The sequence below is a fragment of the Camelimonas fluminis genome (assembly GCF_014656355.1).
In the GTDB taxonomy this organism is placed as follows: Bacteria; Pseudomonadota; Alphaproteobacteria; order Rhizobiales; family Beijerinckiaceae; genus Camelimonas; species Camelimonas fluminis.
Window position 1 is genome coordinate 579,935 of record NZ_BNCG01000001.1, and the last position, 42,165, is coordinate 622,099.

35 protein-coding genes, 1 tRNA gene, 1 pseudogene and 2 CRISPR repeat arrays are annotated in these 42,165 nt (G+C 65.2%); of the genes and pseudogenes, 21 read left to right on the forward strand and 16 right to left on the reverse strand.

Going from position 1 to position 42,165, the window contains the following annotated elements; genetic code table 11:
- From IE243_RS02405 to IE243_RS02415, 3 genes are all read right to left on the reverse strand, one after another.
- A partial coding sequence (locus IE243_RS02405) for an AI-2E family transporter (RefSeq protein WP_191317715.1) occupies positions 1 to 1,998 on the reverse strand: 1,998 nt, incomplete at its 3' end.
- Positions 1,999 to 2,103: 105 nt separating this feature from the next.
- On the reverse strand, positions 2,104 to 3,114 hold the full coding sequence (locus IE243_RS02410; protein WP_244642642.1) for an RgsD C-terminal domain-containing protein: 1,011 nt from the start codon (positions 3,112 to 3,114) through the stop codon (positions 2,104 to 2,106).
- Positions 3,115 to 3,128: 14 nt separating this feature from the next.
- On the reverse strand, positions 3,129 to 3,305 hold the full coding sequence (locus tag IE243_RS02415) for a hypothetical protein (protein WP_191317716.1): 177 nt from the start codon (positions 3,303 to 3,305) through the stop codon (positions 3,129 to 3,131).
- A gap of 232 nt (positions 3,306 to 3,537) precedes the next feature.
- On the opposite strand from IE243_RS02415, the gene IE243_RS02420 reads away from it, so the two are divergent.
- Both IE243_RS02420 and IE243_RS02425 read left to right on the forward strand, forming a co-directional pair.
- Positions 3,538 to 4,101 carry a nitroreductase family protein gene (locus IE243_RS02420; RefSeq protein WP_191317926.1) on the forward strand — a complete coding sequence of 188 codons (564 nt, stop codon included), beginning with the start codon at positions 3,538 to 3,540 and terminating at the stop codon, positions 4,099 to 4,101.
- A complete protein-coding gene (locus tag IE243_RS02425; protein ID WP_191317717.1) occupies positions 4,101 to 4,712 on the forward strand; it encodes a flavin reductase family protein in 612 nt (203 codons plus the stop codon). The genes IE243_RS02420 and IE243_RS02425 overlap by 1 nt, the downstream gene beginning before the upstream one ends.
- A gap of 104 nt (positions 4,713 to 4,816) precedes the next feature.
- On the opposite strand, the gene IE243_RS02430 is transcribed toward IE243_RS02425, so the two are convergent.
- From IE243_RS02430 to mbfA, 4 genes are all read right to left on the reverse strand, one after another.
- Positions 4,817 to 5,689 carry an HpcH/HpaI aldolase/citrate lyase family protein gene (locus IE243_RS02430; RefSeq protein ID WP_191317718.1) on the reverse strand — a complete coding sequence of 291 codons (873 nt, stop codon included), beginning with the start codon at positions 5,687 to 5,689 and terminating at the stop codon, positions 4,817 to 4,819.
- Between the two features lie 187 nt (positions 5,690 to 5,876).
- On the reverse strand, positions 5,877 to 6,383 hold the full coding sequence (locus IE243_RS02435) for a MaoC family dehydratase (protein WP_244642649.1): 507 nt from the start codon (positions 6,381 to 6,383) through the stop codon (positions 5,877 to 5,879).
- Between the two features lie 263 nt (positions 6,384 to 6,646).
- Positions 6,647 to 7,420, reverse strand: coding sequence for an NAD kinase (locus tag IE243_RS02440; protein ID WP_191317719.1), 774 nt, complete (start codon positions 7,418 to 7,420; stop codon positions 6,647 to 6,649).
- 216 nt (positions 7,421 to 7,636) lie between these two features.
- Entirely contained in the window at positions 7,637 to 8,620 is a 984-nt protein-coding gene (gene mbfA, locus IE243_RS02445; protein ID WP_191317720.1) for an iron exporter MbfA, read from the reverse strand.
- Between the two features lie 154 nt (positions 8,621 to 8,774).
- Here mbfA and cutA point away from each other — a divergent pair, with 154 nt between their 5' ends.
- Together cutA and IE243_RS02455 are read left to right on the forward strand one after the other, a co-directional pair.
- Positions 8,775 to 9,089, forward strand: a complete 315-nt coding sequence (cutA, locus tag IE243_RS02450) for a divalent-cation tolerance protein CutA (RefSeq protein WP_191317721.1) — start codon at positions 8,775 to 8,777, stop codon at positions 9,087 to 9,089.
- Between the two features lie 513 nt (positions 9,090 to 9,602).
- On the forward strand, positions 9,603 to 9,887 hold the full coding sequence (locus IE243_RS02455) for a putative quinol monooxygenase (protein WP_191317722.1): 285 nt from the start codon (positions 9,603 to 9,605) through the stop codon (positions 9,885 to 9,887).
- A 101-nt stretch (positions 9,888 to 9,988) separates the two neighbouring features.
- On the opposite strand, the gene IE243_RS02460 is transcribed toward IE243_RS02455, so the two are convergent.
- Positions 9,989 to 10,966 (reverse strand): PaaI family thioesterase, encoded by a 978-nt coding sequence (locus IE243_RS02460; protein ID WP_244642652.1) that lies wholly within the window; start codon positions 10,964 to 10,966, stop codon positions 9,989 to 9,991.
- 522 nt (positions 10,967 to 11,488) lie between these two features.
- On the opposite strand from IE243_RS02460, the gene IE243_RS02465 reads away from it, so the two are divergent.
- From IE243_RS02465 to cas2, 9 genes are all read left to right on the forward strand, one after another.
- Positions 11,489 to 11,746 (forward strand): hypothetical protein, encoded by a 258-nt coding sequence (locus IE243_RS02465; RefSeq protein WP_191317723.1) that lies wholly within the window; start codon positions 11,489 to 11,491, stop codon positions 11,744 to 11,746.
- A gap of 245 nt (positions 11,747 to 11,991) precedes the next feature.
- Positions 11,992 to 13,131, forward strand: coding sequence for an epoxide hydrolase family protein (locus tag IE243_RS02470; RefSeq protein WP_191317724.1), 1,140 nt, complete (start codon positions 11,992 to 11,994; stop codon positions 13,129 to 13,131).
- A gap of 207 nt (positions 13,132 to 13,338) precedes the next feature.
- A CRISPR array of direct repeats spans positions 13,339 to 15,419; the repeat unit is 32 nt; unit sequence GTCGCCCCCCACGCGGGGGCGTGGATCGAAAC.
- 100 nt (positions 15,420 to 15,519) lie between these two features.
- A CRISPR array of direct repeats spans positions 15,520 to 16,083; the repeat unit is 32 nt; unit sequence GTCGCCCCCCACGCGGGGGCGTGGATCGAAAC.
- A gap of 185 nt (positions 16,084 to 16,268) precedes the next feature.
- Positions 16,269 to 18,599, forward strand: coding sequence for a CRISPR-associated helicase Cas3' (cas3, locus tag IE243_RS02475; protein ID WP_191317725.1), 2,331 nt, complete (start codon positions 16,269 to 16,271; stop codon positions 18,597 to 18,599).
- 91 nt (positions 18,600 to 18,690) lie between these two features.
- Complete coding sequence (cas5c, locus tag IE243_RS02480) at positions 18,691 to 19,389, forward strand: type I-C CRISPR-associated protein Cas5c (RefSeq protein ID WP_191317726.1); 699 nt, start codon at positions 18,691 to 18,693, stop codon at positions 19,387 to 19,389.
- Between the two features lie 219 nt (positions 19,390 to 19,608).
- Positions 19,609 to 21,363 carry a type I-C CRISPR-associated protein Cas8c/Csd1 gene (cas8c, locus tag IE243_RS02485; protein WP_191317727.1) on the forward strand — a complete coding sequence of 585 codons (1,755 nt, stop codon included), beginning with the start codon at positions 19,609 to 19,611 and terminating at the stop codon, positions 21,361 to 21,363.
- The gene (gene cas7c, locus IE243_RS02490; protein ID WP_191317728.1) at positions 21,363 to 22,313 is read left to right on the forward strand and encodes a type I-C CRISPR-associated protein Cas7/Csd2; all 951 of its coding nucleotides are present in this window, start codon (positions 21,363 to 21,365) and stop codon (positions 22,311 to 22,313) included. Before cas8c ends, cas7c begins: the two co-directional genes overlap by 1 nt.
- Before the next feature lie 78 nt (positions 22,314 to 22,391).
- Positions 22,392 to 23,036: a CRISPR-associated protein Cas4 gene (cas4, locus tag IE243_RS02495; RefSeq protein ID WP_191317729.1), complete on the forward strand. Its 645-nt coding sequence runs from the start codon at positions 22,392 to 22,394 to the stop codon at positions 23,034 to 23,036.
- 143 nt (positions 23,037 to 23,179) lie between these two features.
- On the forward strand, positions 23,180 to 24,241 hold the full coding sequence (gene cas1c, locus IE243_RS02500; RefSeq protein ID WP_191317730.1) for a type I-C CRISPR-associated endonuclease Cas1c: 1,062 nt from the start codon (positions 23,180 to 23,182) through the stop codon (positions 24,239 to 24,241).
- On the forward strand, positions 24,219 to 24,509 hold the full coding sequence (gene cas2 / locus IE243_RS02505) for a CRISPR-associated endonuclease Cas2 (RefSeq protein ID WP_191317731.1): 291 nt from the start codon (positions 24,219 to 24,221) through the stop codon (positions 24,507 to 24,509). Before cas1c ends, cas2 begins: the two co-directional genes overlap by 23 nt.
- A 254-nt stretch (positions 24,510 to 24,763) precedes the next feature.
- Here cas2 and IE243_RS02510 read toward each other — a convergent pair whose 3' ends face one another.
- Positions 24,764 to 26,002, reverse strand: coding sequence for an ABC transporter substrate-binding protein (locus IE243_RS02510; protein WP_191317732.1), 1,239 nt, complete (start codon positions 26,000 to 26,002; stop codon positions 24,764 to 24,766).
- Positions 26,003 to 26,322: 320 nt separating this feature from the next.
- Here IE243_RS02510 and IE243_RS02515 point away from each other — a divergent pair, with 320 nt between their 5' ends.
- Together IE243_RS02515 and IE243_RS02520 are read left to right on the forward strand one after the other, a co-directional pair.
- On the forward strand, positions 26,323 to 26,823 hold the full coding sequence (locus tag IE243_RS02515; protein WP_191317733.1) for a pyridoxamine 5'-phosphate oxidase family protein: 501 nt from the start codon (positions 26,323 to 26,325) through the stop codon (positions 26,821 to 26,823).
- 503 nt (positions 26,824 to 27,326) lie between these two features.
- A complete protein-coding gene (locus IE243_RS02520; protein ID WP_191317734.1) occupies positions 27,327 to 27,962 on the forward strand; it encodes a trimeric intracellular cation channel family protein in 636 nt (211 codons plus the stop codon).
- A 248-nt stretch (positions 27,963 to 28,210) separates the two neighbouring features.
- Here the strand turns inward: IE243_RS02520 and IE243_RS02525 are convergent, their stop codons facing one another.
- Positions 28,211 to 29,164, reverse strand: a complete 954-nt coding sequence (locus tag IE243_RS02525; RefSeq protein ID WP_191317735.1) for an NAD(P)H-dependent flavin oxidoreductase — start codon at positions 29,162 to 29,164, stop codon at positions 28,211 to 28,213.
- Positions 29,165 to 29,428: 264 nt separating this feature from the next.
- Here IE243_RS02525 and IE243_RS02530 point away from each other — a divergent pair.
- The 3 genes from IE243_RS02530 (at position 29,429) to IE243_RS02540 (ending at position 31,278) form a co-directional block, all read left to right on the forward strand.
- Positions 29,429 to 29,503, forward strand: a tRNA-Thr gene (locus IE243_RS02530).
- Between the two features lie 206 nt (positions 29,504 to 29,709).
- The gene (locus IE243_RS02535) at positions 29,710 to 30,225 is read left to right on the forward strand and encodes a PaaI family thioesterase (protein WP_191317736.1); all 516 of its coding nucleotides are present in this window, start codon (positions 29,710 to 29,712) and stop codon (positions 30,223 to 30,225) included.
- Between the two features lie 195 nt (positions 30,226 to 30,420).
- The gene (locus tag IE243_RS02540; RefSeq protein WP_191317929.1) at positions 30,421 to 31,278 is read left to right on the forward strand and encodes an enoyl-CoA hydratase/isomerase family protein; all 858 of its coding nucleotides are present in this window, start codon (positions 30,421 to 30,423) and stop codon (positions 31,276 to 31,278) included.
- A 171-nt stretch (positions 31,279 to 31,449) separates the two neighbouring features.
- On the opposite strand, the gene IE243_RS02545 is transcribed toward IE243_RS02540, so the two are convergent.
- Entirely contained in the window at positions 31,450 to 33,105 is a 1,656-nt protein-coding gene (locus IE243_RS02545; RefSeq protein WP_191317737.1) for an FAD-binding dehydrogenase, read from the reverse strand.
- Between the two features lie 468 nt (positions 33,106 to 33,573).
- Between IE243_RS02545 and IE243_RS02550 the strand changes: the two genes are divergently transcribed.
- A complete protein-coding gene (locus tag IE243_RS02550; protein ID WP_191317738.1) occupies positions 33,574 to 33,900 on the forward strand; it encodes a hypothetical protein in 327 nt (108 codons plus the stop codon).
- Positions 33,901 to 33,960: 60 nt separating this feature from the next.
- On the opposite strand, the gene IE243_RS02555 is transcribed toward IE243_RS02550, so the two are convergent.
- From IE243_RS02555 to IE243_RS02575, 5 genes are all read right to left on the reverse strand, one after another.
- Entirely contained in the window at positions 33,961 to 34,797 is an 837-nt protein-coding gene (locus IE243_RS02555) for an LOG family protein (protein WP_191317930.1), read from the reverse strand.
- 133 nt (positions 34,798 to 34,930) lie between these two features.
- Positions 34,931 to 35,374: a nuclear transport factor 2 family protein gene (locus IE243_RS02560; protein ID WP_191317739.1), complete on the reverse strand. Its 444-nt coding sequence runs from the start codon at positions 35,372 to 35,374 to the stop codon at positions 34,931 to 34,933.
- A 217-nt stretch (positions 35,375 to 35,591) separates the two neighbouring features.
- Positions 35,592 to 36,674: a helix-turn-helix transcriptional regulator gene (locus tag IE243_RS02565; protein WP_191317740.1), complete on the reverse strand. Its 1,083-nt coding sequence runs from the start codon at positions 36,672 to 36,674 to the stop codon at positions 35,592 to 35,594.
- A gap of 44 nt (positions 36,675 to 36,718) precedes the next feature.
- Positions 36,719 to 37,471 carry a LuxR family transcriptional regulator gene (locus tag IE243_RS23380; protein WP_244642654.1) on the reverse strand — a complete coding sequence of 251 codons (753 nt, stop codon included), beginning with the start codon at positions 37,469 to 37,471 and terminating at the stop codon, positions 36,719 to 36,721.
- Positions 37,472 to 37,907: 436 nt separating this feature from the next.
- Entirely contained in the window at positions 37,908 to 39,149 is a 1,242-nt protein-coding gene (locus IE243_RS02575) for an ABC transporter substrate-binding protein (protein WP_191317741.1), read from the reverse strand.
- A gap of 761 nt (positions 39,150 to 39,910) precedes the next feature.
- On the opposite strand from IE243_RS02575, the gene IE243_RS02580 reads away from it, so the two are divergent.
- Both IE243_RS02580 and IE243_RS02585 read left to right on the forward strand, forming a co-directional pair.
- Positions 39,911 to 40,693: an SDR family NAD(P)-dependent oxidoreductase gene (locus tag IE243_RS02580; RefSeq protein WP_244642657.1), complete on the forward strand. Its 783-nt coding sequence runs from the start codon at positions 39,911 to 39,913 to the stop codon at positions 40,691 to 40,693.
- Between the two features lie 132 nt (positions 40,694 to 40,825).
- Positions 40,826 to 42,064, forward strand: a pseudogene (locus IE243_RS02585) (ABC transporter substrate-binding protein).
- Positions 42,065 to 42,165 lie beyond the last annotated feature (101 nt).

Sequence of the window (42,165 nt, forward strand, 5' to 3'; positions counted from 1 at the left end):
GCGCACCGCGTCGCGCAGCCGGGTGGCGATGAAATCGGCGTAAATCGCCGGAGCGTCGAATGGCAACGGCGGATCGGCCTCATCCAGCGGCACGAACACGCCGACGCGCAAGGCTGGTCGCGCCCGTTTCAGCCGGCGCACCGTCTGGCGGGCATGGGCGGCCGAGGCAACGTTGAGATAGGCGATAACCACCGTATCGGTCTCATCCAGCGGCAGCTCCAGCCGGCCGAAGCCGGCGATGTCAGAGGACGCCGCCACGCGGGCTTCGGCGCCCTGCGCCTCAAGGGTCTGGGCCAGCATCGCCGCCGCCACGTCATCAAGCTCGCTGCGGCCGCCGATCAGCAGCAGATGACGACCTTCGCCGTCTGGCAACACCAGCGCCGACGGTTCGGGCTCCGCCGGCTTCTCCGCGTCAGAGGCGCCGGTTTCAGGCTCCTTGCCGACGCGCAGCCTTGCCAGCACGCCGCGTTGCAGTCTGGAAGCCGCCCCGGCGGCGGGGGCGGGGCCGTCGGCGTCCGTCGCCTCTGTGCGTCCGTTATCTTCTTCCGCTTCTTCCTCCAGCGCGATGTCGGTCAGATTGGCGACCAGCACCTGGGCGGTGGCGGCGAAGCGGGCGCGCTGCTCTTCGTCCAGCACGCCGCGCTGGCGGTCGGTTTCGCCCATGCGCAGGGCGGGCAGGCCAATGCGGCCGTAATAGTCGACCAGATATTCGGTCTCCAGATAGTCCTCGGCGTTGTCGGTGGCCTCATGGGGATCGCCGGCCAGAAGCCGCTGGTAGAGGCGCTGGTGCGGCTCCAGCACCGGCTTGTTGCCCAGCAGGACGTCGAGGAAGGCGAACTGGGGCACGTGCCGGCCAAGCACCATCAGGCAGACGGTGATCGGCGTGGAGAGCACAAGGCCGACCGGCCCCCACAGCGAGGTCCAGACGATGGCGGCGACGATGATCGCCATGGCGGAAAGGCCGGTGCGGGAGCCGTAGAGCCACGGCTCGATGACATTGTTGCTGATGAGCTCCACGACGATGAACAGCGCCGCAGTCCACAGCAGCAGCGTCCAGCCCGGTGAAACGGCGACGGCGAGAAACAGCGGGATCATCATGCCGATGACCGGGCCGATATAGGGCACGAAGCGCAGCGCCAGGGTCAGCAGGCCCCACAGCATGGCGTTGGGAATGCCGAGCAGCCAGAGGCCAAGGGCGATGGGAACGGCGTAAAGCGTGTTCACCACCAGTTGCATCAGCAGGTAATGGCCGACGCGGGCGCCGGCGTCCTGCAGCGCCTCGGTGGTGCGATAGAGATCGCCGGCGCCGACAAGACGGATAAAACGGTCGCGCAGGTCCTCGCGCTCCAGCAACATGAAGATCACCACGACGATGATCAGGCCGGCGGTGGCGAAGGGGCTGACCAGCGGCACGATGACGTTGCGCAGGATTTCCACCGGTCCTTCGCGGGTGACGATCTCGACCGGCACCGGCTGCTGCTTCGGCTGCGCCGGCGCTGCCTCGCTGGCCGGAGCGGGCGCGTCTTCCGCACGCGTCGCCGGGGTGGTTTTTTCAATCTCGGCGCCGATGCGGGCGACGGCGCGGTTGATGCGGTCGATCATCCCGCCGCCGGCGCCCAGCTCCTTCAGCGACTGCACCTTCTGGACGATATTGGCCTGGTAGGTCGGGAGGTTGCTGGCCAGGCTGGTGACCTGTGAGGCGATGATGAAGCTGAACAGGCCGATGATGGTGAAAGCCACGGTGACGGTGAGGATCACCGCCGGCGCCTTCGGCACCGACCATTTGCGCAGGAAGCCGACGATCGGCGCCAGGGTGAAAGTCAGGAGGATCGCCACCGCCAGCGGCATGAAGATTTCCCGGCCCACATACAGCAGCCCGGCCAGCACGACCAGTGTGAGCAGGCTGGCTGTTGAAGGGCGGGCGATATCCGGATTGCTCCGGGATGGGCTCAGGACAGGGGGGGCGGGAAGGCTGGAGACATCATGAACTGGCGCCATATACGATCGTCCCCCGGTTGGCCCCGCCCGGCAGGGGATCGGGAGCGCCTCGCAAGGGGAACGCGAAAAGCGGGAAGTCGTTCCGCGTGCGGGCTGACCGGCGCTTTACTGGCTGACCAGCACTTCCACATCGCGGTTGGCGCCGGATTCCACCTTGAACTCGCGGGTGTGCACCTTGCCGTCATAGCGGGCGATGACGACGTAGTCGCCCTCCGCCAGCACCAGCGACGGGAAGGCGCCGATCTCTTCGCGAATGACGTCGCCGCCGGGGGTGAGCACGCTGAAGGCCGTGCCGGCGAAGGCTTCGCCGCCAGGCGCCTGGACCAGTTTGAGGGTCACGGTGGCCGCGCGGTGGTGCAGGGTGGCCTCGGTGATCTTGCCCGGCTCAACCTTCAGGTCTGACCGCATGACGGCGTTGGAATCGCCGTAGGTGGAGACCACGTGGTAGACGCCCTCCGGCAGCCGGATGACGACGCCGGGCGGGGCGTTCTCCACCACGCGGCGCCCTTCCAGATCCTGTCCCACCGGCACGAACACCGAGACGCGCATCTGTGAGGTTGGAATTGGCGCGTCGCCGATGGCGCCCAGCACCTTCAGCCCGCCGGCGTTGATGGCCAGCTTGACCTGGCTGTCCGAGGTCAGGTCGATCCGCTGCATGGCGCTGGCGTAGCCATAGGCGGCGTGCACCATGTAGACGCCGGGCTTGAGGCGCAGGGTCGGCGTTGCGTCGGCCAGCTCGGCGACCGGCCGGGCGATTTCGCCGGATGGGTCAGGCGTATCGGCGTAAATCCGCCAGACCAGGCCATTGTGCAGGGCCAGGCCATGGCCCGGCGTGGAGCCAAGAGTGGCGCTGAGGGAGAGGCGCAACAGCTTTTCCGCCGGCTCGGGCTCCGGCAATGGCGCGGTCAACGAGCCTGCCGCGCCATGGGCCGGCGGCGTCGCCAGCGTGGGAGCCTGAGGAGCCGGCGCCGGCGGAGCAGACTGGACAGGCGCTGTCGGGGCCAACTCCTGGATCTTCGGCGCAGCCGGCGCCTCCGTCTGGGCCGGGGCGGGAAGGACCGGAACAAAGAAGCCCGTCGCCAAAGCGGCCAGGGCGGCAACCGTCTGCTTCCTCACGTTTCGCATTCCCGCTACTTTACCGCGCCGATGAAGCGTTTTTCAGCGGGCCGGATGCGGCCCTGCGTCAGGAAAACGCGCCAAATCAGGGAGATAGAGAAAAATTCCGTTCCGGTGTGAACGGGTTTTCCCTGTCCAGTCCCGCCTGTGTGCAGGCTGATCGCGCCGTTTTTCAGGCGCCGGGCTGTCATGCCCTGACTGCCGGTAGCGACGCAAGCCTCGCGGACGTTATAAGGCGGGCGATGCGAGGTTCGGCGGGGCCAGGGATCCAGGTGGCGCTGGACGTCGCATGGGTCCGCCAGCGCGCTTTCCGGCCAGACGGAAGCGTCTGGTCGATAGCGTTGCTCGCAACAGGAAATCTCCGCGCTGTTTCCGGCCCCTGTGGATCGGAAACAGCTCCAGAACAGGTGATCCGTGACTGAGATGCTCAAGCTGATGGCCGCCCGCCGTTCGGTTCCGCCCGCCGGCCTGAAGGAGCCTGGTCCGTCGCGGCCGCAGATCGACGAGTTGCTGCGGCTGGCCAGCCGCGTGCCGGATCACGGCAAGCTGGCGCCTTGGCGTTTCATTGTCATTGCCGGCGAGGGGCGGGAGCGGATTGGCGAAGTGATCGCCGCCGCGGCGCGCGCCGATCAGCCGAAGGCGCGACCGGAGCAGATCGAAGCGGAGCGCGCCCGCATGACCATGGCTCCGGTGATTGTCGCAGTGGTGTCCACGGCGCGTCCCCACTTCAAGATACCGCTGTGGGAACAGGAGCTGTCGGCTGGCGCTGTCTGCATGGCCCTGACCCAGGCCGCCTGCGCCATGGGCTTCGCCACCTCGTGGCTCACTGGCTGGCTGGCGTTCGACCGGCGGGTGCTGGGCGCGCTCGGGGTTCGACCCGATGAACGGATCGCTGGCTATATCCATATTGGCTCCGCCGCGGCGACGCCGCCGGATCGCGAGCGGCCGGACCTGGCCGAAATCGTTTCCTGGTATGGGGAAGACTGATGTTCTACGAAGCAGAGCGGCGCCGCGAATTTCTGGCGCATGATCCGTTCAAGGCGCTGGTGGCGCCGCGCCCCATCGGCTGGATCAGCTCAATGAGCGCCGCGGGGGCGATCAATCTGGCCCCCTACAGCTTCTTCAACGGCTTCTCCACCGATCCGGCGATCGTCGGCTTCTCGACAGGCGGCTACAAGGACTCCATCGCCTTTGTCGAGGAGACGAAGGAGTTCACCTGCAGCATCGCCACCTGGGACCAGCGCTTCGCCATGAGCGAAACTTCGGCGCCGCTGGCGCGCGGCGTCAACGAGTTCGACCACGCCGGCCTGGAGATGGAGCCATCGGTGCTGGTGAAGCCGCCGCGCGTGCGGGACGCGCCGGCGGCGCTGGAGTGCCGCTACCTGCAGACCGTGCGGCTCGATGATCTGGAGGGCCGCGACACCGACTGGAAGCTGGTGCTCGGCCAGGTCGTCGGCGTCTATATCGACGACCGCTTTATCCGCGACGGCATGATCGACACGGCGGCGATGCGGCCGATCGCCCGTCTTGGATTCCGCGACTATTCGGTGGTCAACGAGGTGTTTTCCATCAAGCGACCCCAGGGCGGCGGCGACTGAGCGGCGGCGGCTGACGCCAGATCGCGAAAGCTGCTGACGACCGTGATCTGCAAGGCGCAAACCGGCGTGACGCTGCGCCGGCATTCACCGCGTTGGAAACCGCGCTACGCCAGGCCGGCCCGCGCCAGGGTGCGCCGGGCGCGCAGCAGGTGCGGCCGGTCGATCATCTGGCCGCCGAGATTGACCACGCCCAGCGTATCGTTGGCGGCGAAGGCTTCGACGATGGCCCGGGCCCCGGCGATGGCGGCGGCGGATGGGGTGAAACGCTCGTGGATCACCGGAATTTGCGCCGGGTGGATGGCGAGTTTGCCGGAAAAGCCGTCGCGCAGGGCGTCGGCGCATTCCCGGTCGAGCCCGTCCAGGTCCTTCAGGCTGGTGAACACGGTGTCGATGGCGGCGACGCCGGCGGCGCTGGCGCCAAACAGCAACAGCGAACGGGCAAGGCGGAATGGTTCTGTGAACTGGCCGGCCGCGTCCCGGTTGGCCTGGGCGCCGATATCGGCGGAGAGATCCTCCGCCCCCCATGACATGGCGATGAGGCGGCGACTGGCGCCGGTGTAGCTGCCGAGGCCGAAAATGCTGGCGCCGGTTTCCGTGGCCACGGGCATGATGACGGTGGCGCCGTCCGGCAGGTCGAACTCGGCTTCGCGCACGGCGATCTTGGCGGCCAGATGCGAAATGTCGGAGCCGCCGGAGGATTTGGGCAGCACGATGCCATCGGGGGCCGCCGCCATCACCACGTCGAGATCAGCGTCGGTCAGGCCTGAATCAAGCGCGTTGACCCGGACGAACAGGCGCGGGCGCTCCGCCATGTCGCGCGACTCGCGGATGAAGTCGCGGGCGGTCACGCGGGCCTGATCCTTCTGACTGATGGCGACCGAATCCTCCAGGTCGAGGATCAGCGCGTCCGCGCCGGAATCCAGCGCCCTGGTCATTTTTTTCAGGCTGTCGCCAGGTGTGAAGAGGAAGGAGCGCATCGGTCGTGTCCGCCAGGGTGTTGTCCAGAAAAGTTGAAACCACTTTTCGTGAAGGAAATGCGTCTGATCAAAGGGTTGGTGGCCTTCCGGCGAAGCAGGCCCCGCCTCGCGTGAAGAAAGCGCATCAAAACGAAATCATGCGGCGAAATCGGGTTCGGGATGGCCAGATTTCGCGCCGGACCAACATTCAGGCGGGACGCCGGCGCATGAAGGCCTGGCGACGGCACTCGGCCACCAGGGTTCCGTCCTGCTTCCAGGCGCGGTGGATGAAATCAACGACGCCGGCGTCCGGGCGGGATTTCGAGCCACGCGCCGCGGCCACTTCGGTGGTGACGCGCACGGTGTCGCCCTCGAACAGCGGGGCGGGGAAGCGCACGTCGGTCATGCCGAGATTGCCAATGGTGGTGCCCATGGTGGTGTCGTTCACCGAAATGCCGATCATCAGGCCGAGGGTGAACAGCGAGTTGACCAGGGGGCGGCCCCATTCCGTCTCGGTGGCGCAAAAATGCGCGTCGATATGCAGGGGCTGCGGATTGAGCGTCATGTTGGAGAACAGCATGTTGTCCGCCTGGGTCACGGTCCGCGTCAGGCGGTGGGCGAAGCTGCGGCCAACGGTAAAATCCTCGAACCACAGGCCGCCGCGCGGGTGGCGTCCGTCGGCGTCCACCGGGGAAATGTCGTTCACGTCCATCATGCTCGCTCCCTCATGTCCCGCGCCTGTTTTGGAGGCTGTGTCCCGGGCGGCGTCCGGGCAGAATCCCTAGGCGACGAAACGGAATTTTGCGTTGTCGTTCTGAATGACGCGCTCGCCTGACGCGAACGGGGCTTTCCAGTTTTTCTGGAGCGCGCCTGCGGAGCAACCTCCGGTCGATATGGGTCGGGAATTACTCCGGTTTCCTCTGCTCTGAGCGAATTTTGATCCACCAGACGACGCCCCCCGTCTGGTCGGAAGGCGCTCTAGTAGCCGAACTGCTCGCGCAGGATGCGTTCGTCAAGGCTGTGACCTGGATCGTGCAGCAGCACCAGTTGCAGCGAAGGATCCTTGCGCACCTCGACGCGGCGGACGCGGCGAACCTCGTGGCCGTCAGCGACGGCGGCGACCGGCCGTTTTTCCGGCTCCAGCACCTCGATGGCGATCCTGGCGTGATTGGGCAGCAGGGCGCCGCGCCAGCGCCGGGGCCGGAACGGCGCCAGCGGCGTCAGGGCCAGCAATGGCGCGTTCAGCGGCAGGATCGGGCCGTTCGCCGACAGATTGTAGGCGGTGGAGCCTGCCGGGGTCGCCACCAGTATGCCGTCGGCGGTCAACTCCTCCATGCGCACCTTGTCATCGACTGAGATCTGCAGTTTGGCCGCCTGATGGGTCTGGCGCAGCATGCTGACTTCGTTGATGGCGTGGGCGGTGGATTCAACCCCGTTCTGATCGATGGCGCGCATCAGCAGCGGGTGGACGATGGAGCGTTGCGCCGCCTCCAGCCGCTCGATCAGGTTGTCCTCGCAATAGTCGTTCATCAGGAAGCCGACCGAGCCGCGATGCATGCCGTAGATCGGCTTGTCGCGTCCCATGAAGCGGTGCAGCGTTTGCAGCATCAAACCATCGCCGCCCAGGGCGACGACGACCGAAGCCTGTTTGGGATCAACGCCGCCGTAGCGTTCTTCCAGCCTGACCCTGGAATCCTGTGCTTCCGGATTATCGCTGGCGACAAAACCGATCGACGAATAACTGCGTGGCATGTTCCGCCCGAATGCTCCGCTCAAGGCATGGCGCTGGGACGCGCCTTTCCCGAACGTGGTCCGGAGCATGGCGCCTGGATATGAATGCCACGTCCGGCGGACCAAGGGAACCGCGCCAGCATGGCCCCTCTTCGATCAGAAGACGAACAGCGCCTGGTCATGCGGCAAACCAGATTGTCACGCCAGATCGTGACGCCAGATTATCTTGCCAGTTTATCAGGCGCTCCCGATGAGGATGCCGGCCGACAGCACCAGGGCGCCGCCCAGCACTACCTGGAGGGCGGCGCGGAAGAACGGCGTCTCCATGAACCGGTTCTGGATCCACGCGATGGCCCACAACTCGCAAAACACCAGCGCCACGGCGACGGCGGTCGCGGTCCAGAAATCGCGGATGAGATAAGGCAGGGCGTGGCCAAGGCCGCCAAGCGTGGTCATCAATCCGCAGGCGAGGCCACGTTTGATGGGCGAGCCCCGGCCCGAAAGCTTGCCGTCGTCATGCACCGCCTCGGTGAAGCCCATGGAGATGCCGGCGCCAACGGAGGCCGAGAGACCAACGAGAAACGTCTGCCAGGTGTCCTGGGTGGCGAAGGCCGCGGCGAAGATCGGCGCCAGTGTAGACACGGAGCCATCCATCAGCCCGGCGAGCCCTGGCTGGATATAGGTGAGAATCATTTGCCGGCGCTCGGCGGCGCGTTCGTCCTCCTGAACCTCCTTGGGCGTCAGCCGCTGCTCCAGCGCCGTGGCCAGCGCCTCATGCTGCTTCTCCTGCAGGGCGAGGTCGCCGAGCAGTTTGCGGGTGGCGGCGTCGGTGACCCGCTCCGCCGCCGTCGCGTAGAAACGCCAGGCCTGCTCCTCCATCGCCGCCGCGGCGGCGCGAACCTTGTCGACGCCGAGCGGGCGCACGAGCCAGTCCGGCCGGCGGGTGTAATAGCCGCTGACGTGTTCACGGCGGATCAGGGGAATGACATCGCCGAAGCGGGCCTGGTGCAGGGCGATCAGGGCGTCGCGATGGGCGTGCTCCTCGGCCGCCATCCGCTCGAAAATCCGCGCCGTATCCGGAAAGCTGCCCCGGAGGCCATCGGCGTAGGCAAGGTAAATCCGGGCGTCGTCCTCCTCGGAGGAGATGGCCAGGGCCAGAATTTCCTGCTCTGACAGGGAATCGAATGGCCTGCGGCCGCCGCTGAAAATACGCATGAGCATGGATGACGCTTCTGTCTGGAACAATTCTAATTTAGAATTATTCCAGATTTTGTCGCCCGGCAAGACGCGACCCGCTTCACGCGCCGCCGCCGCGCGCTCATGATGCGGGGGACAACGGAGGCGCGCAACGCGCTGGACAGGTCCGGAGGCAGATGTGAGCGGGTTTATTTTCCTGTACACGACCTTTCCCGATGAGGCGGCGGCCGCGCGGGTGGCCCGGGAACTGGTGGACGCCCGTCTGGTCGCGTGCGCCAACATCATTCCAGGCATGCGATCGATCTATCGTTATGGGACCGCCGTCGAGGAGAGCCAGGAGGTCGTGGCAATCTTTAAATTGCCGGAGACGGTCGGCGAGCGGGCCGCGGCGCGGCTGCGGGAGTGTCACCCCTATGAGACGCCGGTGGTGGCGGCATTCGCTGTCCAGCCGGATGACGCGACCGCCGCCTGGCTCCGGCAAGTCACGGACTGAGAAGGCGGGCTGTCCGCAAAGCGCTTCGGAAATCGCTTCGCCAGAGAGCGCCTTGCCCGAAATGCTTTGCCCCAGGGGATTTTCGATGGACGCGTCAGGGCAGGCGACAGAATGGGCGATACGCGTCAGAGAGTGCAAAAAAAATCAGCTTTTCCAAGGGGGCGGTTTGTGTTAAATATCTGTTAACTACCAGCATAAGCGGGATTGACCGCGCTGGAACTCACTCCATGAGACCAACCCCCTCTGACCCCCTCAGAGGGGGTTTTTTTGTCTCCAGGCTGCTCCCTGGCTGGCCCGGCCTGTCGCTGCGGCGTTCTCCACACGCAGGGGGCGCCCTGTTATCAGCCGTTTCCATATCGGCCCAACTTGTTCTATGCCTGAACAACCCGATTGACGGGGACGTCGCCTGGCTTCCAGCCTGGCGACACGTTTCCGTCTTGCGGCCAAAACGCAAAAAGAGACGTCCTGTTATCCGCACAATCTGCCGGCGGGACGTCGACTGGAGGAAGACGCATGGTTTCGATCGTTGCAAGGATCAAGGTCAAGGAAGGCGAGGGCGCTTCTTTTGAGAAGGTCGCCAAGGAATTGCAGGCGAAGGTGAGCGCCAACGAGCCGGGCTGCGAGTATTACGCGCTGCACAAGACCGATGATCCGACCGTGTACGTGTTCATCGAGCGCTACAAGGATCAGGCCGCCATCGAAGCGCACCGCAAATCCGATCACTTCCGTTCGCTCGGCAAGGAAATGGGCCAGTTCATGGCCGGGCCGCCGTCGGTGGAAGTGCTGCAGGAAGCCTGAGAGGCTCCAGCGCCAGCGAAACACAGGGCCGCCCCTTGGGGCGGCCCTTTTTTGTTTGCCGTGGGCGCTCTCTTCATGGCGCCCCACATGCACCGTCGTGGTTATTCCTGGCGCAGCAGGAAGTGGCCATAGGCGGTGGCGATCGGCTTGTCCTGGGAATCCTGCCAGGCCTCAACCATCACCGAGACGACGCGGCGGCCTTCCTTGGTGATGCGGCAGCGGGCGTAAGTGTCGACTGGCCGGCCGGAGCGCAGGTAATTGATCGTGAGGCCGATCGGCTTCGGCGGGCGCCCCTGGCCAAACTGCGCGCTGAGCTGGAGCAGGGCTGTGCTTTCCAGGAATGCGCCGATCGAGCCGCCGTGCAGGGCTGGCAGCGACGGATTGCCGATCAGTTTTGGCTCGAAGCGCATGATGGCGGTGACTTCATCGCCGCGCTGCTCGCACTCCACCCCGAGGAACTGGGAGTAGCTCATCCGCTCCAGCATCTTCTGGGCGGGGCTGTCCGGGCTCCTGGGCGCCGCCGGCGGCCGCACCGGCAGCTCTTCCAGCTTTTCCCGGTCGGGGCGCACGCTCAGGCTGGTCTTGTTGGCGGCGAGCATGAAGGTGGCCACCGCATTGGCGATGAGATCGCTTTCGCCCTGATAGGCCTCGGCGCGGACGAAGGCGATGTTCTTCGTCATCTTGTAGCAGTGGGCGCGGCAGTGCACGGTTTCGCCGCTGGCCGCCGGCTTCATGTAGTCAATGCGCAGATCGAGGGTGGCGATGGCCTGGCGCATCGCCTTCTTGAGCTGGACCGAAGCGCCGGCGGTGTGATCAATCAGGGCGGTGATGACGCCGCCATGCAAGACGCCGGTTTCGGAATCGCCGGCGAACTGCTTCTGATACGGCAGGGCGAGGGTGGCCTGCCCCACCCGGGCGGCTTCAAAACGCAAGCCCAGCGCGTGGGCGTGCGGCGTGCCGCCCGCCATGCGGGCTTCGATGAACCTGAGCAGATCTGCATCGATCTCGGAGCCGTCCGCCAGGTCCCCGGCGGCGAGGGCTTTGGCGGCGAGGGCCTCGGCGGCTTCATGTGTTGTCATTGCCTGGTTCGTCTCCGTAAGGTCGCCGTCACGAGAGCGCGTTCAGGCGAAGCAGCAGCCTGGGTTCGCCTGATGAAGCCGCTGACTGACGGCGGCTGGCGTTCCGGCCTGCCCGCCCGAGCTGCGTCTCCCGCATGTCGCCCGTATCAAAGCATTGGCCACGCCCACAGGGAGCATGGCTTCTGCAGGCTTAGTGGCCCATTTTCCTGTTTGCGGCAACATGAGACATCGGGCGGCTTGGCCGCCATGCGCCAGCGCGGGCGGGCGGGCGGGCGGAAATCACACGCCGCCACCGGTTTTATTGCCTCCTGCTGCGATTGTGATTGGGGATCAGTGGCTGAATCGCGCAAACAGGGCCCGGCGCGGTCCTTCAGGATGAACGGGTTTTGGCTCTGGCCGCGCCGTTACGCCGGAGTCCCTTCTTGCCCCGCCGGGGGGAGGGTTCCGCCACATTAACCGAAAGGATGTCCCGGCGCTGGCGGCTTCGGCCGCGTCAGCCGGGCGCACTGGAGGACAGATAAAGTGAAAATTCTGAGGATCTTCGTCGTCGTCGCGGCCCTGGCGCCGGTTTCGGCCTTTGCCTGCACGAACGAGGACATCACCGCCAAGGCGACCGAACTGTCAACGTCATTGCAGACGCTGGCGGCGAAGGATCAGAAAAAGGCGATGGAAGTCACCCAACGCATGCAGGAAATCCAGGCAAAACAGCAGGCCCCGGGCTCCATGGCGGAAGCCTGCAAGATGTATGACGAGCTGCTCGCCGAAGTTAAGGGCAAGTAACGCGCCAGCGCCGGATCCGTTCACGTCGGATTGTGGCGGCGCTTTGACATGAATGGTTGATCCGTTCCTGTCCCATATGCTGGACAGGCGATCTGCCTGATCCAGGGGCGCGACGGCGTTAGCCGTCGCGCCGCTGAAAGGGCAGCCCCCTTTTCCTGCGCATTATCAGGCTTTCCCCTTCGCCGCGAATGCTGTCTGTTGTCAGGTCAACAGGATCAGACATGCGAGCATGTCGGGGAGGAAGCATGGCGGAAGCTGTCAGGCCGTTTCATCTGGGCGTGCCGGAGGAGGCGCTGGATGATCTGCGCCAGCGCCTGGCGCGCACCCGGTGGCCGGAAAAGGAAACCGTGGACGACCTGCGCCAGGGAGCGCCGCTCGTCGCCGTGCAGGACCTCTGCGATTACTGGCTGCGCGCCTATGACTGGCGCCGCTGTGAAGCGATGCTGAACGGCTTCGGCCAGCACATGACGCAGATCGACGGCGTCGACATCCATTTCATTCACCGGCGTTCGCCCACTCCAGACGCCCTGCCGCTGATCATCACTCACGGCTGGCCGGGTTCGGTGATCGAATTTCACAAGATTATCGGGCCGCTGGCCGATCCCGCCGCTTATGGCGGCGATCCGGCCGATGCCTTCCACGTCGTGGCGCCTTCCATCCCCGGCTACGGTTTTTCCGGCAAGCCCACGGCGGCGGGGTGGACAACGCAACGCATCGCCGCTGCCTGGGCTGAACTGATGCGGCGTCTTGGCTACCGGCATTATGTGGCGCAAGGCGGCGACTGGGGTTCGGCCATCAGCATCGCCATGGGCGAGGCGGCCCCACCCGGTCTCGCCGCCATTCACCTCAACATGGTGACGGCTCCGCCAGGGCGCGACCAGCGCGACGACATGGACGACAGGGAGAAGGCGCTGCTGGCCCGGGCCCGCTATTATCGCGACCAGGGCAACGGCTACGCGGTGCAGCAGAGCACCCGCCCACAAACCCTGGCCTATGGCCTGACGGATTCGCCCGCTGGCCAGGCGGCATGGATCTTCGAGAAGTTTTTCGAGTGGACGGATTGTAATGGCGATCCGCTTGCCGTGCTGACCCGCGACGAGCTGCTCGACAACATCATGCTGTACTGGCTGCCGGCGACCGCCGGTTCGTCCGGCCGGCTATACTGGGAGAGTTTCCGGCCCTTCTCCGACGGCGAGGTGCGGGTTCCGGTAGCCGCGAGCATCTTTCCGAAGGACATTTCCCCACCGGCGCGGCGCTGGGCGGAGCGGCGCTTCGGCAATATTGTCTACTGGAACGAACTCGATCGTGGCGGCCACTTCGCCGCCTTCGAACAGCCCGAGCTGTTCGTCAACGAACTGCGCGCTGCGCTGCGCCCGTTTCGCTGACCCCCCGGCCGGAACGAGGAAGAAGTCGCGCGCGAACCCCAAGCTGGCCCGAAAAGCCCAGGCGGTTCGCGCCCGGCGCAAATCCTTGCCAGGCCAGACATTCCCTCCATGCCCAGCCCTCCGCCAGGCCGACAACGCCATATCCGGCCCACGCTTCGCGCTGACGCCGGATTTCATTTCGCGGAATCTTCAGGTTATCAGATAGCCGTCGCCCCCCACGCGGGGGCGTGGATCGAAACCAGACGTAGGCGAGAACCGTGACGCTCGACGGCGTCGCCCCCCACGCGGGGGCGTGGATCGAAACCCTGGTCCAGATGACGGGCCATGGCGAGGTTATCGTCGCCCCCCACGCGGGGGCGTGGATCGAAACATAATCTCTCCAAGCAAAGACTTGCCGGAGCCTTGTCGCCCCCCACGCGGGGGCGTGGATCGAAACAACTCGCGGTGCTGGCCGTGCAGGTCGGGGCGGTCGCCCCCCACGCGGGGGCGTGGATCGAAACGGTCAGTATTTCGTCACCGTCCGCGACGACGACGGTCGCCCCCCACGCGGGGGCGTGGATCGAAACAGCTGCTGACGCAGCTGGCGCCGGTCAATCCGCAGGTCGCCCCCCACGCGGGGGCGTGGATCGAAACGCCACCGGCGGCTTCAGCCTCACCTGGCTGGGCGAGTCGCCCCCCACGCGGGGGCGTGGATCGAAACCGGCACGCCGGCGCTCGTCGAAGCCATGGACACGTCGCCCCCCACGCGGGGGCGTGGATCGAAACGCGCTTGCCGGACTCGACGTCAGAGATCGCGGCGGTCGCCCCTCACGCGGGGGCGTGGATCGAAACTCCGGACTGTTTTTGCTTGGAACAAAGTCAACCGTCGCCCCCCACGCGGGGGCGTGGATCGAAACCCCATGGCGCGGCGCTAACGCCGCGCTTGCCCTGTCGCCCCCCACGCGGGGGCGTGGATCGAAACGCTGACGTGTCCAACGTCTAGGCGACCAAAGACCGTCGCCCCCCACGCGGGGGCGTGGATCGAAACCTCATCGCGCCAGCTGTATTCCAGCTGCCGGCCAGGTCGCCCCCCACGCGGGGGCGTGGATCGAAACAGGACATGAAGCCGGAACACGCGGGATCCGAGATGGTCGCCCCCCACGCGGGGGCGTGGATCGAAACACCTCGACCGCCGAGCGCGCCTATGTCGACCTGCGTCGCCCCCCACGCGGGGGCGTGGATCGAAACTTGTTGCCAATTGCGGCAACCCATGGCTCCGGCGGGTCGCCCCCCACGCGGGGGCGTGGATCGAAACCCTGAGATAGATCAGGTTGATGAGAAGGCCCCGTGGTCGCCCCCCACGCGGGGGCGTGGATCGAAACAAATCCTCCGGCTGGCATGGCGGCTCGGGCTGCGTCGCCCCCCACGCGGGGGCGTGGATCGAAACAGCGGCGCGCACCGCTTGGCGGCCGCCATTGGCGTCGCCCCCCACGCGGGGGCGTGGATCGAAACCCAGCATCCGGGCCCGGATAACCGGGTCACGAAAAGTCGCCCCCCACGCGGGGGCGTGGATCGAAACCTGAACCACATCCACGACAACGTGCAGCCCGGCGGCGGTCGCCCCCCACGCGGGGGCGTGGATCGAAACTCGGAGATCCTCGAATATCTGAAGACGGAATATCGTCGCCCCCCACGCGGGGGCGTGGATCGAAACTCCGCTGCGCGAGGGGCTGGTCAAGGCCATGACGTCGCCCCCCACGCGGGGGCGTGGATCGAAACGACAGCCCCACGTCGATATCGACCATGCCGGCCACGTCGCCCCCCACGCGGGGGCGTGGATCGAAACAACTCGTCTCTGACACCTGCCGCCATGCTCGCAGGTCGCCCCCCACGCGGGGGCGTGGATCGAAACCCAGCTCGGGGGCGGCATTGGCTTTACCCTTGGGTCGCCCCCCACGCGGGGGCGTGGATCGAAACATAATGGCCACAAGTATCTGATCGAACAGGCTTTTGTCGCCCCCCACGCGGGGGCGTGGATCGAAACACAGTATCAGCTTTCAGCATCTTGCCCCCCAAGAGTCGCCCCCCACGCGGGGGCGTGGATCGAAACGGCGACATCATGCGCGGCACCGTCAACGGCTGGACGTCGCCCCCCACGCGGGGGCGTGGATCGAAACCCCGATGACTGGCGTGACAAGCAAGAGGTTGCGTCGCCCCCCACGCGGGGGCGTGGATCGAAACGTCATACCAACGTCGTTGACCCACGACAGGACAAGGTCGCCCCCCACGCGGGGGCGTGGATCGAAACGGAGACACGCCAGCCAAGGCAATGGAGGCGTTTGGTCGCCCCCCACGCGGGGGGCGTGGATCGAAACTGCGTGGCTGCATAAGCCAGCGCAGCCGGGGCAAGTCGCCCCCCACGCGGGGGCGTGGATCGAAACAGAATGACGGTGTCGCCTACCTCTACACAGTCTTGGTCGCCCCCCACGCGGGGGCGTGGATCGAAACGGCGGTTACCGAGACGATCGACGTTGAGGCGCGTATGTCGCCCCCCACGCGGGGGCGTGGATCGAAACCCCTTGGCCTACCGCTTCAGCACTGGCAAGCCGCGTCGCCCCCCACGCGGGGGCGTGGATCGAAACGCTGGCGGCGCGGTCGCGAGCGCTCATCAGCACAGTCGCCCCCCACGCGGGGGCGTGGATCGAAACACAGCAGGCCGCCGTTCGTGAGCACGGCAAGGAAGTCGCCCCCCACGCGGGGGCGTGGATCGAAACGGGGCGAGACCGGCATGCTCCGGCAAGGCGGGAAGGTCGCCCCCCACGCGGGGGCGTGGATCGAAACTGATGCGGATCCGAATCGAACGAGAGGGCATGGCGTCGCCCCCCACGCGGGGGCGTGGATCGAAACGTTGAACTGATCCCGATCTCCGGAAAGGGAGCGCGTCGCCTCCCACGCCGGGGCGTGGATTGAACCTGCTAATCTCGTTCGGTCTACGGCAAAGTGTTCGCCCCACCGGCGGGGCGAGGGCGCGCTTTCATCGGAATGCGCCTCTGGCGCGGTCATGCGCAAAGCGGTGGATATCGCCGCATCCCGGCTTTGAGCGCGGATGTTGATCGTCCAGTCTGGGGTTCTGTTGATCCGCACGCTGGGGGGTAGTGATGGATCTGGAACAGTATTTCGCGCATTCGTCGTCAAATCCGGATACGGCGGATTGGGAGACGTGTCCGGCTCATTTGCAGGCGGTTGGCGATATGGCCGGTGGTTTTGCCGGCAAGTTCGGCCTCAGCCGTCTGGCGATGCTCACCGGGCAGCTGCACGATCTCGGGAAGTTCACCCGGGAGTTTCAGCAATACATTCGCGGGCAGCGCGCCAGGGGGCCGGACCACTCCACGGCCGGCGCGCGCGAGATCATTGGCCTCGCGTCGGCGCCCCATGACAGGCTGTTCGCCCGTGTCGCGGCCTATGGCATCGCCGGTCATCATGCGGGGTTGCCAGATCATGGCCTTGATGAGGGCTGCCTTGAGAACCGGCTGGCGCGCACGGATCTGCCGGCGCTGTTTTCCGGTTGGCGCGATGCGGTGACGGCCGGGACGGCGCAACTGGCGCCAGAGCGTTTCAATCCGTATCAGGGCGCGGACAAAAAGCGGTCGGCGTTTCAGCTCGCGTTCCTCGGGCGCATGTTGTTTTCATGTCTGGTGGACGCGGATCGCCTGTGCACCGAGGCTTATTGCGCCCGGGTGGAGGGGCGGGGGCCAGTCGACCGGGAGTGGCCGCAACTGCCGGAGATTGCTGGCGATCTGGTCGCCGCCTTCGACGCCTATATGGCGGCGAGAGCGGCTTCCATGCCGGAGGCAGCGCGGACCTCGCCGCTTAACCGGTTGCGCAGCGATATTCTGACGCAGGTGCGGGGCAAGGCGACGTTGCCCAGAGGCGTGTTCACGCTCGACGTGCCCACCGGCGGCGGCAAGACCCTGTCTTCGCTGGCGTTCGCGCTGGAACATGCGCGCCATCATGGCATGGACCGCATCGTCTACGGCATCCCGTTCACCTCGATCGTCGAGCAGACGGCCGGCATCATGCGGGCGGTGTTCGGCGATGACGACAACCGGCCGGTGGTGCTGGAGCATCATTCCGGGTTTGATGCGGCGTCGGCCCCCGAGGAAGGCGCCCAGGCGGTTGGCTTCGAGGGTATCCAGAAGCTGCGCCTCGCCATGGAAAACTGGGCCGCGCCGCTGGTGGTCACCACCAACGTGCAGCTGTTCGAGAGCCTGTTTTCGGCGCGGCCGGCGCGTTGCCGCAAGCTGCACAATCTGTGCAATGCCGTGATCGTGCTGGATGAGGCGCAGAGCATTCCGCTCAATCTGCTGCGGCCCTGCGTGGCGGCGCTGGATGAACTCGTGCGCAATTACGGTTGCACGGTGGTGCTGTGCACCGCGACGCAGCCGGCGTTGCTGGCGCCGGATTTTCTGGGCGGCTTTGAACAGGTGACGGAGCTGGCGCCCGATCCGGACGCGCTGCATGCGGCGCTCAGGCGGGTGACGCCACGGCTGCGCGGCGTGCTGACGGATGTGGAGCTTGTCGGGGAATTGGGTGAGAGTCCGCAGGGGCTGGTCATCGTCAACAACCGCGTGCATGCGCGGGCGCTGTATCTCGCGGCAAAGGAAGCGGGGCTCAACGGCGTGGTCCACCTCACCACCCGTCAGACTGCCGCGCACCGGCGGCAAATACTGGCGGACGTGCGCCGGCGCCTGAAAGCCGGGGAGCCATGCCGGGTCATCGCCACCAGCCTCATCGAAGCCGGCGTCGACGTGTCGTTTCCGCGTGTCTGGCGGGCGGAAACCGGGCTCGACAGCATCATTCAGGCGGCGGGACGCTGCAATCGCGAGGGCGAACGTCCGGCCAGCGAGAGCTTCGTTGATGTGTTCACGCCGGCTGAAGTGAAATCGCCGCCGGTGATCCAGCAACTGGCGGCGGCCTTCGGTCGCGCGACATCGGAAAGGGCGGATTTCTTCGCCCGCGACGCCATCACGCTGTATTTCCAGGAGGTCTATTGGGGGAAGGGCGACGGCCTGGATCAGGTCAAGGTGAAGGATCGGGACGGGCGCTCCCAGAACGCGGCCGTGGCGGACCTGTTTGGCGTCAGCGCCGGCCAGCCGGCGTTCAGCTACAGGACATGCGGCGAGGCGTTCCGCTTCATCGAGGACGGCATGGCGCCGGTCATCATCGCGCAGGAGGACGAGCCGCGCGATGCAATCGCCGCGCTGCTGGCCGGAGCCCCGGTGGGGGAGCAGGCGCGCAAGCTGCAATCGTGGATCGTCCAGATTCCGCCGCGTTATCGCAAGCTGCTGATCGAGAACGGCCACGCCAGATTTCTGGACGGCTTCGGCGAGCAGTTCGCGGTGTTGACGCGGGGCGATCTGTACAGCGCGGAGGCGGGGTTGGTGTGGGAACAGGCCGATTCCATGGGGCTGGAGCAATATATATTCTGACCCGCAGGCCCATACTTTGGTTGTAGTTGCCTTGATGTACATGAAGTGATTGTATTTTGGCAAGAATTGCCAGAAATGGTTGGGGGGAATCGTGAGTTACGGCGTGCGATTGCGGGTTCGCGGCAAATTCGCCTCTTTTACCCGGCCAGAAATGAAGGTGGAGCGCGTATCCTACGACGTGATGACGCCGTCGGCGGCGCGCGGAATACTTGAGGCGATCTACTGGAAACCGGCGATCCGCTGGATTGTCGACGAAATTCACGTGCTGAAGCCGATCCGCTTCCAGTCGATCCGCCGCAACGAGGTTGGCGCGAAGACGCCGGCGGCGTCGGTGCGGCGGGCGATGAAATCCGGCGATATCGGCGATCTGACGCTGGTGGTGGACGACAATCGCCAGCAGCGCGCGGCAACCCTGCTGTCCGACGTTGACTATGTCATCTGCGCCCACTTCGCACACACCGGGCGGGCCGGGCCGGATGATACGGACGGCAAGCATCTCGACATCTTCAACCGGCGCGCCCGCAAGGGCCAATGCTTTCACCAGCCGTGCCTGGGAACGCGCGAGTTCCCCGCCGACTTCAGCCTGATCGAAGCGGATGCGCCGATGCCGGAGCCCGGGCCTGAGGACGAGGCGCGCCGGGGGCTTGGCTTTGGCGAGCCGCGCGATCTCGGCTTCATGCTCTACGATATCGATCACGGCGGCGATCGCGCGTCGATGTTCTTCCGGGCGACGCTGGACAGGGGCGTGGTGCGGATACCAGCGCCGGATTCGCCGGAGGTGTTGCGATAGATTTATGAAATACGTTTTAGGAAATTGACATTCCGCGGCAATAGGAAGTTAATTGCGCGGGGGGCCGCTGCCTTTTGTCGCTTCGAAGGTCGGAAGACTGCTGTGGGATAGGTCGCGCCCAGATCTGGTTGTGCCTCTCCTGCGTGAGGCGTGGGTTGAAACCTAAAACGTATGTCATTCGAAAAAGCGGGCGGCGGTCCCGCCTTGGGAGGGCGACGGATGACCATGCTGGCCTCATTGGCCCAGGCCTATGAGCGTCGGGCCGCGCGCGGCGAGGCGCCGCCGTTTGGGTTCTCGCAGGAGAAAATCTCCTGGCTGATTTCATTGCAAGCCGATGGAACGCCGGCGGGCGCGCCCGTGGATCTGCGCGAGGGGGAGGGGCGCAAGCGTAGCCCCAGGTCGCTCCCGGTTCCGCAGCCGGCCAAGCGCACCTCAGGCGTCGCGCCAAACTTTCTCTGGGACAAGACGGCTTACGTGCTGGGCGTCACCGCTGGCGACGGCAAGCGCACGGCGCGTGAGCACGCCGCCTTTATCGATAGCCATCGGGAGTGGCTGGCTGGCGAGAAGGATGAGGGCCTGTCCGCCTTCCTTGGCTTCCTGGACTGGTGGCGACCGGCGCGTTTTACCGAACTGGGCTGGCCGGAGGACATGAAGGACCAGAACGTGGTCTTTGCCCTGGAGAGCGAGCGTCTGGCCAATATCCGCATTCACGACCGGCCGGCGGCGCAGGCCATATGGGCCGGGTTGTCCGGCGGGGGCGACAAAAACACCGCGCTATGCCTGGTCAGTGGTCGCCGGGGACCCGTGGCGCGACTGCATCCGGCGATCAAGGGGGTCTGGGGCGCCCAGTCGTCCGGCGCGTCCATCGTGTCGTTCAACCTCGACGCCTTTACCTCCTATGGCAACGAGCAGGGCGACAACGCGCCGGTGTCGGAGGCGGCGGCAGCCGCCTACACGGGCATGCTTAACCAGTTTCTCGACCGGGACAGCGGCCATCGCCTGCAAATCGGCGACGCCTCGACGGTGTTCTGGGCTGATGGCGATGACGAGGCCGCCAACGAAGCGGCGGCGGAGATTTTCGCTTTTTTCTTCGATGTCGACGACGAGGTTGAGGCGAAGCGGGTTGGCGACGCCCTGAAGCGGGTGCGGGAGGGCCTGTCGGTTCCAGACTGGTCGGCGGCGCTGGCCCCGGGCGTGCGGTTTTATGTGGTCGGTTTGGCGCCGAACGCCGCGCGCATCTCCGTGCGCTTTTATATCGAAGATGATTTCGGCGTGCTGGCCAAGTCGGTGGCGGAGCACCAGGAGAGGCTGCACATTGAGCCGCCGCCGCGCAACACCCTGTCGCTGTGGCGAATGCTGCTGGAGACGGCGACGCTGCGCAAGCGCGAGAACATTCCGCCCAATCTCGCGGGCGACTGGATGCGCGCCATCCTCAGCGGCGCACCCTATCCGCTGACGCTGCTCAACGCCGTGCTGATGCGCATCCGCGCCGATCACAACATCAACGCCACCCGCGTGGCGATGCTCAAATCCATCCTGATCCGGAACTTTGATGTGGGGGCTCCCGTGGCGCTCGACCCAACCTGTAAGGACCCGGGCTATGTGCTCGGCCGGCTGTTCGCCGTCTACCAGCAGATCCAGTATGCGGCGCTGGGCGACGTCAACGCCTCGGTGACTGACAAATATTACGGCGCCGCCGCCGCGCACCCGCGCAAGGTGTTCACCACCCTCGCCAGCCTGTCGCAGAACCATCTGTCGCGACTCGGCAAGCAGCAGCGCGGGCGAATGGTCAATCTTGAGCGGGACATCGCTGGCATCATGGAGATGATGGAGCCATCGTCCGACCCGTTCCCCGCCAATCTCTCCGACAAGAGCCAGGCGCTGTTCGCCCTCGGCTACTACCACCAGCGCAACAAATACTTCGCCAAATCTGACAAGGCCGCTGAAGCCGACGCCGAGGGGGATGACGCCTGATGACGACGCTCGCCAACCGCTATGACATTGTCTTCCTGTTCGAGGTCACCAACGGCAACCCCAATGGCGATCCGGACGCCGGCAATCTGCCGCGCATCGATCCGGAGACCAACCACGGTCTCGTCACCGACGTGTCGCTGAAGCGCAAGATTCGCAACTATGTGGAGCTGGCGAAGGGTGCCGAGCCGGGCTACCGGATTTACGTTCAGGAAGGCTCCATTCTTAACGAGCGCCACCGCGAGGCCTACAAGGCGAAGCGCCCCGGCGACGCCAAGGTGGACAAGGAGAAGAAGCTCAACCCGCAGAGCGACGACGAGGCGCGCGCGGTCACTGGCTTCATGTGCGAGAACTTCTTCGACGTGCGCACCTTTGGCGCGGTGATGAGCACCGGCATCAATGCTGGCCAGGTGCGCGGGCCGGTGCAACTGGCCTTCGCCTCATCGGTCGAGCCAATCATGCCGATGGAGATCACCATCACTCGCATGGCCGCCACCACAGAGAAGGAGAAGGCGGACCGGGACAAGGAAGACGGCGAGGGCCGCACCGAAAACCGCACCATGGGCCGCAAATATATCGTGCCTTATGGGCTTTATCGCGCCCACATCTTCGTCAACGCCAGCCTCGCCGGGCGCACCGGCTTCTCCGAAGCTGACATGCAGTTGCTGTTCGAGGCGCTGGCCAACATGTTCGAGCATGACCGGTCGGCCGCGCGCGGCGAGATGACGGCGCGCAAGATCATTGCCTTCAAACATGGCTCAACCCTTGGCAACGCCCCGGCGCACCGGTTGTTCGACGCGGTGAAGGTGCTGCGGAGCGTCGACGGCGACAGCTACGATCCGGCCAGCCGGCGGCTGGACAATCTGCCGCCGCCGCGTCGCTTCGCCGACTATGAGGTGGCCATTGACCGCGCGGCCATTCCCGATCAGGTGGAGGTGCTGGAAATCCTCTGAGCCGGGAAACGTCGGGCAGAGGCGGTCGTCGCCGCTTTTGCCGCTGCGTTTGCGCCATCGACCCAGGAGGTCGCCGTCGTGGATCAGACGCCGGAGCCCATCGCCATCTCGGCCCTGCAGCATGCGGTGTTCTGCCTGCGGCAGGCGGCGCTGATCCATGTGGAGCAGTTGTGGGCGGACAACCGCTTCACGGCGGAGGGGCAGGTGCTGCACACGGCGGCGGACCGGCCGGGCGTTCGCACGCGCGGAGCTGTCCGGCATGTGCGGGCCATGGCGCTGGCCTGCCGGCGGCTCAATCTGGCGGGTGTCGCCGACATGGTGGAGTTCCACGCCGGGCCCGATGGCGAAACGCCGTTTCCGGTGGAGTACAAGCGCGGCAAGCCGAAGACCCACCGGGCCGATGAGGTGCAATTGTGCGCCCAGGCCCTGTGCCTTGAGGAAATGACCGGCCGCCCGACGCCGGAGGGCGCGCTGTTTTACGGGGAAACCCGCCGCCGCGTCGTGGTTCCGTTCGACGCCAGCCTGCGCGAGCTGACGGAAAGCACGGCGCTGGCCTTCGGGGCCGTGCTCGCTTCCGGCCGCACGCCGCCGGCGCAATACAAGGCGTCGCGCTGCCGGGCCTGCTCGCTGATCGGGCTGTGCCGGCCGACGGTGGCGGGCAAATCGGCGCTGGCGTTCCGGGCGGCGGCGGTTGGCGGCGCGTTGGAGCAGGGGCCTGACTGACACGGGGCGAGGTCAGCCGCGTCGCGGGCAGATAGCCCGTGGATCGGGAAAGGCGTGGCGAAAATCCGGCGCGGCAGGAGCGGGTTCCGTTCTGGCGGCGTGATCCAGAACGGGGCTTGAAACGCCGGTTGAGAGGCGGATCAATGAAGAAGCTGCTCAACACCGTCTACATCACCACCGAAGGCGCCGCCTTGCGCAAGGACGGCGAGAATCTGGTGGCCGAGATCGACGGCGTCGAGCGGGGCCGCGTGCCGTTTCACATGCTGGGTTCGGTGGTGGCGTTTGGCGCCGTGCTGGTGACGCCGCCGCTGATTCAGGCCCTGGCCGCTGGCGGCGTCAGCATCGTTCTGCTGGATCGCATTGGCCGGTTTCAGGCGCGGATCGAGGGGCCGGTGTCCGGCAACGTGCTGTTGCGCCGGGCGCAATACCGGATCAGCGACGACTCCGAGGAAATCGTCCGCAGCATCGTCTGCGGCAAGGTCGCCAACCAGCGTGTGGTGCTGCAACGGGCCCTGCGCGACTATGGCGAGACCATGCCGCCAGAAGCCACGGCCGCCATCGCCGCCGCCGTGGACCGGCTGGCGCGCATCCTGCGGCGGGCAGCCCTGGCCGGCGAGAGCGCCGATGTGCTGCGCGGCCATGAGGGCGACGCCGCCCGGACGTACTTCTCCGTTTTCGGCCATCTGGTGCGCGCACCGGATGAGCAGGTGCGTTTCCTTGGGCGCAGCCGCCGCCCGCCGCTCGACCCGGTCAACGCGCTGCTGTCGTTTCTCTACACATTGCTGGTGCATGACTGCCGCAGCGCGCTTGAGGGCGTTGGGCTTGATCCGGCTGTCGGCTTCCTTCATCGCGAGCGGCCGGGCCGGCCGTCGCTGGCGCTGGATCTGATGGAGGAAATGCGGCCGGTGATGGCGGACCGGCTGGCGCTGTCGCTGCTCAACCGCCGCCAGGTGAGGGCGCGGGATTTCGAATGGCGCGACGGCGGCGCGGTCATGCTGACCGAGGATGGCCGACGTACGGTGCTGACAGCCTGGCAGGAACGCAAGAAGGAGGAGCGGCGCCATCCGTTCCTGGAGGAGAGCGCGCCGTTGGGCCTGGTCCCGCATCTGCAGGCATTGCTGCTGGCGCGGCATTTACGCGGCGATCTCGACGGCTACCCCCCCCTGGATCTGGAAGTAAGCCATGCTCGTGCTCGTGACTTATGACGTGCGGACCAGCGAACCCGGCGGCGCCGGGCGCCTGCGGCGGGTGGCAAAAGCTTGCCGGGACTTCGGCCAGCGGGTGCAGTATTCGGTGTTCGAAATCGAGGTCGATCCGGCGCAATGGACCCTGCTGCGCGCCAGGCTGGAAGGATTGATCGATCCGGAGCATGACAGCCTGCGTTACTACTTTCTCGGCGCCAACTGGAGCCGGCGCGTCGAGCATGTGGGCGCCAAACCGGCGACCGATCTCAACGGGCCGTTGATTATCTGAGCCGACGACATGGGCCGGGGCCACTGTCGGCTGGAGCTATTTTGAGAAAGCAGGGTTTTGTAAAGAAAATGCGCCGAGCGGATGAACCGGGACATTACCCGCGAGCTGGTCTTCACTGGCGCCGCCGTGGAACCGCGCCGTGGGAAACCCGGCGGCATGCGCCGGGTTTCCTGTCCGCCGCAGGCGATATTCCCGCCTGTAGCCTGCGCCGTCATCCCCTGAAGGCGCCGGAGTCCTGAAGGCGCCGGAGTCCGTCAGTCCAGCATCTTGATCGCCGACCAGTCGTCGTTTTCAAAGCGCGCCAGCTCAAAGTTCTTCAGGGGCGAATAGTCCTGTGGCGTCGTGGCGAAGTTCACGCCGGGCAGATTGATCGGCGCCGTCATGTCGGTGAGATTGGTGGCGACTTTCAGCAGGTTCGCGCGCGTGAGGTCATCGCCGCAACGGGTGAGCAGTTGGTGCAGGACATTGGCCATGGAATAGCCCATGAAACCAACGTTATCACGCTTGTCCAGGTTGGGCAGATGGGCGTCCAGCAGCGCCAGATAGTCCTTCACCGCCGGGTCGTCCTTCCAGCGCGCGCTGGAAACGTTGCGCGCCGCGCGCAGGCCCATGACCCCCGTCGCCGCTTCCATGCCCGCAGGCTTCAGCAGTGAGTTGGTTGACGAAATGCTCATCAGATACTGGGCCGGTCGCCAGGCGCTTTCACGCACCTTGCGCAAGGACTGGGAGACGAACTTGCCCATGGTGAGGTTGACGAACACGTCGGCGTTGGAGCTGGCCAGTTTCACCACCTGGGAGTCGACGGTGGGGTCGGCGGTTTCATACGTCGTCTCGGCGACGATCATGGCTTTGGCGCGGTCGCCCAGTTCGCCTTTGAAAGCGGCGACATAGTCACGGCCCATCTCGTCCATCTGCTGCAGAATGGCGATTTTGGCATCGGGCGAGGCTTGCAGCAGGTGGCGCGCCAGCGCCCTGGCCTCGGTGGCGTAGAGGGCCGAGCCCGGCGTGGTCCAGGGAAATTCCTTCGGATTGTTGAAGCGCGTCGCGCCCGTGCTGATCATCAACTGCGGGACTTTGCGGCCGTTGAGATATTTCTGCACGGCGGTCTGGCAGGCGGTGCCGGACGAGTTGAACATGGCGAGCACCTGGTCGCTCTCCACCAGACGGCGCGTCGCTTCGACAGTTTTCGGCGGGCTGTAAGCGTCGTCGACGGCGATCAGCTTCACCTGGCGGCCATTAATTCCGCCCTGCTTGTTGAGGCGCTCGAAATAAGCCATCTGCACGCGGCTGGACACGCCGACATAGGACGCCGGCCCGCTAAAGGGCGCCGTCTGGCCGATGCGGATTTCGCGATCGTCGGCGCCAACGTCGTACGCGCCTTTGGCGAAAGCTGGCAAAGCGACGCCGCCAGCACTGGCGACGGTCGCCAGGCCAGCAAGGCGAATGAGGTCGCGGCGGGACAGGCGAGCGACGCGGGCTGTGGTGTCTGACATGAATTCCCCTTTTGGAAAACGATCTTTCATCCGGAAGACCGGACTGTCGCCGGGCGGGGGACAGATAGGCGTTGATTGCCCATTAGCGCAACCTGTTGACGTTTTTCGGGTCGGATTTCCCCTGGATACCGGGTCGCGGCCAGCTCCTGGCCTGTCCTGGCGCGTTTCTCCGGCGGTGGCGGGCGCTTCTGGATGCGTCGGCCCGCAGCGACGCCAGATGCCGGGATTTTGTGCATCGGGCGTTCAACCGGAACAACACGGGGCCGCCAGGAGTTATCAGGTGTTTGGGGAAGGGGCATGCGGAACTGGGGGCGACGCACATGACCCTGTACGGCAACCTTTCCAATGAAGAGGCCGTCGACAAGGTCTGGGAGCTTGTCGACGCGATTGGCGTTTGCATGCTGGTGACGTGGGACGGAGAGCGTCAGCGCTCCAGGCCGGTCGCCGCGCGGCCAAACCGTGAGCGCCACGCCATCTACTTTCTCACCGATGAAGCAAGCGCCAAAAAGGACCAGATACACCGCTTTCCGCAGGTGTCCCTGAACTTCGCCGACCACCAGAGCAACAACTATCTGGCGATTTCCGGTTGGGCGGATGTGGTCGACGATCGTATCATGATCCAGGAAATTTTTAGCGTCGCCGATCGCGCCTGGTGGGCGTCGCCGGATGACCCGGCCATCCGGCTCATCACGGTTCAGCCCGAGGACGCCGAAATCTGGGGTGGCCTGGGTCGGCTGCGCGCCGCGGTGGCGCTCCTGAAGGCGGCCATCTCCGGCGCCAATCCGCGCCTTGGCGACAGTCGCAAGGTGAGCGGACTGTAGACGAGGCGCTTTTCAGCAAGGTTTCGCTGCCTTGTTCCGTGCTCGCGCGCAACGCCTGGCGCCGCGCAGACAACATCGGTCAGATCGCCCTCCTGGGCTGAACCATGACGTCCTGATGCGCGCTGGCCAGGGCGCAAGGCGGTTGCAGTCTGCTGCGGCCATCCTGCGGGAAGAGCGGCATGGAAAACGCCAGCTGGAGATCATTCGAAGGGGCAAGGCGGCGGTCGCTCCAGACAGGGAGCCAGACAGGCCCCCGCCAGAGCGCCGCCATGTGACGTTGCGCGTTGGTGACGTTGCGCGTTGTATCGAACTCGCCGCGCCCAGGTCAGGCTTCCTCTTGATGAAATCCGCCTGTATCGATGCTCCGGATATTGCTCCCTGCTTGTCAGGGATGCTGATCTGGACAGGACAGGCAGTGATGGATGCGCTGCATGGCCGGGGATCTCGTCTGCCGGGCGGTTGGATCTGGCGGCGCGTTGTCAACATTTTCTCGGGCGAGATCCATGAGCTTGGACGCTGCGTATTATCTTCAGGTTCTTTATCTCATCGCCATCGTGGCCGAAGCGGTGACGGCTGCGCTGGTGGCGGGGCGACGCTCCATGGACTGGATGGGCGTCGCCATGCTGGGGCCAATCACCGCCCTGGGCGGCGGCTCCGTGCGCGACGTTCTGTTGGGCCGGCATCCCCTGTCCTGGGTCGAGCACCCGTCGTATCTGCTGATCACCGCGGGCGCGGCCCTGGCCACCATCGCGGTGGCCCGTTACATGCATCATCTGCGCAAGCTGTTTCTGTTCCTGGACGCCATTGGCCTGGTGGTGTTCACGGTGATCGGCTGCAACATTGCCATCGCCATGCACATGCCGTTCATCATTGTCATCGCCTCCGGCATGATCACCGGCTGTGTTGGCGGCGTGCTGCGGGACATGTTGTGCGCTGACATTCCGCTGCTGTTCCGCACCGAGCTTTACGCAACGGTCTCGATCGTCACTGGCGTGCTGTACGTGGGGGGGCAGATCGTTGGCTTGCCCCATGACGCGGCGACAGGGATCGCCATGGCCGTCGGCCTGAGCCTGCGCATGCTCGCGCTGCGCTATGGCTGGAGCATGCCCAAGTTCGTTTACACCCATACATTGCACTGACGCGGCTGGAAGCCGCTCACCCAGGCAATCGCGAGGCGCGAGTTGGGCTGGGAGCGCCGCCGACGACCTGCCGATGGGCGCGGTTTCTGTCCCGCCAGATCGCGGAGACGCGGACGGACCCGCGATCTGCAAAGCCGGCGTGTGCACGCTCTTGCGGGCGTGCCTTGCGCTCGCCTGGTCCAACCAGGGTCTGTTCACCAAAATCCCGTGAGGCGGCGCGGGGTGACGGTGGCCAGGGGCCGTTGACGTCAGGCAGGCGCGCGCAGGGCCGCGAGCCTGTCGATCTGGCTCCAGAAACTGCTGATGGTGTCGTCAATGATCTGCTGCGCCGTTTTGATTTCCCTGATCAACCCCGAACTTTCGCCCGCGGCTCCCGAGGTGCCGTCGACATCGCCGTTCACATACAGCCGGTCGATAATGTCCTTGTACGGAAGTTGTTCGCGCTCACCTTTCAGCACCGCCTCGGCGTAAGCGGTTTTCAGTCCACGCATGCGGGCGCCAGGCGGATTGTCGATCAGGGCCGTGCCGGCGCTGGGCGCCGCGACGATGGCGCGTTTGTAGTTCTCGTGCACCGGACTTTCGACTGACGCGACAAAACGCGTGCCCATGGTGACGCCTTCGGCGCCCAGGGCGAAGGCCGCCGCCATGCCGCGACCGTCGACCACGCCGCCGGCGGCCACCAGCGGCACGTCCACCGCCTCGCGCACCGCCTGCAGCAGCGCGAAGCTGTGCACCTCCTCAGGATTGCGCACGCCGGCGCTTTCGGCCCCTTCGACGATCAGGCCGTCCACGCCGGCGTCCACGGCTTTTTTCGCGCCGTACAGGGTGGCGGTGGCGTGGTAGACCACCACGCCGGCTTCCTTCAGGATGCGCACGTACCGGCCAGGGTCGCCCGCCGACGTGGTGACGAAATGGATCTTTTGCTGCAGGAGCCAGTCAATGATGGCCCGTTCTTCCGCCGGATCTTCTTTCAGGTAGCGCACCGGCAGGTTGACGCCGAAGGGCGCGTTGGTGGCGGCGCGAATGGCGGTGAACTCACGCGTGGTCATGGCAAGATCGCGCGAGGTGCTCTCCAGCAGCCCGAAGCCGCCCGCCGCTGACACCGCCGACACGAGCGGCGCCCGGGCGATCCAGGTCATCGGCGACTGGAAGATCGGAAAACGGGCGCGCGTATGCGCAACCACGCGGTTACCCTCGAACATGAACGTCTCTCCCTGATGCAGGCCCTCTTCGGGGACGATTTTTGGGGGGGTGATTTTGTGATTTATATCTGGCCGCGATGATGGCGGCGGATGCGCCGTCTGAAAAGCCCGGGCGGACGCATGCGGCCAGATGGACACGCGTTCTGCGAATCCACCGCTGGCGCAGCGGGCAACCTTGCCTCACAAGCCAAATATTGATACCCGACGATCAAGGCGCGGGCATCCCGCGCCGGGCTGCCAGCGCCCCTGCTGGTCGCCCTGTGGGCCGGCGTAGCACAGCGGTAGTGCAGCGGTTTTGTAAACCGAAGGTCGGGAGTTCGATCCTCTCCGCCGGCACCATTGGTTCCCTGACTGATATTTCCGGGATTTTGTTTCACGCGGGGTCCGTTTCGGCGGCGGCCTGCGCGCATGACTGATCTTTTGGTCCATGGGGCCGGCCGCGTCGGGAAAGCGCCTGAACCGCGCGCTGTATCCAGCAACAGCGCAACGGCGCGGCCTGATTCCCGATTTCTGGCTAGCCGGCGCTTCCCGAATGGAACCGGTCCATGCATTCGCCAGGCGAATGGCGCCCGGGCCATTATGAAAATGGCGCGCAATGCTTTTATATATACAAATCAGATTATCAGAAAAAAGAATCGGTCACTGCAGGGAGGCCGCTCATCGTGTCGAATATTCCGGATACATTGCACATTCATCCCTTCGCCAGTACGATCGGCCTCCGTATTGATGAGCGCAGCCCCGAACGTAGCGTTTGCTCCATCGAGGTGACGCCCGATATCCACCACAACCCCCACCGGGTTACCCACGGCGCGGTGCTTTACGCGCTTGCCGACACAGGCATGGGAATGGTGCTCTATCCGACTCTCAACAAGGGGGAATCGTGCGTCACCATTGAGATCAAGATCAATTATTTCCGCCCGGCGCCTGCGGGAATTATCCGCTGTGAGACGGTGATCCTCAATCGGGGGCGCACGATCGCAAATCTCGAATCGCGTCTTTATCTTGCAGACAGGCTGATTGCCCAGGCGAACGGCAATTTTGCCATCCTGCAACCAAGATAAAATCTCCGCAGCCCGGCTCAGATTGGCGCGGGTTCTTCGGCAATATTTTCATTCAACGCATTCCAGTCGTGGCCTTGCCTGGTGGGCCCGCCCTGCCGGTCGTGCGCCAGTACTGGCATGTGGCCAGTTTCAGCCGCGGGGCGTGCGCCGGGCTTTCCAGCGTCGGGTGGGGCTGCCATGATCCGCGCCAACACGATGGCGACCGCTCCCGCCGGCTGGATTGGAGCGACAGGGGAGGCAACGGTGGCGCCGCAATACGTCACGACAGAGCGCGGGCTGGGGCCGGAAGGCCGGATCGCGGTCGTTACCTTTGATCGCCACGATGGCGTTAACGCGCTATCGCCCGATGCGCTCAGGCAACTCACCGATGCGGCGCGCAGTTTCGAAGATGATCCCGTGACCTCGGTGGTGGTGTTGCGGGGCGGAGCCATGGCGTTTTCCGCCGGCTTTGATCTGAAAGACCCGGAAGGGCGCTCGCGCGCGGACATGAACCTCGGTGACCTGCGCCGGCATCTGCGACTGGGGCCGCGCCTCACGCGCGCCTGGCATGACATGGACCAGATCACTATCGCGGCGATCGAGGGCTTTTGCATTGGCGGTGGAGCAGCGCTGGCCGTCGCGCTCGATTTCCGGGTGATGGCGCGCGACGCCCATATCCGCGTTCCGGAAATTGGTCTTGGCATGAACATGAGCTGGCAGAGCGTGCCGCGAATGCTGCACCTGATTGGGCCAGCGCGCACCAAGCAGGCGGTCATTCTGGCGGATCAGCGCATTCCGGCCACTGAGGCGCGGGAGTGGGGGCTCGTGGAAGAGCTGGCGGAGCCAGGCCATGCATTCGACGTCGCCATGGCGCTTGCCGAAAAAGTCGCGGCCCAGCCGCCGATACCCACCGCCATGACCAAGCAGACGGTCAACCGGCTGACCCATGCCCTTGATGATCTGGCCAGCCACATGGACGTGGACCAGTTTGCCCTGGCCAGCCTCACCGATGATCATCGGGAGGGCGTCGATGCGTTTCTCCAGCGGCGGAAACCGCGCTTCCAGGGTAAATAGGCCGCCGGCAGCGCGCTATCGGCGAGCGGGTGGGCGTTCAGGGGCGTTCCTGGTCGTTCTTGGGCTACGGAAGCGGCGCGATGATTTTGGGTGCGCGCTGCGCAGCGGTTCGGGCATGCCGCGCGGTGGTTTGGACGCGTCGTGCGACGATTTGAGATTGTCGCGCGCGCGTCAGCCGGCAGCCCGTGCGGCGGCGCTGCCGCACTGCCGGCCTGAGTACAGGCATCCGCCGAGGAACGTGCCCTCCAGGGCCCGGTATCCGTGCATGCCGCCGCCGCCAAAGCCGGCGGCTTCGCCCGCCGCATACAGGCCCGGGACGATCTGGCCCTCCTCGCCGAAGACGCGGCCGTCCAGGTCGGTTTCCAGGCCGCCCAGCGTCTTGCGGGTGAGAATGTTGAGCCGCACTGCGATCAGCGGGCCATGTTTGGGATCTAGCAAGCGGTGTGGCGCGGCGGTGCGGACGAGCTTGTCGCCAAGGTAGCGACGGGCATTGTGAATGCCCATGATCTGGCTGTCCTTGACACAGGAATTGCGCATCTGCAGGTCGCGGGCCTCCACCTCGCTGCGCGCCTTTCCAGCGTCGAGCAGGCCGTCGCCAGCCAGTCGCTGCATGCCGGCGAGCAGGTCGTCGAGATTGTCGGCGACGACGAAATCGGCGCCATGCTGCTTGAACGCCTCGACCGGACCTGTGGCGCGCTTGCCGATGGCCCGCCGGGCCACCAGCCGCCAGTCGCGCCCGGTCAGATCCGGATTCTGCTCGGAACCGGAAAGAGCGAACTCCTTGCGAATGATCGACTGGGTGAGAATGAACCAGGAATAATCAGCGCCGGTCTGGCGCAGATACGCCAGCGTCCCCAGGGTGTCGTAGCCGGGATAGTACGGCGCGGGCAGGCGGGCGCCGCGCGCATCCAGCCACAGGGACGAAGGGCCGGGCAGGATGCGGATGCCGTGATCAGGCCAGATGGAATCCCAGTTTTGCAGGCCCTCCACGTAATGCCACATGCGGTCGCCGTTGATCAGCCTGCCGCCGGCGGCCTCGGCGACGCCCAGCATGCGGCCGTCGACATGGGCCGGAACTCCAACGACCATGCGCGCCGGCGGCGCGCCCAGCCGGGCTGGCCATGCCTTGCGCACCAGCTCAGGATTGCCGCCGATGCCGCCGCTGGCGACGATGACCGATGGGGCGGAAAAGGCGAAATCGCCGGTGATGTCGCGGTTGCTGCTGACGCCCCGGGGCCCGTCGTCGTCGGCCAGCGCCACGCCGCTCACGCCGGTGACGGCGCCGCCGGAGCGTATCAGTCCATCCACCCGATGGCGGAAGCAAAACCGGATCAGACCGCTGGATTCGGCGACCAGCGCCCGGCGTGTGAACAGTTCCACCACGCCTGGGCCAGTGCCCCAGGTGACATGGAAACGCGGAACGGAATTGCCGTGGCCAAGGGCGCTGGCGCCGCCGCGTTCGGCCCAGCCGACGATTGGGAAAATGCGGTGGCCCATGGCGCGCAGCCATGCCCGTTTTTCGCCCGCCGCCCACGCCACATAGCTCTCGGCCCAGCGCCGCGGCCAGTGATCCTCGTCGCGATCGAAACCGGCGGAGCCAAGCCAGTCCGCCCAGGCGAGTTCAAGGCTGTCGCGGACGCCCAGACGGCGCTGCTCGGGGGTGTCGACGAGAAACAGGCCGCCGAGCGACCAGAAGGCCTGGCCGCCAAGGTTTTGACGCGATTCCTGATCAAGCACGATCACCCGCTTGCCAGCGTCGGCCAGCTCCGTGGCGGCGACAAGGCCGGCGAGGCCGGCGCCCACGACAATCGCATCCGCATCCGCCATGGCGCTTCTCCCCCACAAGGCGCATGAACCGGGGCGAGTGTGGCGTGTGGCGCCTGCCGCAGCAACCTGTGCTTTGGCAGGGACAGGTGAGGAGGAATCACAGGCATTGGCGCCCCTGCACAACGGAGATGGCCTGCATGTGTGCTTGCGCACGTGCAGGTTCGCCGCGGCGACCTAGCCTGGCGATTCCCGGCGGCTTTTCCAAAGCCCGGTCGCTGACGCCTTCAGGCCTCTGCGCTATGGCTGTCCTGGCCGCCCTGTCCGGGCGGTCTGTTCTTGCCGCAGGCTTTGAGGTTTCATACCGGGAGAGCGGTTACGCCCATGTCGACCAGTCCTTACAGCGCGTGTGTCTCAAGGCGGCTTGCAGCTGAAAGAAAAAGGGATGACGCGCGAAATGCGCGGGCCGAGACCAACCGTCTGGCGAGACGGCAGTCTTTCCAGGCGGCGGCGGACTGGCTGGAAAGCGCCGTGATCGCAGCGGTTGACCGGTGCGTCGCCGGTTCCGGCGGAGCTGTTCAGATCGATTGCCGCAGCAATTTCGCGTCAGATGGGGAAGACGCCTACAAGAATGCGCACGTGGTGTTCTCCATCAGGGGAACAGCCGGGGCGCCGGTGACGGAATACGAGGTGTTCGTGGCGCACGGTCTCGTATCGGTTCATCGGATCCGCAACCACATGCGCCGGCCGGTGATCATTCCAGGTTTCACGGGGCCGCAACTGGTGGGCGCAGCGTCCAGCGACTTCGGCGCGGCCATCGTACGCCTGGCGCTGGATGAAGGCGAGGGCGGCGCGTAACGCGTTCTCCGGCGAAGCGGGCGCCGCTCCGCCGGAGGTTGTCTGCGCGGGCGTGCCGGATCAGCCGGGCGGCATGGCGGTGATGCCCCGCCGGACCAAGGATTCCCAACCTTCCTCCGCCGTATCGGCATATTCGAACAGCTTGAGATCTTCGGGGGAAATCGCGCCTTCTTCGGCCAGAGCGTCAAAGTTGATGATCCGCTGCCAGTAAGATTTGCCGAACAGCACGATAGGGATGCGCGGCGCCTTGCCGGTCTGCTGCAGGGTCAACACCTCAAACAGTTCGTCAAGCGTGCCGTAGCCGCCAGGAAAAATGGCCAGGGCGTTGGCGCGCATCGCCAGGTGCATCTTGCGCATGGCGAAATAGTGGAAGCGCAGGGTCAGCTCTGGCGTGGAATAGGGATTCGGGTGCTGCTCGTGTGGCAGGGTGATGTTGAAGCCGATGCTGGGGGCGCGCACGTCCGCGGCGCCCCGGTTGGCGGCCTCCATGATGCCCGGGCCGCCGCCCGTGGCGATGACATTGTCGCGCCAGCGGTTTCTGGGCGCAAAGGCGCCGCCGCGCTCCGAAGCGATGCGGGCAAATTCGCGGGCGGTGTCGTAGTAGCGCAACTGGCCGCGCATCCACTGCACGCGCTCCAGCTCTTCGGGGGCTTGGGCGGCGGCTTGCGCCGCCTCAACCTGCTCCGGGGAGGGGATGCGGGCGCTGCCGAACACAATGATGGTGGAGCGGATGCCCCAGTCCCGCAAGGTCAGTTCGGCCTTGGCGAACTCAAGCCCAAACCGGAACGCGCGCATCTCGTCGCGCAGCAGGAAATCCGTATCCTCCACGGCAAGCATGTAGCTTTTTGACAGGCCATTGCCGCCTGGCGCCCCGCCATTCTCCACGTCCTTCACCATAAGCCGTTCAGCATCCCTTGATGTGTTGGTCAGTTCATTCCAGCGCATGCCCTGTGAAACCTGGCCCACCGGGCACGTGCTGGTGGCCGGGTTCCGGCGCGCGCATCCCCATTTTCTCAACGAAACGTAGATTTCACTTTTCTTGACAATGGTCCAGCGCCTGCCTGGCGAGCGCGCCGGAATCGCGCGCCGCCCACCGGCGGGCGATCAGGTTTCCCGAAAACGCGAACCACTCGATCGCCAGCAACTCATAATGCTTCCCTGTGGGCTCATGCCCGGCAAGTCCGCGAAATGCCCCAACAAAACGGCCGGTTTCGTGAAGCAGCGCCGCCGCCGTCGCGCCGTCACTGACGACGCCAGAAATTTCCAGCCGCATGCACGTGTTTTCATGCAGTTCGCGCCAGATGGGTATGGCCCCATTGACAGGAACCCAGCCGGGCACGCCGCGGCTATTGGCGTCTGGCGTAAACAGGGCGCGCGGGGGTTCCCGGTCTCCGGCGTTGAACGCCGTCACATGGGCGTCGACCCGTTGTCGCCCGGCCACCATTTTCTCCGCCGTTGCAGATCCTTGCGCCATATCCGGGAGGGTCCCCTTCGCCGGCCAACCTGGCGGCACTCTGAAGCGTGGGGAGGAGAGCGTCAATCAGCCGGCGGCGGACCCGGACCAGACCGCGAACAGGTCGACGCATCGCCGACCTGCCAGGGTAAGCGCCGCCCGGATTGTGGACGATCCCGATATGCCGGGCGCATTGGCCCCCGGCGTCCGGTCAGGCCTCGAAGCTGGCTGAAAGGCTTCAGAACGGGAACAGGTTGTTGATGATCGCGATCAGGTCCGCCTGACGCCGGACATCCGCCTTGGCCAGGGTCGATTTGACATGATTGCGCACCGTTCCAACCGAAACGGCGTGGCGGCGGGCGATCTCCGGAATCGACATGCTGGAAGCAAGCTCGCATGCGGTCCTGGCCTCGGTCGGGGTGAGGCCGTAGAGCTTTTCAAGGAGTTCGGAAGCCTGGGAGAGATTGCGGGCGCCTGGCGTCACCAGCAGCAGGGCGGTCGCCCGCGTGAATATATCGCGCAGGTTTCCCGTCACCGGCAGCACGGTGAGCACAATCGTGCCCCTGGGAGAGGAGCACTTGACCGGAAATGGACGCGGGGTCGCGCCAGGCGCGCTGCTGTCCCGCAGGGCCTGATAGATCTGCTTCTGGGCTGCGGCGTCGCTCAGCGCCAGCCTGTCGAATGCGCCGGCCGAGACGCAAGGCTCCAGCCCCGCGAACGCGTTGTTGGCGGCGATGACGGAGCCGTCGGCAGCCAGCGTGCAGGCTGGCAGGCCGAGTTGCTCGATTGTCGTCACCAGCGATGCGGCGCGCGCCAGCCCGACGCGGGATGACAGGCGCGACGCCCGCTCAAGATGCGGAGCAAGCTCATTCAGCCGGTCGAGGGAAGCCTGGTCCAGGGGACCCATCTCGAGACGGTTCTCGAAGCTGATGATGATCTCACGCTGGTCGGGAAGAATAAGTTGGGCGCCGGCGTTCGATCCCCATCCTTCCTGATGAAGAAATTTCGCGTAAAGCGGCGCGGTCTTTATTTCACTCGTGCCAATAACGTCGAGATCCCTGACAAAACAGATGTTTTGGCGCTGTTTCGGAAAACGCGCCCGCCGGATGTTGCGACTTGTCTGCAACCATCCGCCAGCGTGCGCCCGGTCGAGTGTTCCAGCGATCGCATCCGTACAATAAAACTGCTGCTCGTTTTTGTGTTCCACGATCAGGAGGGCGGCCGAGGCCTGGACATGCAGCATGGCTGCATGAAGCGCTTCGGGCCAGCGGTCAGGGAACAGCGACGCCTCGTACAGCAGGTCTATCGTGCGTTCAGGCATCCCGTCATCCATAATACGTGCTCATGAAAGGTATTATACTTAAATCACCTCACGTTTTGCATGATATATGCGACCTCAGTCCGGTTTTTTGCCTGAAGTTTTTTCATGATGGCCCGGACATGAACTTTGACGGTGCTTTCGCACATGTTCAGTTCATAGGCGATGATTTTATTGGACGCGCCCCGGCTCAGGGCTTTTGCGACCGCAAGCTGTTTGGGTGAAAACAGCGCGACGACGTCTGGCGTCGCCTCAGCCAGCAAGCCAGCCGCGCCTGCCTGTTCGATCAGGGAAGCCGGAATGTAGGTTCCGCCGTCCCGCACGAAATCCAGAATTCTGGCGATGGCGCGCAGACCCGTATCCACCGGCGCCAGCGCCGAAGCGCCTTCACGCAGGAGGCGGGCCACATCTGGAATGCGGGGCAGATCGGCGATAATGACCACCGGCGCCTCTGGCGCCGTTTCGCGCGCGATCTGCAAATGGCTGGAGAGGTCCGTCCAGGCGACGGTGCTGTCCTCGGGAAGCCAGATGGCGATGAGGCCGGTATGCGCGGCCTGCGGGCTGTCGCGCCACGCTTCCGGCGAGCAGAAACCAGCGTAGCGTTCGAGGGGATTCTGCAACTGAAGCGACGTGAGGATGCAGTCCTGCAGCAGGCGCTCTGGCTGGATGATCGCCGTCAGGTCTTCCTTCGTCTGGGTCTGGTTCGCCCGGGCGGAAAAATGCTGCGCCTGCCTGCTGAAGTGCGATTGGGTCCATCTGGCGCGAATGGCGTAGTCAGTCGTGGCCGTCCTTAGTCCCATAACCCGGTCTTCCCTCCTGGCCATTGTCTGGCGGCGGGGGCGGACAGGCGTCTGGGCGCAACCAGCGGGCGCATCGCCTCACTGCAGTTGTCTCAGGTTTCGCCCATTCCTGCTTTGAAAATCCGCCCTGCAGAAATGATCTGACCCTGAAGGGTCCCCCCATAGGGATCTAATCAGCATGCGGCCGGATGTCGTGCATGTGCCAAATGGCATGGAATATCACAAAAACGTGATCAATATTCCCGATATCTCGTGCCAGCCTGATTTGCTTTCGCGCTGTTCCGGCCCGGCCTGGCGCATGAAGTGCCTGGAACTTACCTATAATGAGTAGGCGCTAGTCGAATTTGGATGATATCAATTGCGAATTTGGGTTAATAAAAAACGGCCCGCGCCTGGGGCGCGAGCCGTTATGTCGTCAGTCAGGATGAACTGCTGATTACTTTTTCTTCGTTTCGGTCACGGCGGAGATCACGCCGCCTTCAGCCACCCAGCGGTCGCCCTTGAACACCATGATCTGCAGCTCTTCGAGCGGGAAGTGGTCGGTTTCCGACGTCTTCATGGTCAGGCCGTTGTAGACCATGCGCGGAGCGAAGCCATTGAGGCTCAGGGCCTTTTTCCGGAGGTTTTCGCGGGTGAGATCGTCGCCGGCTTCACGCAGCACATGGGTCATGGCGTCAGCCATGGAATAGCCGATGGCGTACAGGCTGTTGTTGATGTCGCCATCCGGCATGTACTTGGCCATGAACTCCTTGAACTGCTTGACCTCGGCGTCGTTGGCGAGGGCCGGATCGCTCGGGTCCTTGATGAAGGTGGCGGTGATGGCGCCCTGGGCGTTTTCAAGGCCAGCCGGAACCAGCACGGCGCCAACCTGGGATGCGACGTTGTTGAGAATGTGCACCGGGCGCCAGTTCAGTTCGCCAAGCTTGCGGGTCGACTGCGCCGCGAACTTCGGCGTCGCCAGGTTCAGGAACAGGTCGGCGCCCGAGGCCTTCAGCTTCACCATCTGTGAATCGACGGTGGCGTCAGAAAGATCGTAGGGGGCCTCGGCGACGATCATCGAGACCTTGTCGCCCAGACCATCCTTCACGCCCTTGTAGATGTCCTTGCCGTAGTCGTCGTTCTGCACCAGCACCGCGACCTTGGCGTTCGGGTACTTTTCCTTGATCAGGTTGGCGTAGACGCGGCCTTCCGACTCGTAGGACGGGTTGAACGGCAAGGTCCAGGGATGGGCCTTGGGGTCTGAGCCGAAACGGGTGCCGCCCGAAGACAGGAACAGGTGCGGCACCTTCTTCGCGTTCACGTACTTCATGATGGCGGTGTTGGAGGGCGTGCCGAGCGTGCCGAACAGCGCCAGCACTTCGTCGCTCTCGATCAGCTTGCGAGCCTGCTCCACCGCTTTCGGCGGGCTGTAGGCGTCGTCATAGCTGATGAACTTGATCTTGCGACCGTTGACGCCGCCCTGATCGTTGATCATCTTGAAGTAGGCGTCCATGGTCTTGCCGACCACGCCATAGGCGGACACCGGGCCGCTGTAGGGCACGAAGTTGCCGATCTTGATTTCAGTGTCGGAGGCGCCGGGGCCATATTTCTTTTCGGCGAGGGCAGGGCCGGCCATGGCGAAGGCGGCGGCCGAAGTGGCCATCAGGCCGGCGATGAACATGCGTTTGGTCAAGCGCATCAAGCTCTCCTTGGAAGTTTTGGTTAAACCGGAGGCAGAAGGCGCCCGGCGTCCTGACAAGGACACGCCATACGCGAAAGCGGCGCAAGCTTCGCGCGGGGGTTCCCGCTGGCGTGCTTGGGAGCCCCTCTAGAGCAAAATCCGGTGAGATTGAATCGGAATCTTGCTGCTTGCGCATGCGCGCCATGCGGCCGGACGCCGCCTTGCCGCGGGGGTGTCTGCGCAACCGCCTGCTTCACCTGCATTCTGGCGTCGGGCTTGCATGCTGGCGTTGGCTCTCTGGCTCCGCCGTCAGCATGGCGGCGAGACTGCGGGCGATGTGATCGGTCGTCGCGGCGCCATTCCAGACCGGATGTGGGCGCGAACGGTCGGCCAGCCTCCGCCCGCGGGCGACCAGCATGCCGCGCCGTGACGGCGTGGACGCCCCACCCGGCGAACATCCGCAAGGCGACGGCGCTCCGTAGCATCGGAGCCGTTGTCTGTGAGCTTTCTGGACATGTTTGCGCATGCGCTTGACAGCGGCGGGCGTGAAAAGCATTCTCCAAATGGATAAAATACATCGGAGGAAACAGTTGTGCGGGTTGGCGGCCGCCTTGCGCGGGCCCTTGACCTGTTGAGCGCCGTCTTTGCACGCCGCGCCAGCCACGTTTTTTCCATGAAAATCACCATCCCTGAGTCTGCTCCGCCCCGCCGGGCGCCGGCTCGCGCCCTGTCCGCCTGCCGTCGGCGGGCGCCTTGCGATCAACCGAAGGATTCCGTCTGTGACGCCGCCCTACAAGAAACTCGACCGCTCGTTGCGGAACCGCATTGTTTTCGTCACCGGCGCCGCCAGCGGCATGGGCGCCGCGACAGCCCGCGCCTTTGCTGACGAAGGCGCGCGGGTGGCGGTGGTCGATATTCGCGCCGACGGCGCCGAAGCTGTGGCGGCCGCTATCCGGGCAGATGGGGGCGACGCACGCGCTTTCGCCCTCGACGTGGCTGACGCGGAGGCCGTGAAGCGGGTGGTGGATGAGGCGGCGACCCATTTCGGCGGGCTGGATTGCCTGGTCGCCAACGCCGGCATTTCGGTGTACGCGCCGATCGATACGCCGGACTATGACGAACGCTGGGCCCAGGGGCTCGCGGTGTTGCTCACCGCCCAGCAGCGGCTGGTGCGGGCCGCCTTGCCCTGGCTGCGCAAATCCGACGCGGCGCGCATCGTCACCATCGCCTCCACCGAGGCGCTGGGCGCCACTGCTGGCCACAGCGCCTATTCCGCCGCCAAGGCCGGCGTCACTGGCCTGACCCGTGCGCTGGCGGTGGAGCTTGGGCGCGAGGGCATCACCGTCAACTGCATTTGCCCTGGGCCAATCGAAACCGGCATGACCGCCGACATTCCGGATGAGAGCAAGCAGAAGTACGCCCGCATCCGCACCGCCATGCGCCGTTATGGACGTCCGGAAGAAGTGGCGCATGTGACGCTGAGCCTTTGCCTGCCAGCCGCTTCCTATCTGACCGGCGTGGTGATCCCGGTGGATGGCGGCCTGATGGCGCGTAACGCCTGAACGCGATCGCGTCAGGTTTTCCAGATTCGCCGGAGCGCGCCGGCATGTTGCATGCCGGCCATGCCTGCGCCCGGTCGATGGCCATGAAACAACGAACGCTAACAACGAACACTCCGGAGTAACTCTTACATCATGTCGATCTGTTCCCTGTCCCGCCGCGCCCTGATGGCCGCGGTGGCCGTGTCCGTGTTTGCATCCGTTCCTGTGCTCGCGGCCGAGAAAAAATATGACGCTGGAGCCAGCGACACCGAAATCAGGATTGGCAACACCTACCCGTACAGCGGCCCTGCTTCGTCCTATGGCATCATGGGCGCAACAGAGGCCGCCTACTTCAAGATGGTGAACGAGCAGGGCGGCATTAACGGCCGCAAGGTGAAGTTCATCAGCTACGATGACGCCTACAGCCCGCCCAAGGCCGTGGAGCAGACCCGCAAACTGGTCGAAAACGACGAGGTGCTGGCGATCTTCAACACCTTCGGCAGCCCGGCCAACAGCGCCATCCAGCGCTATCTGAACGCCAAAAAGGTTCCGCAGCTGTTCCTGGCCACGGGCGCCTCGAAGTTCAACGATCCGAAAAACTTCCCGTGGACCATGGGCTTCCAGCCCAATACCCGCGACGAAGCGCACGTCTATGTGGATTATATCCGCAAGGAACGCCCCAACGCCAAGGTGGCGATCCTCTACCAGAACGACGACTTCGGCAAAGACTATCTGGAAGGCGTGAAGGAAACGCTGGGTCCCGATTACAAGAAATACGTTGTCGCCGAAGTGGCGTACGATATTTCCGAGCCAACGGTGGATTCGCAGATTCTGCGGCTTCAGGCGTCTGGCGCTGACGTGTTGCTCAGCTTCTCCACGCCGAAGTTCGCGGCCCAGAGCATCCGCAAGATGGCGGCGCTGAACTGGAAGCCCATGCACATCGTCGCCACCGCCAGCGCCTCCGCCGCCATGGTGATGCGTCCGGCCGGTCTGGAAAATTCCCAGGGCGTGATCACGTCGTCCTACATGATGTCGCCGGACGATCCGAGCTGGAATGACAACCCGGACATGAAGGCGTGGCGGGCATTCATGTAGAAGTACATGCCGGGCGCCGACATGGGCAACAGCGGCCACATGTACGGGTATGTCGTCTCCCAGGCCATGCACAAGGTGCTGGAAGCCGCCGGAGACAACCTGACCCGCGAGAACATCATGAAGCAGGCCAGCAACATGAAGGACGTCCACATCAAGGGCTTCCTGCCGGGCATCACCGTCAATACGGCGCCGGGCGATCACGCGCCGGTCAAGCAGATGCAGATGGTTCGCTTCAAGGGCGAGGGCTGGGAGCGCTTCGGCGGGGTCCTGGGCGCCGCCAGCAAGCCGGCTCACTGAGACAGCGTCTGGCAGGGTTGCCCCGCCGACAGCGTCCTGGACAGAATCCCGCCGACACATCGGGATTTTGTCCTGGCGATAAAGGTTGCCCCGGAAAAGCC

Excerpts from the sequence above, each read along its gene's own strand:
- IE243_RS02415 (WP_191317716.1), bottom strand. The coding sequence starts at position 3,305 with ATGACAGCCCGGCGCCTGAAAAACGGCGCGATCAGCCTGCACACAGGC.
- IE243_RS02420 (WP_191317926.1), top strand. The coding sequence starts at position 3,538 with ATGCTCAAGCTGATGGCCGCCCGCCGTTCGGTTCCGCCCGCCGGCCTG.
- IE243_RS02425 (WP_191317717.1), top strand. The coding sequence starts at position 4,101 with ATGTTCTACGAAGCAGAGCGGCGCCGCGAATTTCTGGCGCATGATCCG.
- IE243_RS02430 (WP_191317718.1), bottom strand. The coding sequence starts at position 5,689 with ATGCGCTCCTTCCTCTTCACACCTGGCGACAGCCTGAAAAAAATGACC.
- IE243_RS02435 (WP_244642649.1), bottom strand. The coding sequence starts at position 6,383 with ATGATGGACGTGAACGACATTTCCCCGGTGGACGCCGACGGACGCCAC.
- IE243_RS02440 (WP_191317719.1), bottom strand. The coding sequence starts at position 7,420 with ATGCCACGCAGTTATTCGTCGATCGGTTTTGTCGCCAGCGATAATCCG.
- mbfA (WP_191317720.1), bottom strand. The coding sequence starts at position 8,620 with ATGCTCATGCGTATTTTCAGCGGCGGCCGCAGGCCATTCGATTCCCTG.
- IE243_RS02455 (WP_191317722.1), top strand. The coding sequence starts at position 9,603 with ATGGTTTCGATCGTTGCAAGGATCAAGGTCAAGGAAGGCGAGGGCGCT.
- IE243_RS02460 (WP_244642652.1), bottom strand. The coding sequence starts at position 10,966 with ATGACAACACATGAAGCCGCCGAGGCCCTCGCCGCCAAAGCCCTCGCC.
- IE243_RS02470 (WP_191317724.1), top strand. The coding sequence starts at position 11,992 with ATGGCGGAAGCTGTCAGGCCGTTTCATCTGGGCGTGCCGGAGGAGGCG.
- cas3 (WP_191317725.1), top strand. The coding sequence starts at position 16,269 with ATGGATCTGGAACAGTATTTCGCGCATTCGTCGTCAAATCCGGATACG.
- cas8c (WP_191317727.1), top strand. The coding sequence starts at position 19,609 with ATGACCATGCTGGCCTCATTGGCCCAGGCCTATGAGCGTCGGGCCGCG.
- cas7c (WP_191317728.1), top strand. The coding sequence starts at position 21,363 with ATGACGACGCTCGCCAACCGCTATGACATTGTCTTCCTGTTCGAGGTC.
- cas1c (WP_191317730.1), top strand. The coding sequence starts at position 23,180 with ATGAAGAAGCTGCTCAACACCGTCTACATCACCACCGAAGGCGCCGCC.
- cas2 (WP_191317731.1), top strand. The coding sequence starts at position 24,219 with ATGCTCGTGCTCGTGACTTATGACGTGCGGACCAGCGAACCCGGCGGC.
- IE243_RS02510 (WP_191317732.1), bottom strand. The coding sequence starts at position 26,002 with ATGTCAGACACCACAGCCCGCGTCGCTCGCCTGTCCCGCCGCGACCTC.
- IE243_RS02515 (WP_191317733.1), top strand. The coding sequence starts at position 26,323 with ATGACCCTGTACGGCAACCTTTCCAATGAAGAGGCCGTCGACAAGGTC.
- IE243_RS02520 (WP_191317734.1), top strand. The coding sequence starts at position 27,327 with ATGAGCTTGGACGCTGCGTATTATCTTCAGGTTCTTTATCTCATCGCC.
- IE243_RS02525 (WP_191317735.1), bottom strand. The coding sequence starts at position 29,164 with ATGTTCGAGGGTAACCGCGTGGTTGCGCATACGCGCGCCCGTTTTCCG.
- IE243_RS02535 (WP_191317736.1), top strand. The coding sequence starts at position 29,710 with ATGCATTCGCCAGGCGAATGGCGCCCGGGCCATTATGAAAATGGCGCG.
- IE243_RS02540 (WP_191317929.1), top strand. The coding sequence starts at position 30,421 with ATGGCGACCGCTCCCGCCGGCTGGATTGGAGCGACAGGGGAGGCAACG.
- IE243_RS02545 (WP_191317737.1), bottom strand. The coding sequence starts at position 33,105 with ATGGCGGATGCGGATGCGATTGTCGTGGGCGCCGGCCTCGCCGGCCTT.
- IE243_RS02555 (WP_191317930.1), bottom strand. The coding sequence starts at position 34,797 with ATGGTGAAGGACGTGGAGAATGGCGGGGCGCCAGGCGGCAATGGCCTG.
- IE243_RS02560 (WP_191317739.1), bottom strand. The coding sequence starts at position 35,374 with ATGGCGCAAGGATCTGCAACGGCGGAGAAAATGGTGGCCGGGCGACAA.
- IE243_RS02565 (WP_191317740.1), bottom strand. The coding sequence starts at position 36,674 with ATGCCTGAACGCACGATAGACCTGCTGTACGAGGCGTCGCTGTTCCCT.
- IE243_RS23380 (WP_244642654.1), bottom strand. The coding sequence starts at position 37,471 with ATGGGACTAAGGACGGCCACGACTGACTACGCCATTCGCGCCAGATGG.
- IE243_RS02575 (WP_191317741.1), bottom strand. The coding sequence starts at position 39,149 with ATGCGCTTGACCAAACGCATGTTCATCGCCGGCCTGATGGCCACTTCG.